This window comes from Nonomuraea sp. NPDC004354 (assembly GCF_053602555.1).
In genome coordinates this window covers 55,537-110,646 of sequence record NZ_JBSGDV010000003.1, presented here as the reverse complement: position 1 = coordinate 110,646, position 55,110 = coordinate 55,537, and the positions used below count along the sequence as shown (strand labels likewise).

Here is a 55,110-nt window from a genome sequence, read left to right as displayed (position 1 = left end):
GGTGAGGGCCAGCAACGCCGTACCCGCGGTGTCGAACCGCCCGCGCGCGGCGCTCGTCGCAGGTGCGGACGGCAGTCGCAGCGTCAGCGCGAACGCGAGAAGGCCCAGCGGCACGCCGATGAGGAAGATCGCCCGCCAGCCGGACACCGCGATGAGGACGCCACCCAGGGAGGGCCCCAGCGCGGTGCCGACCGCCGACATCGTCCCCAGCAACCCCATGACGCTGCCGGTGCGCTCCTTGGGCACACTCTCGCCGACGAAGGCCATCGTCAGCGCCATCATGCACGCGGCGCCGGCTCCTTGGAGCGCCCGGGCGGCGACCAGGAGGGGAAGGTTCGGGGCCAGACCGCACAGCAGCGTCGCGAGCGTGAACGCGGCGATGCCGCCGAGCAGGAGACGGCGCCGGCCGGCGATGTCGCCGAGCCGGCCGGCGCCCACGATCAGGGTCGTGACGGCCAGCAGATAGGCGATCACGACCCACTGGACCTCGTTGAAGGCGGCCTCGAAAGCCGCGGCCATGGCCGGCAGGCCGACGTTGGCGATGCTGGTGCTCAGCGAGGGCAGGAGCATGGACAGCGACAGCGCGGCCAGCGTCCAGCCCAGTGCTGGCCGGCGCGCCGGCGATGTCCGCCGCGGTTCGGTGCCCGCGGGTGTCGATCGTCTCAAGACAAAGCCTCTTCCTGGGGTGGGAGGGGGTCGTCATGGACGGTAGGCCCCATATCGGGCCTGGCGGAAGGCGCACAGATGGAAAGTCATATGTGCATGCGACGCCATATATGGGGCGGCCTGTGAGATCGTGTGCGCATGGCACGGCCCGATCTGAACCTCCTGGTCACCCTCGACGTCCTGCTCGAGGAGGGGAGCGTGACGCGAGCGGGAGAACGGCTGGCGCTCAGTCCTTCCGCCATGAGCCGCGCGCTCGCGCGGTTGCGAAGAGCCACCGGTGACCCGCTGCTCGTGCGGGCCGGGCGCGGGCTGGTGCCCACGCCGCGCGCCCTGGAACTGCGTGACCGGGTGCGCGGCCTGGTCCAGGACGCCGAAGAGGTGCTACGGCCGGCCAGGACGCTCGAGCTGGCGACGCTGGAGCGGACCTTCGTGTTGCGCAGCAGCGACGGGTTCGTGGAGCGGTTCGGACCCGCGTTGGTGGCCAAGGTCGGCGCCGAGGCTCCTGGCGTGCGGCTGCGGTTCGTGCGGAAGACCGCCAAGGACACCGGTCCCTTGCGGGACGGCGGTGCCGACCTGGAGACGGGCGTCGTCGAACACGATCCGCCCCCGGACGTGCTGACCACGCCCCTGTTCACCGACCGGTTCATCGGGGTGGTGCGGAGCGAGCACCCGCTGCGCACCGGGAAGGTCACGACGGCCCGGTACGCCTCCGCGCGGCACGTGCACGTCTCGCGGCGTGGCCTGACCGAGGGGCTCGTGGACGAGGCGCTTCGCCCGACAGGCCGCCACCGGCAGGTCGTGACGGTCGTGGACGGCTTCAGCGCCGCCCTGGCACTGGCGAAGGCCTCGGACCTGGTCGCCACGGTCCCGGCGCGTCACACCGCGAACATGCGGCGCGGGATGTACTCCTTCGAGCTGCCCTTCCAGGCTCCCGAGGTGACGGTGTCGCTGCTGTGGCACGTCCGGCTCGACGCGGACCCGGCGCACCGGTGGCTGCGCGCCTGCGTGCTCGAGGTGTGCCGGCACGAGAGCGGACCGGAAGGGCCGGACGAGGAGCCCGGCCACCCGGGTCCCTCCCGACGGGCCCGCATCGGCGCGGTGGACTGACCGCGATCAAACGGAGGCGAGGCGGCGGAGCTCCCGGGGGGACACGCAGAACTCGGCCTTGAACAGCTTGGTGAAGTGGCTGCCGTCGGGCATTCCCCACCGCGCGGCGATCGCGTAGGCGGGCAGATGCGCGAGCGCCGGGTCGGTGAGGTCGCGCCGGATGCGATCGAGCCGGACCCGCCGGACGTGCTCGCCCACGGTCATGCCATGCCCGCGGAACAGGGCGTGCAGGGAGCGCACCGACAGATGGTGAGCCGACGCGATCCGCCCCGGAGTCAGCGCCTCGGCCAGGTGCTGATCGATGTGGGCGAGGACGCGCTCGAGCAGACCGGCATCCCCGGCCTGGCGGTCCGAAGCGCGCATCAGCGTGTGCAGCAACCCGCCGAGATGCTCGCCCATCTCCGCGCGGGAGACCGGTCCCAGCCCGCCGGCGTGTCCCGCCACCTCGATGAGCATCGCGCTCAGGATCCGGCCGAGCGGGGAGCGGGGCAGGAGCGGGTTGGCGGTCAGCTCGCGCCTGCGGCAGACATGGCCGGCCGTACCGGGGTCGAGGGACAGCACGAACCAGCGGTGCCGGCCGTTCAGCTCCAGCCGGAACGGGCGGTCGCCCGCGTACAGCACGAACTCGCCGGGTGCGATCGGGCAGCGGCGCCCGTCCTGCTCCAGCACCGCCTCCCCGGACAGCAGCAGCCCCAGGCTGCCCACGTTGGGCGCGAAGGTGGGGGCATGCGGGTGGACCCGCGCGCCGTGTTCCCCGCTGATCTCGCAGGCGCGCAAGCGGCCGAACCGCTCCGGCCGCAGTTCGAGGGAGTGCGGGTCGGCCACCTTGACCACGACGGTGTCCGAAGCCTGCCGGCGGTCGGCCGAGCGGGTGTCGAGGTACCCGAACACGAAGGCGCCGTCGCACCGGGATTCCACAGGCATCGCCACTCCTTAGCGCTGGCGGACCAGAAAGGTGCGCTCACACACCAGTACTGATCGCGGAATGGGCAGATGCTCGCATCCACCTCTCCATACGCGGAAGTGAAAAGACGGTCACAGGTGGATGTACTTCTTGCGATCCTCAGCCTCTTCGGCCTGTACGGGCTGGTGACTCTCGGCATCGCCGTCATCTTCGCGGCCACGCGGGTGGTGAACCTGGCGCAGGGTGACCTGGTGATGGCCGGCGCCTACACCGTGTCGGTCGTCACCGGGGTGGCGTTCGGCTGGCGGGCGCTGCTCGCGCTGGCGCTGAGCGCTCCGGTTCTGCTCGGCGTCGAGCGCGTGTTGCTGCGCAGGCCGCTGGCGGACGGCCTGGCGACGATGCTCGTCACCTGGGGCGTGGGCATGGCGTTACGGCAGGTGGCAGAACTGTGTTTCACCTCCACCTCCCGCTCGGTCGCCGTGCCGATCACCGGCACGGTCACGCTCCTCGGCGCCACCTACCCCGCCTACCGGCTGGTCAGCGCGGTGATCGCCGTCGCGGTCATCGCGGTGGTGCTGCTCGCCGCCTACCGGACGAGCTGGGGCCTGAGGTTGCGCGCGGTGGCCGACAACGCCCCGATGGCGGCGCTCCTCGGCACCGATCCGCGCCGGGTCAGGTCAGGGGCGTTCGTGCTGGGCGGGCTGCTGGCCGTCCTCGCGGGTGCGCTCTACGGCCCGATCCTCGCCGTCAATCCGAGCATGGGGTTCGGCCTGCTGGTGCCGGTCTTCTTCGGCCTGCTCTTCAGCCGCCCGGGTGCGCTCGGCACGGCGGCGGCCGCCGCCCTCGTCATCGCCGCCCTCCAGGCCCTGCTGCGGACCTGGTTCACCGACGTGCTGGCCGAGGCCCTCTTCTACCTGACTGTGGTCGCGATCGCCGCGCTGCGCTCGCGCTCGTGGATTCGGAGGTTCATCTCATGGCTCATGCGCACCCTCGTCCCCTCGCGGCCGTAGCGGCCGCCGCCCTACTCGCCACCAGCGCCTGCGCCGGCGCGGCGCTGTCGGGCGGCGAGGCCACGGCAGGCGGCCCGTTGAAGATCGGCGTCATCGTCCCCCTCACCGGGCCGGTCGCTTCCACCGGCAAGGCCCTGCAGAACGGATTCGAGCTGGGGGTCAAGAAGGTCAACGAGGCCGGCGGCGTCGGCGGGGGCAAGGTCGAGTTCGTCGTCGCCGACGACGCGAGCAACCCAGCCACCGCGACCCAGCTGGCCCGCAAGATGATCCAGCAGGACAAGGTCTCCATGATCTTCGGGACGATCACCGGTGACACCGCCGAGGCCGTCGCCCAGGTGGCCGACGCCGCGAAGGTCCCCTTCGGCACCGCCATCCTCGGCGACACCGAGAAATGTTTCCCCTACCAGTGGGGATTCGGCGAGTCCACCCGCCAGCTGCTCGTCCCGAGCATCCCCGACCTGGTCAAGAAGTACGGCCGGCGGGTGGCGATCGTCGGCTCCGACTACAACTACCCCCACTTCTACGCCGGTATCGCCAAGGAGCAGATCAAGGCGGCCGGCGCCGAGACCGTGGCGGAGGAGTACAGCCCGCTCGGCCAGGCCGACTGGCAGCCGGTGGTCGCCCGGCTCAAGGACGCCAAGCCGGACCTGCTGCTGTCCATGGTCGTCGGCGGCGACGCCGTCGCCTTCAGCAAGCAGGCCGAGCAGTTCGGGCTGCTCACCCCCGCCCTCGGGTACGAGGGCGCCCCGCTCGACACCGACTACTACCCGGCGCTCGGCCCGCTGGTGGACGGCCGCACCCATGCCGTGCGCTGGACCGACGCGCTCGACGACCCCGAGAGCGAGAAGTTCGTCGCCGACTACCGGGCCGCCTACTCCTTCCAGGGGCCGATCCCGGAGGTCGCGGGCAACGCCTACTTCGGCATCCAGTTCTTCCTGGCCGCCGCGGGCAAGGCCGGCAGCCTCGACGGCGAGAAGATCAACGCGGAGATCGGCAGGCTCTCCTTCGATTCGCCGCTCGGCCCCGGCACCTCCTTCGCCCCGGCCAACCACGTGCTCCAGGCCGACATGCTGGAGACGACGATCAAGCCAGGTGGCGTCTACGAGGTGTCCCGCTCCTACGGCCGGGTCCCCGACACGACCCCGAAGAAGGGCTGTGCATGAGGCCCTACCTGATCGGAGCGGCTGCCGTCCTGCTGCTGGCGGCCGCCCCCTTCGGCCTGCCCGCCTTCGCTCTGGCCACCCTGACGCTCGGCCTGTGCAACGGCCTGTTCGCCTACGGCCTCGACCTGTCGTGGGGCAGGGCGGGCCTGCTCAGCGTCGGCCACGCCGCCTTCTTCGGGCTCGGCGCCTACGCCGTCGCGCTCGACCTGCCGCTTACGCTGGTCCTGCCCGCCGCGATCGCCGCCTCGGTGGCGATCGCTGTCCCGATGGTCCGGATCGGGCTGGCCTCCGGCGTCCCGGACGCGCCGCTCATCCTCCTGACGATCGGTGTCAGCCTGCTGCTCCAGCGGGCCGCCACCAGCCTCACCGGCCTGACCGGCGGCACCAACGGCCTGGCGGTGGCCGGGCCGGGCATCGTCGCCGGCTTCTACCTGACACTCGGCGTCGTCACCGCCATCGTCCTGCTGACCAGCCTGACCGTGGTGCGCGGCGCGTTCGGCGCGCGGCTGACCGCCGCCCACCGCAATCCCGACCGGGCCGCGCAGAGCGGGATCGACGTGCTGCGCACCCGGACGATCGCCTTCGCCACCAGCGCGGCGATCTCGACCGTGGCCGGCGCCCTCTACGCCCCGGCCGCCGGGCTGGTCTCGCCGCAGGTCTTCGGGCTGGCCCTGTCGACCAGCGTGCTGATCTGGCTGGCTCTGGGCGGCCGGGAGTCGACCACCGGCCCGTTCCTCGGCGCCGTGCTCGTCACCGCCGGCGAGCAGCTGCTCGGCAGCGCCTGGCAGGGCTGGTACGTGCTGGGCCTGGCCGTGGTGTTCGTCCTCGTCGTCCAGCTGGCACCGGACGGGCTCGCCGGGCTGCCCGGCCTGCTGCGGCGGGGCCCGGCCCGCCGGCTGCCTCCGGCCGCAGGCCGCCACGCCCCCCGGCCCCGCCGTACGGCCGAGCCCGGACCCGCGGCCCTCGACCTGCGCGGTGTCCGCCACTCCTTCGGCCCGGTTGACGTGCTCACCGGCGTCGACCTGACGGTCGGCGACGGCCGATGCGTCTGCCTGATCGGACCCAACGGGGCCGGGAAGAGCACCCTGCTGGCGGTCATCGCGGGCCAGCTCGCCCCCGACGCCGGGCACGTCACCATCTTCGGGCTCGACGCCACCACCCGGCCGGTCCACGAGCGGGTACGGCTCGGCCTGGGGCGGATGTTCCAGATCCCCAGCGTCTTCACCGACCTGTCACCCGCCGACAACCTGCGGATCGCCCGCCTGGACACGCCCGGTCAGGTGGAACTGCCCGCCGAGTACGCCGACCTGGCCGCCGACGAGACCACCGAGGTCCGGGCGCTGCCGCTGGCCGACCGGCGGCGGCTGGAGCTGGCGATGGTGCTGGCCGGCGCGCCCCGGCTGATGCTGCTCGACGAGCCCGCCGCGGGGCTCGGTCCGGACGACGCGCGCACCCTCATCCATGAGCTCAAGCAGGTGGCCGAGCGGACCGGCTGCGCGATGGTCGTCGTCGAGCACGACATGGCGATCGTCAGGGAACTGGCCGACGACGTCGTGGTCCTGCACGCCGGACGCGTGATCGCGCACGGCCCGATGGACGAGATCACCACCGACCCCGCGGTCCGCGAGGCCTACCTGGGAGTGCGCTGATGCTCGAGCTCACGAGCGTGTGCGGCGGATACGGCCAGGCCGCCGTCGTCCGCGATGTCACCTTGACCGTCGCGCCGGGCGAGATGGTCGCCCTGCTCGGCCGCAACGGCACCGGCAAGACCACCCTCCTGCGCACCGTGTTTGGCCTGGCCGACCGGCAGGGCGGCGATGTCCGCCTCGACGGCCGCCCCGTCGTGCCCGGCCGCCCGGACCTGCTGGCCCGCCGTGGCGCGGCCCTGATGCCGGAGGACCGCGGCGTCTTCCCCACCCTGACCGTCGCCGAGAACCTGCGGCTCGCCGTACGAAGGGACTTCACCCCCGCCGTCGACCCGCGTGAGCTGTTCCCGCTGCTCACCGAGCGGCACGGCCAGGCGGCGGGCACCCTGTCCGGCGGCCAGAAACAGCAGCTCGGCATCGCCCGGGCGATCCTGTCGGGCCGCAGCCTGATCGCCGTCGACGAACTGACCCAGGGCCTGCAGCCCTCCCTCGTCCGCGACGTCCTGGAAGCGCTGGCCACGATCGCCGGAACCGGCGTGCCTGTCGTCGCGGTGGACCAGCACGCCGGGTTGCTGCTCGACCGCTGCGGCCGGGCGGTGGTGATGGAGGCGGGCCAGGTCGTCTTCGACGGCCCCAGCGACCCGCGGACCAGGCAGGACCTCGAACGGCTGCTCGCCGTCGGCTGACCCCCACCCTTGGAGCATTCCCTTGAACCCTTTTGACTCCGCCTTCTCCCTCGCCGAGGCGGTCCGCACGCGCGAGCTCAGCCCCGTCGAGATCGTCGAGACGTACCTGGACCGCATCGACCGGTACGACGCCGAGGTCGGGGCGTTCGTCTGGCGCGACGACACGCAGGTCCGAGCCGCCGCGCGCGAGGCCGAGCGCGCCCTCGACTCGGGAGCGGACCTGCCGCCCTTCCACGGGGTCCCCATCCCCATCAAGGACCTGACGCAGGTGGCCGGGCAGCCCGCCACCTACGGCACCTTCGGCGCGACCGACGCGCCCCGCAGCGTGACAGAACCGGTGGTCGAACGGCTCCTCGACGCCGGTTTCCTGCTCATGGGACGGACCAACAGCCCCGACATGGGTCTGCTGTCCACGACCGACAACTCGCGGCACGGCCACACGCGCAATCCGTGGAACCCTGCCTGCTCGCCGGGCGGCTCCAGCGGTGGCGCGGCGGCGGCGGTGGCCGCCGGGCTGGCCCCCGTCGCGCACGCCAACGACGGTGGCGGCTCGATCCGGATGCCCTCCTCCAGCTGCGGCCTGGTGGGGCTGAAACCGAGCCGCGGCCGGGTGCCCCAGTACGTGGCCTCCTGGGAGCACGCCACCGTCGAGGGAGCGATCACGCGGACCACGCGGGACGCCGCCGCGCTGCTCGACGTCATGAGCGTTCCCGACGACCTGGTGATGTACCGGGCGCCCGCGCCCCACCGCCCCTACGCCCACGAAGTCGGCGCGCCTGCCGGCCGGCTGCGCGTCGGCCTGCTCCTGGAGGCCCCGACCGGCCTGCCCGTCGACCCCGTCTGCGCCGCCGCCGCCGAACACACCGGACGGCTGCTGGCCTCGCTCGGCCACGACGTGTACCCCGCCGCTCCTCGCTTCTTCACCCCGGAGGCCGTGTTCGCCTACACCAACCTCGTCCTCGACGCCGCCCTCTGGGCTTCGCCGTACGACGAGCCCGAGCGGGCCGAACCCCACCTGCGGCACCGGATGAAGCGGGCCGCGGCCCGCCACTCCGGACAGTACGTGCGGGCGGCAGGCCTGCTCCAGCAGGAGTCGGTCGCGGTCCGCGCCCAGTGGGGCCGGGACTTCGACGTGCTGCTCACCCCGACCATGGCCTGCCCGCCACCCCCGGTCGGCGCGGTGCTCGCCGAGGCCAACGCCGATCCGGACGGGCCACGCGTCACCGAAACCCAGATGATCTCCTTCACCGCGGTCTGCAACATCACCGGGCTGCCCGCGATCAGCGTCCCGACCTTCACCGCCCCCGACGGCCTGCCGATCGGCAGCCAGCTCATCGCCGGGCCGTGGGACGAGGCGACGCTGATCCGGCTGGCGTCCGCGCTGGAGGAACTCGACGGCTGGCCGTACCGCCATCCCGCCCGCTTCCTGCCATGACCACCACTGTGAAAGGAGCCGCACATGGCACGCACCCCGTTAACCCGCTTCCTCAGGAACCTCTACCGTGATCACCAGGTAGCGGCGGCGCGCGGAGTCCCCGCCACCGAGCTGGGCCCGGTGGCTCAGCCGTCCCGGCGCGCGTTCCTCGGCGGCGCCGCCGCGGCCGGAGCGGCCGCGGTGCTGGCCGGGCCCACCTGGCCCGCCCGCGCCGCCACCGGCCCGCGGATCGCGGTCATCGGCGCGGGCATCGCGGGCCTCACCGCCGCGCTGCGCCTGGCCGACCACGGGATCGCCGCGACGGTCTACGAGGCCGACACCCGCGTCGGCGGGCGCATGTACTCCAACAGCACCTACTGGGCCGACGGCCAGGTCTCCGAGTGGGGCGGCGAGCTCATCGACACCCACCACCAGGTCATCCAGGCCCTCGCCACCCGGTTCGGCCTGCCGCTGGACGACATGCGCGCCGCCGAACCCGCCGGTTCGACGGAGACGTTCTGGATCGACGGCGCCTACTACCCCTACGCGACGGCCGGCGCCGACTTCGCGCCGGTCCACGACGCGATCCGCCGTGACCTCGTCGGATTCCGCTGGCCCAGCTGGGACACCCCAACTCCGCCGAAGGTCGCCGCACTGTCCAACATGACCACCTACGAGTGGATCGAGACCCGTGTCCCCGGCGGTCACCGGTCCCGCCTCGGCCGGCTCTTCGAGGTGGCCTTCACCACGCAGTTCGGCATGCCCACCGACGAGAGCTCCGCCCTCGGCATCCTCGTGACGCTCGCCGATCAGCCGTCCACCGGCCAGTTCTCGCTGTTCGGCGCGAGCGACGGCCGCTTCCACATCCGCGGCGGCAACCAGCGCCTCCCGCTGGCCGTGCAGGCGGCGCTGCCGTCCGGGACGGTCCGCACCGGATGGCGGCTGGAAGCGGTGGCCGTCGCCGCCTCCGGCGCCCAGACCCTGGTCTTCGACGTCGACGGCGTGACCATATCTGTCACCGCCGACCACACGATCCTCGCGGTCCCCCAGGGGGTTCTGCAGCGGCTGGACCTGTCGGCCGCCCGGTTCGACAGCCGCAAACGCGCCGCGATCGCCGCCCTGCCCATGGGCCGCTCCACCAAGATCTCGCTCCAGTTCGGCGGCAGGCTGTGGAACACCCCCGGGCCGTGGGGTCTGGCGACGGGCAACTCGATGTCGGAGAGCGGCTACCAGACCTCCTGGGAGTCCACCCGGGCCCAGCCGGGCGCCTGCGGCATCCTCACCGACTTCACCGGCGCCGACCACGCTGCGGGCTTCTGCCCGGCCGCGCCGTTCACCACCGCGGCCAGCCCCAGGACCGCCGCCTACGCGCGAAGCGTCCTCGATCAGTTCAACACCGTCTTCCCCGGCCTCGACCGGGAGTGGAACGGCCGGGCCACCCTGGCGGCCTGGCACCTCAACCCGTACTCCTACGGCGCCTACGCCGGCCTACCGACCGCCTACTACCAGTACTACGGCGGCTACGAAGGGGTGCGCCAGGGCAACGTCCACTTCGCCGGCGAGCACACCTCCGAGAACGCCGGCGGCTACATGGAGGGCGGCGCGGACTCCGGCCTGCGGGCGGCCGACGAGATCCTCGGCGACCTCGGCGTCACGACCTCCTGACCGCTGCTCGCTGACGCGGCTGTCCGCTGATCGACCGGCCGGCCTCCCGACCGGCGGGGCCGGGTCCCGGCCGGCCTCCCGACCGGCGGGGCCGGGTCGTCGGTGGACGGCCGCATCCGCTCGGATCACCGTCGATGCCGACGAGACAAGCGCCTCCCCGTCGCGGGGAGGCGCTTGGCGGACAGGTCAGTACTCGGTCGTGAGGCGTACGCCGCTGAAGTCGGACACGCCGTGCAGGCTGATGAAGTTGTCGGTGCCCGGCGCGAGGTCGGTCACCGTCAGGGTCTCGCTGTTGTCAGGGTTCGTGGACCGGCTCTGGTGGGCTTGCGTCGTGGCCCATGCGCTCTTGTTGAAATAGAGGTCGGCGTTTCCGCTGCCGCCACTCGCGGTGATCTTGAGCTGTGTCACCCCTTCGGGGATCCTGATGTAGAAGTAGGCGTAGTCGCCCTTGACCGCCGTGATGTCGGTGCGGGTGCAGTCACGGCCCATGGCTCTGGTGTCGGGGGCGCTACAGGGCGTGGACGGATCCTGCTCGCCGCCGCAGGCGCCCGCGGCGCACTCGGTGAGCCAGGCGTCGAAACCGGCGTCGTGGTCCAGGGACTTCAGGAACGTGCGGGCGGTGTCCCACTCGCCCTTGCGGTAGTGCCCCAGCAAGGTCGTCACCTCGGCCGGGTTCTTCTCGAACATGTAGCGCACCGCGAGGTAGCCCCACGGGTAGACGCGGGTCTGGCCGTCGCCGTACGCCGTGTCGAACAGCGTGCTCAGCCGGTAGGTGCGCTTGCCCGCCTCGGCGGCGGCGTTGGCGTTGTCGAGCTCGCGGTAGGAGTACGACACGTACTCCGCCACCCCCTCGACCCACCAGACCGTCGGCGTCTTCATGCCTTCGCCGAAGTCGCCGAACATGTCGAACCGGCCGTCGAGGTAGTGGGTGTACTCGTGGTTGAGGTTCCAGATCTCGAAGTCGGGACGCGCCCACTCGGCCTCGTAGGCGATGAACCTGGGCTGGTTGCCTGCCGCGGCCGGGTCGCCCTCGAGGTACATGCCGCCGTTGTTGGTGTCGATGCCGTAGATCACCCCGGCGTAGGTCTGGTAGTCGGTGGAGGAGTTGAAGACGACCACCTCGAGGCTGGTGTTGTTGTCGTCCGCGACCGGCCCGGAGTCCTTGACGAGGTTGTGGAAGAAGGCGTCCTGGCTCTGGAGGCTGGTGCAGGCTCCGGCGAGCTGTTCGGGGGTGATCTCCTGACCCAGGATGCGCAACGACGAGCCGCAGGTGTGGGCGACCGGCAGCACTGCTTCCTTCACCCGCTTCTGCAGGTCACAGACTCCGTAGTCGCCGCAGTGGGCCTTGTCGTAGGCGTCGGCCATCTCGGCCAGGCCCACCCACAGCCGCGCGGTCGGCCCCGAGATCGAGGTCTGCCCGAGCAGCGAGATCACCTTCGGCTTGGCCGTGTCCAGCAGCGTGGCGTGCTGGAGGAAGCGGCCGAGTTCCCGGCCCGCGTTCGCGGTGAGGAACGCGGACTCCGTGCCGAGCAGATCCAGGTGCTCGGCGGCGAAGTCGTGCAGGGCGTCCAGCACGCTGGTGTCGGCCTGCACGGCCGTGACGAACTCCGGCACCTGGTGGCCGCGGAACAGCACGGTGAAGACCGAGTTGACCGCGTTGCGCATCCACCACAGCTCGTTGTAGGAGCTGTCGTAGGCCTTGAGGAAGCGCTTCACGACCGGCAGGAAGGCGGCGTTCTGCTGGGCGCTGTCGATCAGGACGATCGACTCGCTGAGCGTCTCACCGTTGGCTTCGGTGACGTCGCCCGAGTGGCTGTTGGCGAAGAACGCCTCGAGCGCGGGTCTGATCGCGTTCTTGAGCGCGTCGCCGTAGGGGCCGACGTCGTCGGGGTGGTACCACTGCACGAAGTAGCCCGCACGGAGGTAGAGCACGAGCTGCGCGGTCGACGTGCTGTTGTCACCGGGGTAGCCGGTGGCGTTGGCGCGGTAGGCGTTGGCGACCGTGACCATCTGGGACTCGGCGAAGGCGCCGCGCGCGTCGCCGCCGGTCAGGGTGAACAGGGTGTTGACGCACCTGGTGTCGGCCGCTTTGATCGCCGCCACCAGCGCATCGCCGGTCTTGCCGGTGAACTCCGAGATCACGCACTCGCCGGCGGCTTTCCTGCGCAGCGACGGCCGTTTGTCGGTCTTCAGCGTGTGGGGGGCGTCGTAGTCGCGGCGGGCCTCGTCGCCGGACGCGGGCAGCGGGGGCCGCTCGTCGACCGGCAGCGGCTTGGCCTGCCGATGGTCAGGTTCGCCGCCGAAGTCACGTACGGGCGGGGGGTCCGTTCGGCCCGCCGTCGCGACGGCGCGGGCCGGGGTGGGGGTGTGAGTCGCCGCGATCGCGGTGGCCGGCATGCTCTGCGCCGTCAACGTGATCAAGGCAGCGAGGACTAATGGGGTGGCGATCCGCATCACCGCTCCTGGGGGGATTGGGGGTTGGTCCGTAGGGGTGCTGTTCGGGCCAACTTCACGGTGTGATATGTAAAATGTCACATTGGGTATGTCATGGCAAGAGTCAATTTATGAACGTTCATACCACCACGTCACAGCGGCCGACCGGCGTCGGGGACCCCGTCCCCGCCGCTCCGCCGCCACCGGAGCGGTGGTCAGCTGAGACCGCTCCGGTAGGCGAAGACGACGGCCTGCACTCTGTCGCGCAGTTCGAGCTTCTGCAGGATCCGGCCCAGATGGGTCTTCACGGTCGCCTCGGCGACGTGGAGCTCCCTGGCGATCTCGGTGTTGGACAGGCCGCGGGCCACTTCGGCGAGCACCTCGCGTTCGCGCCTGGTCAGCAGCCGCAGCCGTTCCTGCCGGGTCGCTTCGGCACCGGTGGGCAGCCGGTGGGCGAACGTCTCCAGCAGGCGGCGGGTCACGCGCGGCGACACCACGGCCTCACCGGCGGCGACCTCGCGGATGGCAGCGAGCAGCTGTTCCGGCCTGGCGTTCTTGAGCAGGAATCCGGACGCCCCGGCCCGCAGCCCGGCGAAGGCGTACTCGTCGAGGTCGAAGGTGGTCAGGATGAGGACGCGGGCGGGCAGGCGGTCGGCGGCGATCCGGCGGGTGGCCTCGACGCCGTCGCAGCCCGGCATGCGCACGTCCATCAGCACGACGTCGGGCCGCAGCCGCCGCGCCAGCCGTACGGCCTCGGCGCCGTCGGCGGCCTCGCCGATCACCTCCATGTCGTCCTGCGTGCCCAGGACCATGGTGAAGGCCATGCGCAGCAGCGGCTCGTCGTCGGCGAGCAGGAGGCGGATCGTCACGGCGCCGCCGTGCCGAGGTCGAGGGTGGCGCGGACCTGCCAGCCACGGCCGGGCAGCGGCCCTGCCGCCACCGTCCCGCCGTAGGCGCAGGCCCGCTCGCGCATGCCGATGATCCCGTGGCCGGCCGCCCGTACGGGAGCACGGCCGGAAGCAGTGCCCGAAGCAGTGCCGGAAGCAGGGCTGGAAGTACGGCCGGAAGCAGGGCTGGAAGCACGGCTGGGGACACGGCTGGGGGCACGGCCATGAGCGGGGCCGCCGGTGTGGCCGTCGTCGGTGACCTCCACCGTGACGGAGGTGGGCGAGCAGTCCACCACCACCTCGGCGCGCGTGCCCGGCGGCGCGTGTTTGAGCGTGTTGGTCAGCGCCTCCTGGACCAGCCGGAAAACGGTCAGCTGGGCCCCAGGGGAGACGAGAGCCGGGTCGCCGCGCAGGTCGAGCCGGGTGGGCAGCCCGGCGGCGCGCATCTGCCCGGCCAGGTGGTCGAGCTGGGCGATGCCGGGCATCGGGTCAGCGGGCGGCGCCTCCTCGCCTCCGCGGCCGGCCTCGCCTCCGTCGCCGGTCCCGCCTCTGCGGCCGGCCTCCCCTCCGTAGCCCGCCTCGCCTGCGTACCCCGCCTCGCCTCCGTGGCCCGTCGCGCCTCCGTGGCCGGCCTCGGCGGCGCGCAGGATGCCGAGCGTGCGCCGCATGTCGGTCAGCGCCTGCCGTCCGGTCTCCGCGATCTGGCGTACGGCGGCCGCTGCCGTGGCGGGCGCGCCTTCCTGCGCGTACGCGGCGGCGTCGGCCAGCGCGACCATGACCGACAGGTTGTGGGTGACGACGTCGTGGATCTCACGCGCGATGCGGGCGCGCTCGTCGGCCACGCGCTCGCGGGCCAGCCGCGCCGCGCGCTCTGCCCGGATCCGCGCGTTCACGCCGGCGATGGTGACGGCGGCGGCGACGGCCGTCAGGAAGACCGCCGAGGGCAGGAAGCTGCCGTACGGCGCGGCCCACCGTACCGAGGCCAGCACGACGCCGGCCTCCAGCACCAGCCATGCGGCCAGGGTGTGCCGCCAGGCGGAGCGCGCGGCCACGGTGTACACGGCGACCAGCAGCGCCACGTCCGTCACCAGCTGGACACCGGCCAGCCACTGGGCGAAGGCCGCCGCGCAGACGGCGCAGAACACGCTCACCGGTGCCCGCCTCCGCCATACGAGCGGCAGCGCCAGCGCCACGTGCAGGAGCAGCGGCCCGGCCGGGTCCCGGTAGACCGCGGCGTTGAAACCCGCTCCGGCGAGGAAGACGGCGCCCGCCACCGCCACGTCGAACAGCAGTGGCCGATTCATGGTCGCACCCTAGCGGCCGCGGGGAGCGGCCCGCGTCATACCGCAGTCGTACTTTCCCAGGTCAGCGCCGGTGCTCGGGAGCCGGGACGACCCCACCGCGGGCTGATGTGCGGTGATCGCCGCCGCATCTAGCGTCGTGGCATGCGCACAAGACACATGGGCCTGGCGATCCTGCTGGCCGGGATGACGCTGACGGCGGCGCCGCCCGCCCACGCGGACGTCCGGCAGATCACCTGGCACCGCTGCCAGAACGGCCAGGACGACGAGGCCGGCAAGCAGCTCGACGAGGCGGGCGCCCAGTGCGGTGAGCTCGCTGTCCCGCTCGACCACCGCCGTCCCGGCGGCCGGACCATCACGATCGCCATGTCCCGCTTCAAGGCCACCGATCCCGCGCGCAGGCGCGGCACGCTGCTGTACAACCCCGGCGGGCCGGGCGTGCCCGCGCTCTCCCTGGTGCTGCGGGTCAGGCAGGTGGCGCCCGCTGTCGCGGCGCGCTACGACCTGATCGGGATGGATCCGCGCTTCGTCGGCCGTAGCAGCCCGCTGAACTGCGGCTGGAGCACCGTGGCCGTCGGCTCGGCCGGTCCTGACCGGCGTGGCTTCGAGCACGGAGCGGCACTGGCCAGGCAGATGGCGGGGCGCTGTGCCGTCCACGCGGACCTGCTGCCGTACGCCTCCACCCGCAACACGGCCAGGGACATGGACGCGATCAGGGCCGCGCTGGGCGAGGAGCGCATCTCCTACCTCGGCTCCTCGTACGGCACCTACCTCGGCGCGGTGTACCTGCAACTGTTCCCCAGGCGCGCGGACCGCTTCGTGCTCGACAGCGCCGTGGACACCGACCTGTTCGGGCCCGACCTGAGCCGGACGCAGGGGCCCGCCGTCAACGCGGCCCTGCGCGCCTGGGCGGCGTGGGCGGCCCGCCACGACCGGCGCTATCACCTGGGCGCCACCACGGCCGCCGTCCTGGCCACGGTGGACGAGATCGTCACGGCCGCCGACCGCGCCCCACTGCGGATCGGCCGGCACCAGGCCGACGCCCGGGTGCTGCCGCTGATCCTGTTCGCCGTCACCGCGGGGGACGACGACGCCTCCTACGGCGCCTTCGCCGCCGACGTCCGCGTGCTGAGCCAGGCCGCGCGCGGTCGCCAGGTCACTGCGACACCCGTGCTGGAGCAGGTGCTGGCCGGCCTGGCGGCGCCGGACGCCGACGGTTCGGCGAGCGCGCAGACCGCGATCATGTGCGCCGACCGGGCGGCCTCGCGTGATCCTGAGACGTACTACCGCGACATCCAGGCCCATCGCCGTGACGAGCCGGTCTTCGGGGCGCTCACCCGCAACCTGACGCCGTGCTCGTTCTGGCCTGCCGCGCCCGCCGAACCGCCGGTCAGGGTCGCCAATGACGTGCCCGTTCTGATGGTCGGCGCCACCGGCGATCCCGGTGCCCCGTACACGGGACAGCTTGTCACCCATCGGGCGCTGAGCGGCTCCCGGCTGGTCACGGTGCGCGGCGCCTTCCGCCACACGGTGTACGGCGGGCTCTTCGCGCCCAGGAACGCGTGCGTGGACGAGACGGTCAACCGCTATCTGGCCGACGGGGTGTTCCCGGCCAAGGACATGACCTGCCCCGAGCCGCATTCCGCCAGGTAGGCGGTGGTGAGGAGGTGCGGCCGGGCGGACAGCGGCCGTGCGTGACCGGCATGAACCGCGGCGAGGCAGCAGAGGAAACCCCGTTTACAAGTTGTAGTCATCTCGTTACGGTGTGTAAGTCAATGATCCTCTGGCGGAAGGCAGGACATGGCGTTCAGGACGCTCATCACCCTCGCGGCCGCGGCGGCGTTCGCCGTCACCCCCCTCACCCCCGTCTGGGCGGGTACGGTGACCGCCGCCCAGTGCGGCTACATACCGAGGACGCTCACCGACGACCCGGCCTACGAGCACTGCGCGACCGACACCAACGTGTGGATCCGCGTCGACCGGCTCTTCCGCGGCGACTACGAGCGCTGCGTGGGTCCCGGCCGGACCAAGCTCGACAAGGACGCGGTCGGCGCGTGGTACATCGGCCAGCTGTGCTCCCACCCCGGCGACACGCGCGGGGTGAGCTGACCGGCGTTCGCCGGTGGCCGAGGGCGGGCGGATCGAGGCGCCGTCCGCCCGAGGGTCAGGCGGGAAGGGCGGCCAGCAGGTAGGCCAGGCGGGCCGCGGCGCTGTCGACGTCGTCGACGGTGCCGAGCCGGTAGCCCCAGGAGGTGACGAAGGCGCCCTCGGGCGAGCAGGTGACGGTCTCGGCCAGGGTGAGCGAGAAGCGGTTGACCACGGAGACGAATGCCGGGTCGCTGGCCAGTGCGAGGCTCTGCACGCGCAGGTCGGCGTGGGTGCCGGCCGCCCTGGCGAATACCTCGAGGCACAGCATGGTGTCCAGCATCGTGCATCACCTCCGCATCAACTGGCGCTAGAGTTGCACGATCTTGGTCCGAAATGCAAGCAATTGTCGCGACAAATGTGCGGATTGTTTGACTTATCCGTTAAGGATGCGCATGATCAGCGCGCGGCCCGCCTCGTCGAACTCCGCCACCTTGCAGTAGTCCTCGAACAGGCGGCCGTAGAAGCCGATCTCATGGAGCTCGGTGAGCCGCACCTCCTTGGTGCGCGTCGGCACCAGCACGATCTCGTCGTCGAACATCCAGAAGCCGGTGATCGGCGCCGACGGCATCTCGTGCTCGAAGGGGATGATGCCGAGCCGCACGTTGGGCAGCGTGCTGACCGCGAGCAGCCGGTCGTACTGGCCGCGCATCACGTGGTCGGGGGCCATCCTGGTGCGCAGCGCCCCCTCCGTCATGACGAAGCGGAACGTGCGCGAGGGATCGTAGAGGATCTCCTGCCGCTGCATGCGCACGCGGACGGAGACGTCGACCGCCTCGCTGGTCTGGAAGGCGTGCTTGAGGCGGAGCAGCACGTTGCGGGCGTACTCGGCGGTCTGCAGCAGGCCCAGGACGATGCCGCCCTCGAAGACCCGCATCGCCGTGGCCTTCGACTCCATCTCGCGGATGTCCTCCTGGATGGAGGCCATGCCGCCGCGGTCCTGCTGGCCCCAGTCGGCCTGGCGCACGCCGAGGGAGACGGCCAGCGCGAGCAGTTCGTCGATGCCGTCGGCCGGCGCGCCGACGGCCTCCGCCCAGGCCAGGACGTCCTCCTCGGTGGCCGTCTGGCGGGCGTTCTCCAGTCGCGAGACCTTGGAGGCCTGCCACTGCAGCCGGGCTGCCAGGTCCTTGCCGGACAGCTTGGCCGTCTCGCGTAATTGCCGCAATCGCAGCCCGAGGTCGATGCGCGCCTGCTGGAACGTCGTCACGCCGACAGAGAGTAGCCCCGGGCTCGGCTGTCGAACCAGGGGCAGTTTCGCAATCGTGATCAAGCGGTCAGAGCACGCGGCGGGCGATGTCGACCAGCAGCTCGCGTGGCACTTCCACCGCCCCTTCGCCGTCGAGGACGTCCCTGAGGTCGGCCAACGCCTCCGGATCGGTGACCTGCAGGCCCTGGACGACGATGGTGCCGCGGTCGGTCTCGTAGAGGGTGGGGCAGGCGCCGCCCTCCGACGTGGATCCGAGGAACCGCATGCGCATGATGATCCTTCCCCGAACTGCTCGACAATTGCGCGCAATTGTAGGGGGTGGACGTCTGTTTAGACCGAAAAATCGCCGTATTTGGTCTTAAGTGGTGGTCAGTGGGTCTCCTATCCGCGGGCCGGCCGGGACGCCTACCGCGACATCCAGCTCTGCGCGCCGGCGAACAGGTCGAGCGCCGTCTGATGCAGGAGGTCGCCGATGTCCTTGGGTGTCCTGCCCGCGCAGGCGCGCGCGTGCGTGCCCTCCAGGACGATGCCGAGCTTGAAGCAGGCCATGACCACGTACCAGTCGACCGCCGACAGATCCCGCTCGGACAACTCGGCGTAGCAGGCGATCAGCTCCTCGGGCGCGGGCAGTCCGGGCACCTGCTCGCGCGCCGACGGCAGGGTGGCCACCAGCCAGCCGAGGTCGAGCAGGGGGTCGCCGATCGTGCACATCTCCCAGTCGACGATCGCGGCCACCCACGGCCCCTCGCGGGAGTACATCAGGTTGGCCAGGTGGTAGTCGCCGTGCATGATCCCCGGGGTGAACGTCGCGGGTCTGTTGCGCTCCAGCCACTCGGCCGTCTCGCGCAGCCGGGGGATCCGCGGGCCGGGGTAGCCGTCCAGCCTGCCGTACGAGTCGAGCTCGCCCATCCAGCGCGGCACCTGCCGTTCGAGGAACCCCTCGGGTCGGCCGAAGCCGGGCAGCACGTCGGGGGAGACCCTGCCGAGCGAGGCGAGCGCGACCGCCGCCTCCAGCCCCATCCGCTGCCTGATCACCGGATCGGAGGCGTGGGGCTCGGGCAGGCCGAGTGTCGGGTTGACGCCGTCGACCGGCTCCATCAGGTAGAAGACCGGCTCGCGGGCCGTCTGCGCGGCGACCAGTCGCGGCGCGGGCACGTCCGTGCCGCGCAGCGCCGCCAGCACCCGCGCCTCACGGCGCAGCGCCTCGTTGCTCTTCGCCCGCGCGTGCTGCGGCGGCCTGCGCAGCACGTACGGCACGCCGCCGCGCTCGAAGCGCACCATGACGTTCTGGGTGCCGCCCTGGACCGGCCGGACGTTCTCCAGGCGCCCGCCCGGCAGCCCCTCGGCGTCCATCCACGTGCCGAGCGCGTCGAAGTCGATCAGGCTGACGTCGATGTGCGAAGAGCTCGATGCCATCCCAGAACCGAACCATGTTCTGGTTTTCGGGTCAACCCAGCGCCTGCATCGTCGGCGTGAACAGGCGCGTGAAGTCGCCCGGCAGATCGCCCCCGTGGACCATCGCGGTGGTGGTGAAGAAGTGGCCCACGCCGTTGGCCTCCGCCCACGCCACCAGCTCCGGGTGGCGCACGTCGAGATCGAGACGCACCGGCAGCTCGGCGCCCGCCACCAGGTCGGCGATGAGCTCGCGTGCGGTGGCGGGGTCGTCGGCCACGACCGGACCGACCGCGAGCGTGTCGTCGTTGCGCCACACGCCGCCGAACCCGGTCAGCTCGCCGTCGCGCTCGGCCACCCTGACCCGTTCGTGGAAGACCGGCATCGCGCGCAGTACCGCCGAGCGGTCGGCGCCGAAGCGCCCGGCGTCGAAGGCGACGACAGCCTCCAGGTCGGCGGGGTCCTTCACCTCGCGGGTGGTACCAGACGCCTGGCCGGTGAAGCGGCCCCGGTGGGTGACGACGGGGGTGACCGTGCGGAAACCGGCCTGCTCGTAGAGGAGGCGGCCGTTCTCGGTCGCGTGCAGCGAGACCGTCCTGCCGCTCGCCCGCCGCATCACGTGGTCCATGAGCCCGCGGGCCAGACCCTGCCTGGCGTACCTGGTGGCGGTGAGGACCATGCTGATCACGGCGTGGTCGTCGCCGTACAGGGTGACGATGTTGGTGGCGGCCAGGCCGTCGCCGTCGGGGGCGTCGATGCCGTAGGCCTCGCCGACCTCCAGCAGGAAGCGCCACTTGTGCCGCTCGGGGCCCCAGTCGCGGCTCACGGCGAGGGCGGCGCAGGCGTCGAGGTCGGAGTCGTCGAGGCGGCGGATCTGCATGCGGTTCACCTTGGCGGACGCGGCGATCGGTGACAAATCGACGGTGCGCCCTTCATCGACCGGACGAACGCCGCCGGCCGTCGTGGTTGTTCCGCTCGTGTCGCCAGACGACGCGCCTCGCCCTGACCCATGCGGGCAGCCATGAGGGGCGCGCCGTCGGCCTGGCCGCCCCACCGGTCCCCGCGCCGACGGCCGCGCTACCCGCGGCGATGGCGGCGGCGTGGAAGGCGGGAAACCAGCCGACCGCCTGCAACAGCGCGAACGGCACGGCGGCCAGCAGCACGGCGATCGGGTACAGCGCCGCGGGACTGTCGTCCCCCCACTGTTTGACCACCAGCGAGGCCAGCACCAGCAGGGCGGCGGCCGGGGTCAGGAACAGCGCGCCGAACGACGCCGCGGCGTCCACCGCGGGCGGAAGCGAGACCGGATTGCCGCCCTGCCCCCCATCGCCCCGCGGCCAGTCGTAGGTGGCGAGGAAGGCCGACGCGCACCCGATGACCAGCACCGAGAGCCAGGTCAGCCACGGCCAGACCGGTCGACCGTCCGGGAAGAGGGCGGTGACCAGCAGCAGCGGCGCCATCACCTGGGGCAGCCAGATCCAGAAGTGCAGCCAGGTCTCCAGGCCGACGTCCTGGCCGGAGTCGAGGCGCACCCCCGGCAGGTCGCTCACCAGCCCGACCAGCCCCAGCAGGCCGCCGAACATGAAGATCATGCCGATGGTCCTGGTCTCCCGCCGCGCTCCGGTCCACGCCCCGGCCAGGAGCATGACCGCCGCGCGTGCGGCCTCCGTCCACCGCTCCTCGGTGAGGAGGCCGTGTCCGGCCTGGATGGCGCAGCACGCCACCACCGTCGCGATGCCGAACGCCGTCACGATCCAGAACCGCATATCGTTTTTATAGCAAATGAGTAACGATATGCGAATGAAGTGTGTTGTAGCAGTTGATGTCGGTGGGACGACGATGAAGGGCGGGCTCGTCCGCGACGGCACCGTCCTCCATGCCGAGAGCCGCCCGACACCGCGGGCCGACGGGCCCGAAGCGGTGATCGCCGCGATCTCCGCCTTCGTCTCCGACCTGGCCGCGCCGCGCGGCGGGCTGCGGCCCACCGCCGTGGGCCTGGCCGTCCCGGGCCTGGTCACGTCCACGCACGCGGTCTTCTCGGCCGCCTTCGGCTGGCGCGACGTGCCCGCCGCCGCCTTCACGGACGTGCCGCTGCCCGTCACGCTCGGCCATGACGTGCGCGCGGCCGGCGCGGCCGAGCTGGCCTACGGCGCCGCCCGCGACGAGCCGAACGTGCTGTTCCTGCCCATCGGAACCGGCATCGCGGGCGCGATGGCGCTCGACGGAGCCCTGTACGGCGGAGCGAGCGGATGGGCGGGGCAGATCGGTCACATCCCGGTCCATCCGGACGGGCTGCCGTGCGGCTGCGGGCAGCGTGGCTGCCTGGCCGCCTACGCTTCGGCAGCGGCGATCGCCGCCCGCTGCGGGGAGACCTCGGCCGCGGCGGTGCTCGCCCGCACCGACGCGGTGGCGCGCCAGGTGTGGCAGGAGGCCGTGGCGGCCCTCGCCCTGGCCCTGGCCACCTACACGCTGCTGCTGGACCCGGCGATCATCGTCATCGGGGGAGGGCTCGCGCAGGCGGGGGAGGCGCTGGTCGCCCCGCTGCGGGCGGGCCTCGCCGGCCGCCTGGCCTTCCGGCACCCGCCTCGCGTGGAGGTGTCGGCGCTCGGCCCGCGTGCCGGACTGCTCGGCGCCGCCCTCCTCGCCGCCCGGGCCACCACCTGACGCCACCGTCCAACGGGCCAGACGGCTCTCGCCGCGCCGGCCGGCACGCCCTGCGGACCGATGGGTCTGGGCTTGTCGGCTGGCGCGTCCTGCGGATCGATGGGTCTGGGCTTGTCGGCCGGCGCGTCCTGCGGATCGATGGGTCCGGCCCCGTCGGCCGGCGCGTCCGGTGGAGCCTCGCCGGCCGTTCAGCCGGGCGCTGGAGAACCAGGCGGTCAGGGGCCGCTAGCGGTGGGCGCGCAGGAAGCTGTCCGGGATCTCCACCACCTGGGCGCGCAGTTCCTCACCGAGCGCCTTGGCCTGCGGGTCGAGCCGGGTGCTCGCCGCGACACCCCGGCCCAGCAGCCCGTGGACGACGAAGTTCAGCGCGTTGAGGTTGGGCAGCTCGTACCGCTCGATCGGATGGTCCCGCAGCGCGGGCAGCAGGGCCCCGAGCCGCTCGACGGTCAGCGTCTCGGCCAGCCACCGGTACTCCTCGGGGGTGCGCACCCACACGCCGAGGTTCGCGTTGCCGCCCTTGTCTCCCGACCTGGCCCCGGCCACCCGCCCCAGCGGCGCGGCGACCGTCGGCCTCCCGTCCCCGTCCCACCACGACGGCCCCGCCTCGGCGCGGGCCCCGACGGCGGTTGGCTGGCCGGCCGGGGTGTCCCCGGTGAGCGGCCTGTCGGCCGGACTGCCCCCGGTGAGCGGCCTGTCGACCGGGGTGTGCGCGGTGAGTGGCGTGTCGGCCAGGGTGTGCGCGGTGAGCGGTCTGCCGGCCGGGGCGTCGACCGCGGGCGGCGGGCCGTCCCCCGGTGGGAGCTCGACCTCCTCACCGCCGACGAAGATCCTGGGACGCACCTCGGCCGCGGGGACGAGCGTCGGCCAGTACACGCCGTACGGCGTGGCGTCCCCCGGCGGCGCCAGGCCGTAGAAGCCCGGATAGCTGGCCAGGCCCGTCTCCACCACGGCTGAGGAAAAGGCCCGCCCCACCCGGCGGGGGTCACGGTCCATGACGGTGATCCGCAGCAGCGGCGGGTCGAAGGAGACGTCCACCGACTCGAACGACTCGCGCGGCACCCTGGCCCAGATCGCCTCCTGCGCCACCCGGACCTTGTCCTCCAGGTCGAGCCCCGTCAGCACGAGCGTCATCGTGTTGCGGTACCCGGCCAGATAGTTCACCGCCACCTTCAGCGTGCCGGGCGGCGGCTCGCCCTTCACCCCGGACACGCGCACCCGGTCGGGCCCCTCCTGCGCCAGCTGGACGGTGTCGAAGCGGGCCACCACGTCGGGCCCGAGGTAGCGCGGCGCGCCGATCTCGTACAGCAGTTGCGCGGTGACCGTGCCCACCGAGACCGTGCCGCCGGTGCCGGGATGCTTGGTGATCACCGACGAGCCGTCCTCGTGCAGCTCGACGAGGGGGAAGCCGCAGTGGGCCAGGTCGGGCACCTCGTGCAGGAAGGCGTAGTTGCCGCCCGTCGCCTGGCAGCCGCACTCGATGACGTGCCCGGCCACGACCGAACCGGCCAGGGCGTCGAGGTCGCCGGGCCGCCAGCCGTAGTGCCAGATGCCGGGACCGGTGACCAGCGCGGCGTCGGTGACCCTGCCGGTGACCACGACGTCGGCGCCGGCGGAAAGGGCGGCGGCGATGGGCCGGGCGCCGAGGTAGGCGTTGGCGGTCAGCACGGGCTCGGCGAGCTTCTCACCGGTGTCGAGGTTGACCAGGTCGAGGTCGTGCCCCGTGACGTCGTCGCCGGTGACGTAGGCGACCTTGGCGCCCAGCCCCAGGTTCTCGACCGCCGCGGCGCACCCCTCGGGATCGAGCCCTCCGGCGTTGGAGACGACCTTGATGCCGCGTTCGAGGCAGGTGCCGAGGACCTGCTCCATCTGTTTGACGAAGGTCGGCGCGTAGCCGGGGCGGCCCTTCGACCGGTTGCCCGCCAGGATCAGCATGGTCAGCTCCGCCAGCCAGTCGCCGGTGAGCACGTCGATCGGCCCGCCCTCGACCATCTCGCGGGCCGCCGACAGCCGGTCGCCGTAGAAGCCGCTGCAGTTGGCGATCCTCAGCACCACCTCGGCGGCCTCTTCTCCATGAAGGCGGCGATGCCCTCCTGGCCCTCCTCGGAGGTGAAGCGCTGGGCCGACAGCGCCGTCATCTGCCTGAGGCCCTCCTCGAAGGAGACCTGGGGCAGGTCGCGGACCAGGCGCTTGGTGATCGCCAGCGCCTCGGGGCCGCCCTTGACCAGCATCTCGGCGTAGTGGGCGACGGTGGCGTCGAGCTCCTCCATCGGCACCGCCCGGTTGATGAGGCCGATCTCCCTGGCCCGCGCCGCGTCGAACACCTCGCCCGTCATGAGGTACTCGGCCGCGGCCCTGGCCTCCAGGCGCCGCAGGACCGGCACCGAGATCATCGCGGGCACCACGCCGAGCCGTACCTCGGAGAAGGCGAACGACGCGGTCAGCGGGGCGACCGCGAAGTCGCAGGAGGCCACCAGGCCCAGGCCACCGGCGCGGGCGGTGCCGTTCATGCGGCAGATGACCGGCTTGGGGCTCTCCCAGATCAGCGTCATGATCTCCGGGAACGACGCGGTCACGGGCGCGTCGCTCACGCCGCGCGCGGGCTCGATGCGCTGCTCCTTCAGATCGGCGCCCGAGCAGAACACCGTGCCGGTGCCGGTCAGCACGATCACCCGCACCTCGGGCTCGGCCAGCGCCCAGTTCAGCCGGTCCTCGAGATCGCCCAGCAGCCGCACCGACAGCGCGTTGCGGTTGGGCGGAGAGTCGAGGGTGATGGTGGCGATGCCATCCTTCAGCTCCTTGTGGACCAGGCGCGTCATGCTTCCCCTTCCTCGATGACCGCCAGCACGGCGTCCGCCTCGACCTGCGAGCCCTTCTCCACCATGACGGCGGCGACGACCCCATCGGCGGGTGCGGCGATCTGATGCTCCATCTTCATCGCTTCGAGCGCCAGGACCACCTGCCCCTTGACGACGGCGTCGCCCTGCTCGACCTCGACGCGCAGCACGCTACCCGGCATGGGGGCCAGCAGGGAGCCGGGGACGTGGTGCTCGGCGGGTTCGGGCAGGCGGGGGAGCGGCGTGAGCCTGGTGTCGCCGACGTGGACGCGGCCGCCGTGGTGGGCGACGGCGAACGCGCGGCGCACGCCGTCCACCTCGACGACCACCTGGTGCGGCGTCACGCTGACGACGGTCACCTCCTCCGGCACCGGGTCGTAGCAGACCTCGATCTCCTCGAACCTGGCCACCTGCGGCTGCGACCTGACGTTGCGCCATCCGGACGGCAGGCCGCGCTGCACGGTGGCCGCGCTCCTGTTGCGGGCCGCCATGGCCAGCGCCGCCGCCAGCGCCTCAAGGGCGGTGGGCGCGGCGGGACCCGGGAAGTCGTGCTGGTCGAGGAAACCCGTGTGCGTCTCTCCCGCCACGAACGCCGGGTGCCGCACGATGTCCAGCAGCAGCGACCGGTTCGTGGCCAGGCCGTGGACGCGGGCCTTGCCCAGCGCGGCGGCCAGCTTCCTGATCGCCTCGGTACGGCTCCCGCCGTACCCGATGATCTTCGCCAGCATCGGGTCGTAGTGCGTGGAGACGACCGTGCCGGACTCGACGCCGGAGTCGACCCGGACCGGCCCCGGGATGTCGAACAGCTCGACCACCCCCGACTGGGGCAGGTGGGCGGCGTCCTCCGCGTACAGCCTGACCTCGACCGCGTGCCCGCGCGGCGCCGGCCTGGCGTCCGGCAGCCGCTCGCCCTCGGCGACGCGCAGTTGCAGCTCCACCAGGTCGACGCCGTAGACCAGCTCGGTCACCGGGTGTTCCACCTGCAGGCGGGTGTTCATCTCCAGGAAGGCGATCGTGTCGTCCTTGACGAGGAACTCCACCGTGCCCGCGCCGACGTAGCCGATCGTCGTGGCGGCCGCGACCGCCGCCGCCTCCAGCCGCTCGCGCAGCGCGGGGGTGACGGCGGGGGAGGGGCACTCCTCCACCACCTTCTGGTGGCGGCGCTGGATCGAGCACTCCCGCTCGCCCAGTGCCCACACCGTGCCGTGGACGTCGGCGAGCACCTGCACCTCGATGTGGCGGGCGCGCTCGAGCAGCGGCTCGACGAACACGGTGCCGTCGCCGAAGGCGGACTCCGCCTCCCGTTCCGCGGCCGCCAGGGCCGCCTCCAGCTCGCCGGGCACCCTGACGACGCGCATGCCGCGCCCGCCACCCCCGGCCGACGCCTTGACCAGCAGCGGGTAGCGCCAGCCCGCGCCCTCCTGCGCCCGGGCCGCGTCCTCCTGCGTCCCGGCTTCGCCCTCCTGTGCCCCGGCCGCGTCCTCCTGTGCCCCGGCTTCGCCCTCCTGCGCCCGGGCCGCGTCCTCCTGTGCCCCGGCTTCGTCCTCCTGTGCCCGGGCCGCGTCCTTCCGTGCCTGGGCCGTGCCGGGTGTCAGCGACGGCAGGACGGGCACGCCCGCCCCGGCCATCAGCCGCTTGGCCTCGATCTTGGAGCCCATCGCGGCGATCGCCTCCGGCGGCGGGCCCACCCAGGTCAGGCCCGCCGCGATCACGGCGCGGGCGAAGCCGGCGTTCTCCGACAGGAACCCGTAGCCGGGGTGCACCGCGTCGGCGCCCGCCCGCCGCGCCGCCGCGACGAGCGCGTCGGCGTCGAGGTAGGCCGACGGCCTGCCGAGCCGTACGGCCAGGTCGGCCTCCGCCACGTGCGGAGCGCCCTCGTCGGCGTCGGAGAAGACCGCGACCGTCTCGATGCCGAGCTCGCGGCAGGTGCGGAAGATCCTGCGGGCGATCTCGCTCCTGTTGGCCACCAGCAGCTTGGTGATGGCGGGCCGCCCGTTCGCGGGATGGGTCATGGCCGGAACACCCCGAATCCAGCCGCCTCGGGGACGGCCGCGCTGTTGATCGCCGACAGGCACAGCCCGAGGACCGTGCGGGTGTCGCGCGGGTCGATGACCCCGTCGTCGTAGAGCCGGCCGGACAGGAAGAACGGCAGCGACTCCTGCTCGATCTGCGCCTCCACCATGGCCCGCATCGCCGCGTCGGCCTCCTCGTCGTAGATCTGCCCGCGGGCCTGCGCCGCCTGCCTGCCGACGATCGACAGCACGCCGGCCAGCTGCGCGGGACCCATCACGGCCGACTTCGCGCTCGGCCAGGAGAACAGGAAGCGCGGCTCGTAGGCGCGCCCGCACATGCCGTAGTTGCCCGCCCCGTAGGAGGCGCCCATGACGACCGTCAGGTGCGGGACCGTCGAGTTCGACACCGCGTTGATCATCATCGCGCCGTGCTTGATGATGCCGCCCTGCTCGTAGTCCTTGCCGACCATGTAGCCGGTCGTGTTCTGCAGGAACAGCAGCGGCGTGCGCGTCTGGTTGGCCAGCTGGATGAACTGCGCGGCCTTCTGCGCCTCCTCGCTGAACAGCACGCCGCGCGCGTTGGCGAGGATGCCCACCGGGTAGCCGTGCAGCATCGCCCACCCGGTGACCAGGCTGGGCCCGTAGAGCGGCTTGAACTCCTCGAACTCGCTGCCGTCGACCACCCGCGCGATCACCTCGCGCGGGTCGAAGGGCACCTTGAGGTCCTCGGGGACGATCCCCCTCAGCTCCTCCTCCGGGTACGCCGGCTCCCGTACGGCCCGCGGACCGACGCCGAGCTTGCGCCACCGCAGCGACCTGACGATGCCCCTGCCGATGCGCAGCGCGTCGTGCTCGTCGGCGGCCAGGTGGTCGGCCAGGCCGCTGACGCGCGCGTGCATCTCGGCCCCGCCGAGCGACTCGTCGTCGGACTCCTCGCCGGTGGCCATCTTGACCAGCGGCGGGCCGCCCAGGAACACCTTCGCGCGCCCCTTGACCATCACCACGTAGTCGCTCATGCCGGGCACGTAGGCGCCGCCCGCCGTGGAGTTGCCGAAGACCAGCGCGATCGTCGGGACGCCCGCGGCCGACAGCCGCGTCAGGTCCCTGAAGATCTGCCCGCCGGGGATGAAGATCTCCTTCTGCGTCGGCAGGTCGGCGCCGCCCGACTCCACCAGGTTCACGTACGGCAGGCGGTTGCGCAGCGCGATGTCGGCCGCCCGCAGGGTCTTCCTGAGCGTCCACGGGTTGGACGCGCCGCCCCTGACGGTCGGGTCGTTGGCCGTGATCACGCATTCGACGCCCTCGATGACGCCGATGCCGGTCACCACGCTCGCGCCCACGGGGAAGTCGCTTCCCCAGGCGGCCAGCGGGGACAGTTCGAGGAAGGCGGAGTCGGGGTCGATGAGCAGCTCGACGCGTTCCCTCGCCAGGAGCTTGCCCCGTCCGCGGTGGCGCTCCACGTACTTCTCGCCGCCGCCCGCGACGGCCTTGGCGTGCTCGGCGTCCAGGTCGGCGAGCTTGGCGAGCATGGCGCGCCTGCGGGCCTGGTAGTCCGGATCGGTGGGATCCAGCCTGCTGATGATCACCTGTCCTCCTTTCCGCCGCTGCCGGACATGCATCCTCCGCCGCCGTCCGCCCGCCGGACGAACGGCGGCTCGGGCTCGGAAGCCGACGTCCCCTTCGATGGGGGGCCGGGCTCGTTCGATCGGGGGTCGGGCTCGGAAGCCGACGTCCGTGTCAGCGGCGGGTCGGGCTCGGAAGTCGATGTGCGTGTCAGCGGCGGGTCGGGCTCGGAAGTTGACGGCCGCGTCAGCCCGATCGCCCGGGCCCAGAGCCTGGTCAGGTGGTCGACGGCGGTGCGCTCGTCGGCGCGCTCGCCGAGGTCCAGCCACACGTGGGCGAAGTGCTCCACCATGCCGCCCAGCATGATGGCCGTCAGCCTGGGGTCGAGGTCGGGATCGGCCAGCCCCTGCTCCTGCAGGCGGCGCAGGCCCTCGGCGCCGCGCCGGACGAACACCTCCCGCAGCTCCAGCAGCAGCCCGCGGAAGCGGTCGTCGCCGGTCGCGATGTGCTCCAGCATCCTGAGCAGGCGCGAGTTGGCCGCCCATGCCCGCAGGTAGAGCTGGTTGGCGGCCTCGACGCGGGCGTAGGGGTCGTCGGGGGCGGCGGGCCCGACGACGCTGGCGGCGAACATCTCGCCGACCGCCGCGCCCGCGACCTCGCCGAACAGCGTCTCCTTCGAGTCGAAGTAGGTGTAGAAGGTGCCGTGGGAGACCCCGGCCCTGGCGCAGACGTCGTCGATGCGCACGGCGTCGTAGCCGTGCTGCTCGAACGCCTCGCGCCCCGCCTGCAGGAGCGCGGCCCTGGTCCGCCGCCCGCGCGCGGTCAGCGTCTCAGACTTGACGATCACGTCAACAATGTAGCAACGGGGTGATGCCCGTGGAAGCCCCCGGCAACGCCGAGGGCCCGGCGGACGCGGGTAGGCGTCCGCCGGGCCCTTCAGCGGGTCAGCGGGGGTGGCTCAGCCGCAGTGGCTCCAGCCGCTCTTCCACGACAGCGTGCCCCAGGAGCCTCCCCAGATCACGCACTTCTTGACCGCCGCCAGCCGCAGCGGCCCGGCGTAGGCGGTGTACGAACCGGGGTTGGCGCCGCTGGCGCCGCCCTGCACCTGGAGGACGGCGTTCATCGACACCTTGGCGGGCACCACGTACTTGGACATGGTGATCACGCAGTTCTTGCCCGCGCTGGTGTTGTACAGCAGGTAGACCGTGGCCTTCGTGCCCAGCGCGTGCGAGTTGATCACCTTGTAGCCCGCGCCGCAGACGCCGGTCGCCGTGTAGGGGTTCGGCTTCGGCGACGGGCTCGGCTTCGCCGTGGTCGTCGGCTTCACCGTGGGCTTCACGGTGGGCTTCACCGTGGGCCTGGCGGTCGGCTTGGTGCTGGGCTGGCCGTAGGCGACGCCGGTCGTCGGCTCCGTCAACCCCGTCGGGTCGGGGTCGGGGTCGACCAGCCCGGTGCTCTTGGTCGGCTTGGCCGTCGGCCTCTTCCTGGTCGGCTCCGCCGTCGGCCGCGGCTGCTGGCGCTGGGTGGGAGGCGCCGTGGCGTGCGGCACCGTGGTGTGCGGCACCGACACCGACGGCACGTCCCGCTCCTTCGGCCCGGACGCGGTCGCCTCGGGCCCGGGCGTGGCCTCCACCAGCTCGGGGATGACGTCGGTTTCGGTCGGCTGCGCGTCGGGCGGCAGCACGTCGGTGGGTGCCACGGTGGTGTCCTGCCCCGGCTGGTTCTGCGCCGGCTGGTTCGGGCCCGCCTGGTTTTTGGCCGCCGGGTCCTGGTCGGTCCCGCTGGCGGGGGAGTCCACCGCGACAAGCTCCGCCGGGACCGCCTTGCCGGCGTTCGCCCACACGACGGTGCCGCCCAGCAGGAGCGCGCCGGCGGCGGCGGCCGACAGCGCCACGGTCACGGTGCGGCGGCGGGCGCTCGGGCCGCCGGAGGGCGCCGTGTCGCCGGACGGCGGGCGCTGGCCGGGGACGGCGGTGCCGGGCGGGGGAGCGCCGGGCGCGAAGGGCTGCGGCGGCACGGCGGGGCCGCCAGGCGGCACCGGCGGGCCCCCGGGCGCGCCGGGCGGCGGCACGGGCTGGCCGCCGACAGGGGCGGGCCGGCCGTTGGCCGGGGCGGGCTGGCCGCCGACAGGGGCGGGCTGGCCACCGACGGGGGCGGCCTGGCCGCCGGCCGGTGCCGGGGGGTGCGCGGCGGGCTGTCCAGGTTGTCCGGATTGTCCGGGCTGGGGGAACGGCGGCGGCAGCGTGCTGCCGGTCTGGTGGACCCCGAGCGCCGTCTCGCCGGTCGTCTGGCCGGTGAGACGCGCGACCAGCTGCTCGGCCGTGGGCCGCAGCGAGGGGTCCTTGGACAGGCAGGCCGCCACGAGCCCGCCGAGCACCCCGTCCAGCCCGCTGATCTCCGGTTCCTCGTTCAGGATCCGGTTCATGACCACGGGGATGGAGTCGGAGCCGAAGGCGGGCTTGCCCGTCGCCGCGAACACCATCGTGACGCCCCAGGCGAACACGTCGGCCGCCTCCGAGACCGGCGCGCCGCTCAGCTGCTCGGGGGCGAGGTAGGCCGGCGTGCCCATGGCCATGCCCGTGGCCGTCGCGCCCGGGGAGTCCAGGGCGCGGGCGATGCCGAAGTCGATCACCACGGGGCCCTCCGGCCCCATGAGCACGTTCGCGGGCTTGAAGTCGCGGTGCAGGATGCCCGCGCGGTGGATGGCCGCCAGGGCGGTGGCCGTGCTGATGCCCAGCCGCTCCAGGGCCGCGCCCCTGCGCGGTCCCTCCTGGTCGACCAGCTGCCGCAGGGACGGCCCCGGCACGTAGTCCGTCACGATGTACGGCCGGCTGCCCTCCAGATCGGCGTGCAGCACGGGCGCGGTGCAGAACCGGGCCACCCGCTGCGCCACCGCAACCTCGCGCAGGAACCTCGTGCGCGCGTCGGCGTCGGCCACCAGCGCGTTGTGCAGGAGCTTGACCGCCACCTGCTCGCCTGCCGGGCCCTTGCCCAGGTAGACCACGCCTTGCCCGCCCTCGCCGAGCCGCGCGGTGATCTCGAACACACCCAGCCGACGCGGGTCGTCAGCCGCCAACGGCTGGAACTGAGTCACGTCGAACCCCCGTATTCCGTCATAGGTGGGGCAAAACGTTATCAGTGTGGTTCGTGGGTCGTCCCCCGGGTTTGACGATGTGTCCGGATTGCGATCGACTGGGTGCAGTCAGAGGCCGGCACGAACTCCGTACCGGCCTCCACCTCGCAGGTCACGCCCGCCCGGCGTCCGGCGCGACGACGCTCAGATCGCCTTGCCCGGGTTGAGGATGCCGAGCGGGTCGAAGACCTGCTTGATGCCCTTCTGCACCTCGGTCACGACCGGGCCGGCCTCCAGCCCGAGCCAGCGCCGCTTCAGCAGCCCGACGCCGTGCTCGCCGGTCAGCGTGCCGCCGAGCTCCAGCGCCGCCTTGAACACCTCGTCGGCCGCCGCCCACACGTTGGCGGGCGGCTCCAGCGTGCCGTGCTCGAAGATGAAGACGGGGTGCAGGTTGCCGTCGCCCGCGTGGGCCACCGTGCAGATCATCACGTCGTGGCGCGCGGCCGCCGCCTCCACCGCCGTGATCATGTCGGGCAGCTTCGACCGCGGCACGCACACGTCCTCCACCAGGCAGGCGCCGAGGCGCTCCTTGGCCTCGTAGGCCATGCGCCTGATCCCGATGAGGTCCTCGGTTTCCTCGGGCGAGGACGACACCGCCACGAACGAGGCGCCGTTCGCCTCGCACAGCTCCTGCATCACCGCCGCCATCGCCTGGCCGTCGGAGGCGTCCGACTGGCCGATCAGCATGGCCTGGGTGGCGTCCTCGAGGCCGATGTTGCGCCAGTCGTCGATCGCCTTCAGCGTGGCCCGGTCCAGCAGCTCCATCAGGGACGGCTGGCAGCCGGCCGCGATGATCGCCGAGACCGCCGCGGCGGCGTCGCGCAGCGAGCCGAACTCCGCGGCGATCGTCGCCGGCGGGGCGATCGGGGCACGGCGCAGCCGTACCGTCGCCGAGGTGATGACGCCGAGGGTGCCCTCCGAGCCGACGAACAGGCCGGTCAGGTCGTAGCCCGTGACGCCTTTGACGGTGCGGCGGCCGGTGTTGAGTATCCGGCCGTCGGCCAGCACCACCTCGAGCCCGAGCGCGGAGTCGCGGGTCACGCCGTACTTCACGCAGCGCAGCCCGCCCGCGTTGGTGGCCAGGTTGCCGCCGATGGTCGAGATCTCGTAGGAGGAGGGGTCGGGCGCGTACATCAGCCCGTGCTGCCTGGCCGCCCTGTCGAGGTCCGCGGTGATCACGCCGGGCTCGACGACGGCGATCTCGTCGGCGGGGTTCAGCTCGCGGATCGCGGTCATCCGGGCCAGCGACAGCACGATCGAGCCCTCGCTGGCGGTGGCCGCGCCCGCCAGGCCGGTGCCGGCGCCGCGCGGCACGACGGGCACCCGGTGCTCGGTGGCCCACCGCATGGTGGTCACGACGTCGTCGCGGCAGGTGGCCAGAACCACCCCGAGAGCCTTGCCAGGCTCGAGGAACGTGCGGTCGCGTGCATAGGAGTCGACCACGTCGGGGTCGGTCAGCACCCTTCCCTCGGGAAGGCTCTTCACAAGTGCCTCAATCACGTTGAGGACTTTACGGCCCGATTTGCGCCAGCCGTACGTCAGGGCCAGACTGCCCGGATGGATCTGTCCTGTCCGGAGTGCGGCTCTGCCGACAGGGTGACGTCGGTGCCGGGGGCCGTGGCCGAGGGCACGAGCTTCCACCTCGGGCGCGCCAGCATGCCCAAGGAACGCGCCGTCGTCGACCTTCCCGCCGCCTCGCTCATCGGCACCAGGAAGCACCCCATGACCAGGACACAGCTGGCGGTGTGGCTGTCCTTCCCTGCCAGGCACGAGGTGCCCCGCGCCCGCCACCAGGGTTACGTCATGCTCGGCTTCGCCGCGCTGGCGCACGTGGTGCTCGCGCTGACCCTGGCCATGACCGAGAAGACGAACCTGCTGGTGGACCTGCTGGGGCCGTTCTGCGTGACGGGCGTCTTCTGGTGGTTCGGGCTGATGTTCGTCCTCGGCGCGCACGGCGCGCGCAAACGCGACCAGGCCGAGGCGCCAGCCCGCGAGCAGGCGCTCCTGGTGTGGCAGGAGCTCTACTACTGCTCGCGGGACAACGTCGCCTTCGAGCCGGGGGTCGGCGTCGCCTTCCACCCGAGCGAGACCCGTGAGTACATCTTCGGCTTCAGGTACGGCAAGCGTCCCCGCACCTGAAGCCGAAGCGGCCGTCAGCCGCGCGCCAGCAGCTTCTCGGTCGCGACCAGCCGGACGCACACGGTCAGGCCGGTGATCGCCTCCTCCAGCTCCGCCAGGTCGGGGTAGGTGGGGGCGATGCGGATCGTGCGATCGGCCGGGTCGTCGCCGTAGGGATGCGTCGCCCCGGCAGGGGTGAGCGCGATGCCCGCCGCCTTCGCCTTGGCGACGACCTCGCGGGCGCAGCCCTCGGGCACGTCCAGGCTGATGAAGTAGCCGCCCGTGGGCGCCGACCAGGTGGCCAGGTCCGTGCCGCCCAGCTCCTTGGTGAGGATCCTGTCGACGGTCTCGAACTTCGGCCAGACCAGCTCGGCGTGCCTGCGCATGTGCGCGGCCAGGCCCTCGGCGTCGCGCAGGAACTCCACGTGGCGCAGCTGGTTCATCTTGTCCGGGCCGATGCTCTGCTTCGACAGGTTGCCGAGGTACCAGGCGACGTTGGCCGGCGAGGAGCCGAAGAAGGCCACGCCGCTGCCGGCCAGGCTCACCTTGGAGGTCGAGCCGTAGACGAAGGCGCGGTCGGGGTTGCCGTGCTCCTCGCACAGGGCCAGCAGGTCGGCCAGCTCGGCGGGCGTGTCGGTGAGGTGGTGCACCGCGTAGGCGTTGTCCCAGAAGATGCGGAAGTCGGGCGCGGCGGCCGGCATCGCGGCCAGGCGGCGCACGGTCTCGTCGCTGTAGGTGATGCCCGAGGGGTTGCTGTACTTGGGCACGCACCAGATGCCCTTGACCCGCCGGTCGTCGGCGACCAGCCGCTCGACGGCGTCCATGTCGGGGCCCTCGCCGGTCAGCGGCACCTGGACCATCCTGATGCCAAAGCGCTCGCACAGCGCGAAGTGCCGGTCGTAGCCCGGCACCGGGCACAGGAAGACGATCTCCTCCTCGTCCGCCCACCGGCGCGTCGCCCCCGGCAGCACGCTGAGCATCGAGAAGACGATCGTGTCGTGCATCATCGCCAGGCTGGAGTTGCCGCCCGCGAGCAGCTGCGCGGCGGGCACCTGCAGCGCAGCGGCGAACAGCTCGCGCACCTCGGCCAGGCCCTGCAGGTTGCCGTAGTTGCGGCAGTCGCTGCCGTCGGCCGCCAGGTGCGTCGAGGGCAGACCGGTCATCCCGTCGGCCAGGTCGAGCTGGCGCGGTGAGGGCTTGCCCCTGGTCAGGTCGAGCTTCAGGCCCCGCCGCACGAGGGCGTCGTAGTCGCTGGCGGCCTGCTCGCGCTGCGCGGTCAGCTCGTCGAGGGTCACGGGATGTTCCTTCCTAGGCTGGGACAACGAACAATAGTGGGTGTCGAAACGATAACGACGCACCAGCCCGGTCACCGGGTCAGCCGCCACAGCGAGGTCACCTCGGCGGCGCGCGCCGCGTGCAGCGGGTCGGCGGCGTCGGCGGCGCGCCGGTGGCGCGGCCGGGCCTCCAGTCGTCCCGCCACCCGCAGGCCCGCGCCGTCGAACGCGGCCAGCAACTCCCGCCTGGTGCGCAGGCCCAGGTGCTCGGCCAGGTCGGACAGGATCAGCCAGCCCTCCCCGCCCGGCGACAGGTGCCCGGCCAGGCCGCTGAGGAAGCCGTCGAGCATCCGCCCGTCCCCGTCGTAGACGGCGTGGTCGAGCGCGGTGCGCGGCGTGGCGGGCAGCCACGGCGGGTTGCAGACCACCAGCGGGACCCTGCCCTCGGGGAACAGCGAGCGCCTGCCGACCTCGACCCTGTCACCGAGGCCGAGGCGGTCCAGGTTGTCGCGGGCGCAGGCCACCGCCCGCTCGTCGACGTCGGTGGCCACCACCCGCCGGACGCCGCGCACGGCCAGCACGGCGGCCAGCACGCCGGTGCCGGTGCCGACGTCGAACGCGGCCGTCCGCGAGGGCAGCGGCGCGCGGGCCACCAGGTCCACGTACTCGCCGCGGACAGGGGAGAAGACGCCGTAGTGCGGGTGGATCCGGGCGCCGAGCGCGGGCACCGGCACGCCCTTCACGCGCCACTCGTGCGCGCCGATCACGCCGAGCAGCTCGGTGAGGGGCACCAGCACGGGGCCCGCGGGGCTGCCGTAGGCCTCCGCGCACGCCTGCCGTACGTCGGGGGCCCGGCGCAGGGGGACCGACAGGTCGGCGGCCAGCGGCACCAGCAGCCTGGCCAGCACGCGGGCCCTGGCGGCGCGCGCCCGCCGGTACTCGTGGAAACCGGCGGGCGCCGTGCGGCCCGTGTCGGCGCGGCGGGCCAGGGCCCGCAGCAACTGCCTGGCGTTGTGGTAGTCGCCCCGCCACACCAGCCCGGTGCCCTCACGGGCCAGGCGGTAGGCGGTGCGGGCGTTCATCGTGTCGTCGGCGGGCACCAGGACGGCGGGCGGCGGCTCGGGCGAGCGCCATCCCGCCGCCTGGAGGCGGCCGTCCTCGGTCCAGTGGACGTCGAGCATCGCGTGCTCCTCTTGATCGATGGGAGATGTCGATGAAGAGCACTTCGACGCGGAGGGGACGGGTCAGCGGGTCACGGACCTCCGCGAGGAAGCGCGAGCCGCGGCGTCACCGAGAACACTGCCCAGCACGGCGAACGACATGATCAACCTCCTTGGGGTCCGTCTCATGCTAGCCGTGCCCGTGCCCGTGACCGTGCCCGTGGTTCGGTCCGGCGGCCACGTCGTGTCGCACATGCCCGTGCCCGTGGCCGACGAGCGCGGCGGGCCGGCCCGCGGGCACCAGGGCGATCGCCGCGGCGGCCGCGACGGCCGCCGCGCCCGCGCACCAGGCCAGCGCCGAGGGGAAGCCGCCCACCGCGAGGCTGGAGACCAGGGCGACCCCGATCGAGCCGCCCAGCTCGTGGAAGGTGTTGATCACCCCCGAGGCCACGCCCGCCTCGCCGGGCGGGACGTTGGCCATGGTCGTCGCCGTCGCGGTGACGAAGGCGGGGCCGATTCCGAAGGCGGCGATCACGAATCCCGGCAGCAGCGTGGTGAGGACGCCCGCCTCGGGCGAGACGCGGGTCATGAGGGCCGCGCCCGCCGCGGTGAGCACGAAGGCGCCCACCGCGACCGGACGGCCGCCCACCCTGCCGACCAGCCGTCCGCCCAGGTGCGCGCCGAGCGTGATCGCGATCGCCACCGGCAGGAACAGCAGGCCCGTCTCCAGCGCGCCGTACCCCAGCTCCCGCTGCAGGTAGAGCGAGCTGAGGAAGAACAGCCCGAGCATCAGGCCCGTCGCCGTCAGCATGACGAACGTGCCCGACAGCACCGGGCGCCTGGCCAGCGTCGCCGCGCGCATGAGCGGCGCCGCGGACACCCGCTCCACCCACACGAACGCCGCGTAGAGGGCGGCGGAGGCGGCCAGCCACAGCCCCGCCGTCCCCCATCCGGCCTCGCCCGCGGCGACCAGCCCGTAGATGAGCAGCGCCGTCGCGGCGGTGACCAGCAGCGCGCCGGGCACGTCCAGCCGTCGCCCGGCCGGGCGGGCGGGCGCGGACGCCGGCAGCACGGCGGGCAGGGCGGCCAGGACGGCCAAACCGACGGGCACGTTCACGAAGAACGCCCAGGCCCACCCGGGACCGGCGGTCAGCAGGCCGCCGAGCAGCACGCCTACGGCGGCGCCCGTGCCGCCGATGGCGGCCCACACCGCCAGCGCCCTGGTACGGCGCTCGCCGTGGAAGGCGGTGGTGATGACGGCCAGCGCGGCGGGCGACAGCAGCGCCGCGCCGACCCCCTGCAGCGCGCGCCCGGCGATCAGCGGGCCGCCGCCGGGCGCCAAACCGCACAGCAGCGAGGCCAGCGTGAAGACGGCGAGCCCGGTCATGAGCGTCCGCCGGGCGCCGAAGGTGTCGGCGAGCCGGCCGCCGAGGACCATCAGCCCGCCGAAGCACAGGGTGTACGTCGTGACGACCCAGGTCAGCGCCTCGCGGCCGAGCTCCAGGTCGGCCCCGATGGACGGCAGCGCCACCTGCACGACGGTGATGTCGATGATCAGCATGAACTGGGCCAGGCAGAGCAGGACCAGCAGCATGGGGGAACCCCTCTTCGCTAACTCGTACAGTAGTGTTCGAGTTATGAGGCAAGCATACAGAGGGCGGGTATGTCCAGCGGGATGTCAGGCGGCTAGCACCGAGCGGAGCGTCCTGGTCAGCACATCCGCCGCGACCTCACGCGGCAGGCGGCCCGCCTCGATCTCGCCCGCCGCGTTGTGCAGCAGCCCGAAGAACGTCGTGACCAGCCATGACAGTGGCAGGTCGGTGCGGAAGGCGCCCTCGTCCATGCCGCGCTCGATCAGCCGCTCCACCCGGGCGAGCGGCCTGCCGTGGCGCTCGCGGATGCGCTCGGCCGGCAGCGCCCTGTCGGCGGCCACGAACAGGCGGCGGTGCCGGTCGAGGATCTCCCACGAGGAGCCGATCAGCCTGTCCATCGCCTGAGCGGCGGGCAGGGCGTCGAGTTCGAGGCCGGACAGCGCCGCCTCGGCGTTGTCGACGGCCTCCTGCAGGACGGCGTCGACCAGCGACTCCCTGGAGGGGAAATGACCGTAGAGCGTGACCCTGCCGACGCCCGCCTCCTTGGCGATCTCCGCCACGCTGACGTTCGGGTCGGCGCTCAGCAGCCGCGCGGCCGTGGCCAGGATCGCCGCGATGTTGCGCTCGGCGTCGGCCCTGCGCGGCGAGCCCGCCTTTCCCGGTGTCTTCCCCGTCGTCGTCCCCATGGTCAAACTGTAGGACCCGGCGTACGCCGCGCCCCACGGTCGTCGCGTTCGCGACCGTGATGGAAATGACCGCCATGGAGACGACCGCCATGGAGACGACCGCTGGGGCGGGGCAACCTCGGGGCGGGGCGCCGCCGATCGCTGTTCGGCTGATGCCCTGGCCGGCGGCATGAGCGCCGGCGAGGCCGTCAGGTGATGTCCCCGGGCGCCCGCCACGAGGCTTGACGAGACCGGCGCGGACGGGGCGCCGGCCGAGGTCGCCGCGTTCATGGCCAGGCGCCGGAAGGAGGCGCGGTCAGTGGAGGGGCGCAGGGAACAGACGCGTTCGTCGACCAGGCGCCCGGAAGGAGGCGCGTTCATCGACGAGGCGCCCGGGAGGCGGCGCGGTCGGTGGCCGGGCGCCCGGGAGGAGGCGCGGTCAGTGGGTGGCGAAGTCCGTCCGGCCCCGCCAGGGGGTGGTGGGCAGGCCGGTGATGCCGGCGTCGGCCGCGAACAGTCCCCCGCCCGCGGTCGTGACGACCAGGGTGGTGCCGACGAAGGCCGCGCTGGAGGTCTTCGGCGCGCCGACCTTCACCGCGCCGAGCAGCCGCCCGCCGGGTGAGTACCGGCGGACCTCGCCGACGCCCCAGACCGCGATCCACAGGTTGCCCTCGACGTCGACCGCCATGCCGTCGGGCAGCCCGTCGTTCACCTCGAAGGCCACCGCGCGCGGGCCGACGCGGCCCGACTCCACGTCGTACGGCTGCGCCCACACCACGCCCGGGATGCTGTCCACGTGGTACATCGTCCGCCCGTCGGGCGACCAGCCCAGGCCGTTGGAGATGGTCAGGCCGTCGGCCGGCACGCTCACCGTGCCGTCGAGCTCCAGCCGGTAGAGCCGTTCCTGGCCCTGCCGGTCGTCCTTGGCGAGGCTGCCGGCGAGGAAGCGTCCCGCCGGATCGCACCGGCCGTCGTTGAGCCGGCTGGCCACCCCTTCCGGCAGCACCCTCGGCCCCATCGTGATCCGCTCGCCGATCGTGGCGAAGCCGTCCCGGGCCGCGACCAGCAGGGAGCCGTCGGCGGCCGGCGTGACCGCGCCCACGGTGCCCGGCAGGGTGTGCGTCCTGGCCACCCGCAGGTCGCCGGCCGTGAAAGCGCCCTCCAGGACCCTGCCGGTCGGGATGTCGACCCAGAGCAGCCGCTCGGCCACGGGGTCCCACAGCGGCCCCTCGGCCAGCTCGTAGGTCTCGGTGGACAGCCGGTCGGCGATCATCGCAGCTCCTTCACGATGGCGTGGATGTCGGGCAGCGCCTCCACCAGGGAGGTCAGCGGGGTGCGGTAGGCCAGCGCGCTGACGCTGACCGCTCCGCTCGGCGTGGTCGCGGAGGTCAGGAAGGCGGGGACGGCCACGCAGGTGACGCCCTCCTCGTTCTCCTGGTCGTCGAGCGCGTGGCCGCGCTCGCGCACCGCCGCCAGCTCCGCGCACAGTTCGGCGAGGCCGGTCCTGGTGCGTGTGGTGCGGCGCTCCAGCGGGGCCGCGCGCGCCCAGGCCGCCACCGCGGCGTCGTCGGGCAGCGCCCAGGCCAGCAGCAGCTTGCCGACGCCGGTGCTGTGGGCCGGGTTGCGGCCGCCGACGGTGGAGGTGAGCCGCACCGGGCCGGACGGCGGATCCACCTTGGCCCGGTAGACGACCTCGCGTCCGTCGAGCACCGCGTAGTGCGCGGTCTCGCCGAAGCGGGCCGCCAGCCGCTCCAGCGCCGGCCTGATCCTGACGTGGTCGGGCCGCGCCTCGTGGTGGGTGAAGGCGAGCCTCAGGAACTCGTCGCCCAGCAGGTAGCGGCCCCGGCCGTCCTGGACGGCGAGCCCCGCGCGGCGCAGCGCGGCCAGCGCCCGGTGCGCGGTGGACTTGGGGCTGCCGACCGCCCTGGCCATCTCCTCCAGCCCGACACCCTCGGGCCGCTCGGCCAGCAGCCGGAGCACCGCCAGCACCCGGTCGGCGCCGACGAGGCGGTCTTCACCTGGCGGCGTTCCAGGGTCGATCATGTTCCGAAGATTAGACCAGTGTTCCGATTGGTGGAAGACGGCCGCCGAGACGGTCATCAGGCCCAGGTCCGCCGCCGGAGTCGCACAGAGGGAGTCGCACAGAGAGTGTGTCGTCACGCATCCCCCGTGACCGCCGGGGTAGTGAGGAAGCCCAGGTCAGCACGACCACGAGAAAAACGAGCAGATGGCTTCCGGTACGGCGGGCATTGGCGTCAAATGGAGTGATCGGGGCAACACTCCGCGTGGAGGGGGAGCAACCGTGACGACAGTTCGCGAGACCTCGATGCAGCAGGTCAGACGACGCCACACGGGCACCGTCATCGCCGCGTGGCTCTCGACGACCGACCACAAGGTCATCGGGTACCTCTACCTGATCACCTCGTTCGTCTTCTTCCTCGTCGCCGGCGTCATGGCCATGATCATCCGGGCCGAGCTGGCCCAGCCGGGCCTGGAGTTCGTCACCCAGCAGGTGTACAACCAGCTGTTCACCATGCACGGCACGATCATGCTGCTGCTGTTCGCCACGCCGCTGTTCGCCGGGTTCGCCAACGTCATCATGCCGCTGCAGATCGGCGCGCCCGACGTGGCCTTCCCGCGGCTGAACGCCGTGGCGTACTGGCTGTTCCTGTTCGGCGGCATCATCGTGCTGGCCGGCTTCGCCACTCCCGGCGGCGCGGCCGACTTCGGCTGGTTCGCCTACGCCCCGCTGTCCACCGCGACGTTCTCGCCGAGCCCCGGCGGCGACCTGTGGATCATGGGCCTGGCGATGTCCGGGCTCGGCACGATCCTCGGCTCGGTCAACTTCATCACCACCATCATCGGCATGCGAGCGCCCGGCATGACGATGTTCAGGATGCCGCTGTTCACCTGGAACACGCTGCTGACCAGCATGCTCGTGCTGATGGCCTTCCCGGTGCTGGCCGCCGCGCTGCTCGTGCTGGAGTCCGACCGCAAGCTCGGCACCCACGTCTTCGCCCCCGAGAGCGGTGGCGCGATGCTGTGGCAGCACCTGTTCTGGTTCTTCGGCCACCCGGAGGTCTACATCATCGCGCTGCCGTTCTTCGGCATCGTCACCGAGGTCATCCCGGTCTTCAGCCGCAAGCCCATCTTCGGCTACATCGGCCTGGTGGGGGCCACCATCGCCATCGCGGGCCTGTCGATGACCGTGTGGGCGCACCACATGTTCGCGACGGGCCAGGTCCTGCTGCCGTTCTTCTCGTTCATGACGTTCCTCATCGCCGTGCCCACGGGGGTGAAGTTCTTCAACTGGGTCGGCACGATGTGGCGCGGCCATCTGAGCTTCGAGACCCCCATGCTGTTCGCGATCGGCTTCCTCGTCACCTTCCTGCTCGGCGGGCTGACCGGCGTCATCCTCGCCTCCCCGCCGCTGGACTTCCAGATCAGCGACAGCTACTTCGTCGTCGCCCACTTCCACTACGTGGTCTTCGGCACCGTGGTGTTCGCCATGTTCTCCGGCTTCTACTTCTGGTGGCCGAAGATGACCGGGCGGATGCTCGACGACCGGCTCGGCAAGGTGCACTTCTGGTCGCTGTTCATCGGCTTCCACACCACCTTCCTCGTCCAGCACTGGCTGGGCATGGTCGGCTTCCCCCGCCGCTACGCCGACTACAGCCCCACCGACGGCTTCACCACCCTGAACCTCATCTCGTCGGTGGGCGCCTTCCTGCTCGGGGCCTCCACGTTGCCGTTCCTCTACAACGTCTGGAAGACCTGGCGCACCGCGCCCAAGATCACCATCGACGACCCGTGGGGCTACGGCGGCTCACTGGAATGGGCCACCTCCTGCCCGCCGCCCCGGCACAACTTCGTGAGCATCCCGCAGATCCGCTCCGAACGGCCCGCCTTCGACCTGCACTACCCGCGCGTGGCCGCGCAGTCTCGCCAGGTCGACGAGGTCCGGGCGGCCGAGCTGGGCGCCGAGGAACGCGGGCCCGGCGGCCCACCATGACGTGGCGGGCCGTACCAGATCGGGGCTGGCCCGATCCCCGGCCCGGTGCTTACGTGGAAAAGGACGTTTCGCCAATCTAGGGAGATCGGCGATGACAGGTACACGCACTCCCTTCAGTCCGGAGACCGCGCCCTGCGGTCGCCAATCCGGCGGTGAACGGCTGGTCGACGACGACGGCTACGGCCTGGTGATCAAGGACCAGTACTTCGACTGCGGATGCCGCAGGATCCGGCACGAGTATCACGACGGCAGCATCCACCTCAGCGTCATCCGCCACGACGGCAGGCGCATCCGGGATCAGGACCAGCCCGACCACGGGAGCTGACACATGATCGACGTGCTCATTGTCGGGGGAGGCGGGGCCGGTCTGCGGGCGGCGATCGCGGTCGCCGAGACCGACCCCTCGTTGACGGTGGCGGTCGTGTCGAAGGTCTACCCCATGCGCAGCCACACGGTCTCGGCCGAGGGCGGCGCGGCCGGGGTGATCGGCATCGGAGACACCCTCGACGAGCACGCCTACGACACCATCTCGGGTGGCGACTGGCTGTGCGACCAGGACGCGGTGGAGGCGTTCGTCGCCGAGGCGCCGCGCGAGCTCATCCGGCTCGAGCACTGGGGCTGCCCGTGGAGCAGGGAGCCCGACGGGCGCGTGGCGGTCCGGCCGTTCGGCGGCATGAAGCGCCTGCGCACCTGGTACGCCGCCGACAAGACCGGCTTCCACCTGCTCCACACCCTCTTCCAGACCACGCTGAAGTACCAGGAGATCGTCAGGTACGACGAGTGGTACGTCACCCGGCTCATCGTCGACGACGGCCGCGTCCACGGCGTGGTCGCCATCGAGATCAGGACGGGCCGGGTCGAGGCGATCGCGGCCAGGACCGTCATCCTGGCCACCGGCGGCTGCGGGCGGGTCTTCCCGTTCACCACCAACGCGGCGATCAAGACGGGCGACGGCATGTCGCTGGCCTACCGGGCGGGCGCGCCGCTGAAGGACATGGAGTTCGTCCAGTACCACCCGACCGGCCTGCCGTTCACCGGGATCCTCATCACCGAGGCGGCCCGCGCCGAGGGCGGCTGGCTGGTCAACAAGGACGGCTACCGCTACCTGCAGGACTACGACCTCGGGCAGCCCACCGACACGCCCCGGCTGCGCAGCATGGAGCTCGGCCCCCGCGACCGCCTCTCGCAGGCCTTCGTCGGCGAGCAGGAAAGGGGCCGCACCGCCGAGACGCCCTACGGCCCCGTCGTCTACCTGGACCTGCGCCACCTCGGCGAGGCGAAGATCGAGGCGCGGATCCCGTTCGTCAGGGAGCTGTGCAGGTGCTACCAGAACCTCGACCCCGCCACCGACCTGATCCCGGTCCGGCCCGTCGTGCACTACATGATGGGCGGCGTCCACACCGACCTCGACGGCGCCACCCCGATCGCGGGCCTGTTCGCGGCGGGGGAGACGGCGTGCGTGAGCATCAACGGGGCCAACCGGCTCGGCTCCAACTCGCTGCCCGAGATCCTCGTCTTCGGCGCGCGGGCGGGCGCGGCGGCGGCCAGGTTCGCCGCCGCCCACCGCGGCGGCGAGGCCGCGGCCGTCCGCGGCCAGGGGGAGGACGAGCGGCGGCGGCTGCGGCGCGCGTTGGACGGCGGCGGCACCGGGCCGAGGATCGCCGACCTGCGCGAGGAGATGCAGCAGACGCTGGAGGGCGCGGCGGGCATCTACCGGACGGGCGAGACGCTCGCCAAGGCGGCGCAGACGCTGGCGTCGCTGCGGGAACGCGCGGTGGACGCCCGGGTGGACGACGACAGCACCACGTTCAACACCGAGCTGCTCTCGCTGCTCGAGCTGCACGCGATGCTCGACGTCGCCGAGACGATCGTGGCGTGCGCGCTCGGCAGGACCGAGTCCAGAGGCGCGCACCAGCGGCTCGACTTCCCGGCCCGCGACGACGCGCAGTTCCTGGCCCACTCCCTGGTCCAGCGCGCGCCGTCCGGCCTGCCGTCGGTCGGCCTGCTGCCCGTCACGCTCACCCGCTGGCCGCCCGGCCGGCGGGTGTACGGCCGTGACTGAGCCACCGGTGGCGGAAAGACGGGGGCGATTGAAGACGGCGCGATTGAAGACGGGGCGACGAAGAAGGGGCGATGGGGAAGGGAGGCCGATGAGCACCAGGTCGAGCCAGGAGCCGGCGCCGGCCGGCGGCGACGGCACGCAGGACACCGCGCGGGACACCGGGCCGGACACCGGGTCGGACACCGTGCGGGACGCCCCGGCCACGATCAGGCTGGAGATCAGCCGGTACCGCCCCGAACGGGACGAGAAACCGGTGTTCGAGTCCTTCGACGTGCCGATGCGCGACGACTGGGCCGTCCTCGACGGCCTCAACCACGTCAAGGACCGGCTGGACGGCACGCTGACGTTCCGGTGGTCGTGCCGGATGGGCGTGTGCGGGTCGTGCGGCATGAACGTCAACGGCAAGCCCAGGCTCACCTGCGGCACCTTCCTCACCGAGTTCGGCGGCGGACCGGTCAGGATCGAGCCGCTCAAGGGCTTCCCCGTCATCCGCGACCTGGTCGTGGAGATCGACGACTTCCTCGCCAAGCTCTCCCACGTGCGGCCCTGGCTGATCAGGGAGGGCGAGGAACTGCCGCTGACCGCCGAGTACGCCCAGACGCCCGAGCAGCTCGAGGCATACAAGCAGTACTCGATGTGCATCAACTGCATGCTGTGCTACTCGGCCTGCCCGGTCTACGTGCTCAACCCCGACTTCCTCGGCCCGGCGGCCATCGCGCTCGCCCAGCGCTACAACCTCGACTCGCGCGACCAGGGCGACCGGCTCGACCTGCTCGGCGGCGACGAGGGGGTGTGGGGCTGCACGTTCGTGGGCGAGTGCACCAGGGTCTGCCCCAAGCACGTCGACCCCGCCGAGGCGATCCAGCGCTACAAGGTCACCGCCGCCATGCGGTCGGTCCTGCCGTGGAGCAGGCGATGACGGCCGCCGGCGCCTACCGGCCGCCCCGCGACCGGCTGTGGTTCCTGCGCTCGCGCTCCTACGCGCTCTTCGTCGCCAGGGAACTGACCAGCCTCTTCGTCGCCTGGACGGTCGCCTACCTGCTGCTGCTGGTCGCCGCCGTCACCGGCGGCACGCTGCAGGAGTTCGCCGCCCTGGCCGCGCGGCCGTGGATGATCGCGCTCAACGTGCTCGCCCTGGCCGCCACCGCCTTCCACGCGGTCACCTTCCTCAACCTGGCGCCCAAGGCCACCGTCGTCAGGCTGGACGGCTGGCGGGTGCCCGCCTTCATGATCCAGGGCGGCAACCACACCGCGTGGCTGCTGGTCTCGGCCGTCCTGGCGTGGGCGGTGCTGCGATGAGACGCACGCCGGAGCCGTACCTGTGGCTGCTGTTCAGCGCCGGCGGCGTGGTCGCCGCGCTGCTGCTGCCGGTGCTGGTCCTGCTGTTCGGGGTGCTCATGCCCCTGGGCGTGCTCGACTGGCCGGCGCAGGCGCGGCTCGCCGCCCTGCTCGACCCCGTCCCGGTACGGCTGGCGCTGGTCGTCGTCGTGGCGCTCTGCCTGTCCCACGCCGCCCACCGCATCAGGTTCACCAGTGAGGAGATCCTCGGCATCGCCAGGTTCGACCGCGCCCTCGCGCTCGCCTGCTACGGCGCCGCGATCGCCGGCACGGTCGTCGCCGCCGTGCTGCTGTTCTGACGGGGCTGTGCTGACCGGGCTGTTGTGACAGGGCTGTTCTGACGTTGCTGTTCTGGCGTTGCTTCTCCGGCGGGGGCTGCTCTGAGAGGGTGCCGGCGGCGGCCACGCCGGGATCCCCACGCGCACGCGGCGATCACCGGCCGCCGGGCCAGGCGCCCGGCGGCCCTACCATGTCAACCATGACCGAGCTCCGCAGCAAGGCTGAGCACACCGAGGCCATCCGCAGGGACCGCAGGATCGCCGTGGTGATCAACACGCGCTCCCGCCGTGGCCGCCGCCATTACTTCGAGGTGCTGGACCAGATCCACGCGCTCGGCTTCGAGCCGCTGGCGGAGTACTCCGTCGTCAACCCCAAGCGGCTGCGCGCGCACCTGGACAGGGCGCTGGAGACCAAGCCCGACCTGCTGGTCGTCGGCGGCGGCGACGGCACGCTGTCGTCGGCGGTCCGCCACGTCGCCCACCGCGACGTGGCCCTCGGCGTGCTGCCGCTCGGCACCACCAACAACTTCGCCCGCAGCCTCGGCCTGCCGCTCGACCTGGCGGGCGCCATCCGGGTCTTCGACACCGGCAAGGTCGCCGACATCGACCTCGGCATGGCCGAGGACCGGCCGTTCGCCAACCTGGCCAGCTTCGGCGTCTCGGTCGAGGTCGCCGGCACGGTCAAGCCGTGGCTCAAGCGCATCCTCGGCCGCCCCGCCTACCCGCTGACCGCCCTGACGATCATCCCGGGCCACAAGCCGTTCCGCGCCGTCCTGACCGTCGACGGCAAGCGGCACGAGCTGCTCACCGACCAGCTCAACATCGCCAACGGCCGCTTCCACGGCGGCTGGCAGGTGGCCCGCGACATCAGCATCGACAACGGCATGCTGGTGGCCTACCAGCTCGGTTCCGGCAAGAAGCTGCGCCTGCTCGGCGAGACGCTGGTGCGCGCCACCACCGGCAGGTGGCGCAGCCTGGCCGGCGGGCCGTTCGTGATGGGGCGCGAGATGCTGCTGGAGACCGAGCCGCCGATGGCCGCCGACGTCGACGGCGAGGTACGGCTGCGCACCCCGATCAGGCTGCGCGTGGTGCCCAACGGGGTGCGCGTGATGGTGCCACCGGACTTCCAGGACAGCTGAGCGCCGCCCGCCGCCCGGCCGGACCCGCGGCCTGCCGGGACGGGATCGCGGTCCCGGCAGGCGCGGCCACGAGGGTCAGGCGCCGGGCGAGATGCGCCGGTACCAGTCGAACGTCCGCCTGACCCCCTCCTCCAGGGGCACCCGCGGCTCGAAGCCCGTCAGCTCCCGCAGCAGGGAGATGTCGGGACAGCGGCGGGCCACCGAGCCGGCCGGCGCGGGCACCGGGTCGATGACCGGGTCTCCGCCCGCCAGCCGCAGCACCAGCTTGGCCAGGTCGGAGATGGTCGTCTCGTCGGTGTCGTCGCCGATGTGCACGATCCGCCCGAAGGCCGCGGGTGTCGCCATCAGCCGCACCATCGCCTCCACCGCGTCCTCGACGTGGCAGAACGCCCGCGTCTGCTCGCCGCCGTACAGCCGGAACGGGTTCTCGCCGCGCAGGGCGCGCAGCGCGAGCTCGGGGATCACATGGTCGGCGCCCATCCGCGGCCCGTACACGTTGTGGAAGCGGCCCACGACGGCGTGCGCGCCGTGCAGGACCGCCGCCTCGCCGTGCAGCTTGCTGATGGCGTAGGAGAAGCGCGGCGCCGCCACGTCCTCGATGACCAGCGGGACGCTCTCGGGCGTCGGCACCGGCACCAGCCCGGCGGTGACGCCGCCCGCGTACGCCTCGCTGGTGGAGGCGTAGAACAGCGGCTCGCCGGGCCTGATCCAGTCCAGCAGGTGCATCAGCGCCAGGGTGTTGACGCGCAGCACCCGGGCGGGGTCCCGCTCGACGTTGCGGACGCCGACGACGGCGGCCAGCAGGTAGATCTGGTCCCAGCCGTGCTCCAGCGCCCGGTAGGAGGCGGGATCGGTGAGGTCGGCGTCGCGCACGTCCAGCGGCATGCCCTCCAGGTCGCGGTCGCGCCTTCCCCTGGAGAAGTCGTCGACGACGGTGACGGCGTGGCCGTCGGCCAGCAGGCGCCTGGCGAGGTGGAGCCCGATGAAGCCGGCGCCGCCCAGCAGAAGGACTCTCATCGCGTGTATCCGATCCCCGCGTAGCGGATGCCCCGTCCGGTGAGCCCGTCGGCGTCGAGTATGCGCCAGGAGTCGAACAGCACCCTGATCGGGGTGTCGCCGACCGTCATCCCGCGGTAGTCGGGGTGGTCGTTGACGATCAGCATCGCGTCGGACTCGGCGAAAACCTTGTCGAGGCTGACGGGTCGCCCGCCGTACCGGGCGATGACCTCGTCGGCTACCAGCGGATCGTGGCCGAGGACGGTCAGCCCCGCCCTGGTGAAGACCGGCATCATGTGCTCGACGGGGGTGCCGCGCATGTCGTCCGTGGCCGGCCAGCCCTTGTAGGCCCAGCCGAGCACCGACAGGATGACGCCGTCCGTCTCGCCGAACGTCTCACGGATCAGGGCGACCAGCCGTTCGGCGACATGGGACGGCAGGCGCTCGTTGAGCGCGCGGGCGTGGCCCACCAGCGAGGTGGTGGCGCTCGCCCGCATGAGGTACGGGTCCTTGGTGAGGCAGCCCCCGCCCACGTAGCCGGGCTTGGCCAGGTCGGGGCGCGGATAGCCGAGGTTGGCCGCGCCGATGACCTCCAGCGGGTCCAGCCGGTGCTGCTCGGCGATCAGCGCCAGCTCGTTGCCGTAGGCGTAGATCAGGTCGGTGTGGCAGTTGTTGGCCAGCTTGACCATCTCGGCCGCCTCGAGGCTCGAGACGGGGACGATCCGGTCGGCCAGCCCCTCGAACAGCTCGACCCCCGCCTCGAGGCTGTCCTGGTCGAGCCCGCCGATCACCTGGGGCAGCTCGACCAGCTCCCGCAGCGCCTGCCCCTGGATGGTGCGTTCGGGCGCCATCACCAGGCGGGTGCCGGGCTCGAGGCGGGGCAGCACGACCGAGCGGCTGGTGCCGATCGGCACCGTCGAGCGCACCACCACCAGGCGCTGCCGTCCGCACGCCTCGGCGGCGGCGGCCAGGCCGTCCAGGCGCGGTGTCCCGGTGGCGAGGTCGACGGGCGTGGACACGCACAGGATCACCGCGTCCAGCGGCTCGCCGGGCAGCGCCGCGCCGATGCGGACGCGGCCGCCGAGGTGCTCGTCGAACACCTCCTGCACGCCCGGCTCGAACACGTGGATCCGCCCGCGCGACAGCGCCTCCACGACGGCAGGATCGACGTCCACGCCGTGGACCGTGAAACCCTTGCGGACCAGTGCCGCGGTGAGCGTCAGGCCCACGTATCCCATGCCGACAACGCCGACGGTCTTCGGCATCGTCACTCCTTTCCTTCCCGAGGGAAAACCCCGCAGGGGGGACTCACCAGGTCCAGGTCGACCGTGGTGACGTTGCCCGCGAACCCGTGCCGGCGGTAGGCCGCGCAGGCGGCGCGGCGGTTGCCGGGGGCGGCGGCGTAGTCGGTGGCCAGGACGGCCTTGCCCGCGGCGCGCAGGGCGGCGGCCTCGGCGAGGTTGCCGGCGCACCACTCCTTCGCGCAGGCCCGGTCGGTGGCCCTGAAGAACAGCTCCTCCATGCCGATGCCGTCGATGGCGGCGGTGTAGCCGCCGTGGTGCCGCAGCTCGGGCGAGTTCTGCGGGACGACGAGGAAGCCGGGGCGGACGGCCTTGGCGTAGGCACTGATCCGGACGATCAGATCGGCCATCTTCCTGCCGAGGCTGTGACGGGTCTCGCCGGGCACGCGCGCCAGGTCGATCTCCTCGTACGCCAGGGGCGTGTCGAGGTAGACGCCGTCGAAGCCGGCCCGCAGGGCCTGGTCGACCCGGGGCCTGATCACCCGGTCCCACCACCACGGGTCCCAGTACTTGACGAAGTGCTCGTCGGGCCAGTCCGGCCAGACGTTCAGCCGCAGCCCGGCGGGCAGGCTCGCGAACTCCGTCCTGAACTCCTCCAGCGAGCCGATCTCGAAGTAGCCCAGCACCGTCTTGCCGCTCTCGCGCACCGCGGCGATCTCGGCGGCGGTGAAGTAGCCGGCGGCGGTGCCGTCGCGCGACAGGTCCACGACGGCCAGCCGGTGCGGCGCGGCGGCCACCGTGTCCAGCCGGCCGCCGGGATAGCCGGTCAGCACGTAGGTGAAGGAGGTGACGCCGAGCAGTCCCCCGGCGCCAGGGGCGGAGGCGCAGGCGCTCACCGTGAGCAGCAGGGCGAGGGCGAGCCGCCTCATCGCTCCTCCGCCATGGCCGCGACCGACGCGGCCAGGCCGTGGACGGGACGCCAGCCGAGGACCTTGATCGACCGGGTGATGTCGGCCTGGCTCCACGGCGCCGCCCCCGACCGGTCGGATCCCCCCGCCATCTCGTGGATCCCGCCGTCGAAGCCCAGCGCACGGGCCAGCAGCGCCACGGCGTCGCGGACCGGCACCGCCCGCCCCGACCCCACGTTGAGGACCCGCTCGCCGCCCAGGTCCGCGAAGGTCGCGGCCACCACGGCGGCGGCGACGTCGCGCACGTCCACGAAGTCGCGCATCGCGCCGAGCGGGCCGAGCGTGATGTCGTCCTTGCCCTCGCGCAGCAGCCGGGCCGCCCGGCCCAGCACGTTCACCGGTGTGAGGCCGGGCCCCACCGGGTTGAAGACGCGCAGCGACACGCCGTCCACCGGTCCCGAGGCGACCAGCCCGGTTCCGGCCAGGTGGCTCACCCCGTAGGCGGTGACCGGCCTGGCCGGGTCGTCCTCGCGGACCGAGCTGCCGTACGGCGTGGGCCCGTACTCGGCGGCCGAGCCGAGCCGTACCAGCCTGGCGGCGGGCGCGACCGCGGCCATGGCCTCCACGAGCAGGGCGACCACGCCCGCGTTGCCGCGCAGCAGCTCTTCGGGGCCGCCCGCCATCCGCCCCACGCAGCTGAGCACCGCGTCGGGCCGGACGCGGCCCAGCAGGCCGGTCACGGCGGCGACGTCGGCGGCCAGCAGGTCGAGCCGCTCCCGCCCCGCGCAGACGACCTCCCCGACCCGGGGGTCGTTGTCCAGCAGCAGCCTGACCTGGCGGCCGAGGAACCCCGAGGCGCCGAGCAGCAGCACCCTCACAGCGCTCGCTCCGGCTCAGGCAGCAGCAGCGGCCTGAGCTCCTCGAAGCGGGCGTTCGCCTCGTCGTAGTCGTCGGGGCGGCCGATGTCGAGCCAGTAGCCGTCGAACTCGAAGACCGCCGGCGGCCGCTCGCGCGCCAGCAGGTCGAGCACCAGGTCGTCGAAGCCGAAGGCCATCCCCTCGGGATAGCCCTCGATGCAGCCGCGCGACAGGGCGTAGACGCCCATGCTGACCAGGTAGCTGAGCAGAGGCTTCTCCCTGAAGCCCGTGATGTGCCCGCCGGCGGCCTCCAGCACCCCAAAGTCGATCTTGACGACCCGCGGGGCCGTGGCCACCGTCAGCGGCGCCGTCGAGGCGGCGTGGCCGCGCAGCAGGTCGGCGTAGTTCAGCGTGGTCAGGACGTCGCCGTTCATGACCAGGAAGTGCTCGGGCAGCCGGTCCCTGATCGAGAACAGCGGCCCGATCGTCGACAGCGGCGCGACCTCCTCGGTGTAGTCGACGGCCAGCTCCCACCGGGCGCCGTCCCCGACGAACGCCCTGATCAGCGGGGACAGATGGCCGACGGCCAGGGTGACGCTGGTGAAGCCCTGCGCCGCGAGCTGGCGCAGGATGATGTCGAGGATCGCGTACTCCTCGCCGATCGGCACCAGCGGCTTGGGCAGCGCCGAGGTGTACGGCCGCAGCCGCACTCCCTTGCCGCCCGCCAATATGACGACATGCATGAACATCCCTTTCAGGGGTGGGACAGGCGTGCGATGCAGCGAGTGTCGTCGCGCCGGGTTTCACTTCGGTTCCTCTGCGGTTTCTCCCGCAGGGGCTAGGGTCGGTAGGCGTGGGGTTCGAGAACGCCGAGGACCGCTGGCGGCACCGTCTCGGCGAACTGCGCAACGTCGTCCGCCAGGAGCTGGTCACCCGGCAGCTCGACAGCCACCTGCCCGCCGCGCCCGCCCGCGTGCTCGACGCCGGATGCGGCCAGGGCACCCAGGCGCTGCGCATGGCCGAGCGCGGCCACGACGTCACCGGCGTCGACACCTCCGCGGACCTGCTCGGCCTGCTGCCCCCCGGCAGGGTCACGACCGTGCGCGCCGACCTGTCCGAGCTGCCGGCGCTGTTTCCGCCCGCCTCGTTCGACGTGGTGCTGTGCCACGGCGTGCTGATGTACTTCGCCGACCCCGGTCCGCTGCTCACCGACCTGGCACGGCTGGTCCGGCCGGGCGGGTTCCTGTCGCTGCTGGTGCGCAACGGCGACGCGCTGGCCATGCGGCCCGGCCTGGCGGGCGACTGGCCGGCCACCCGGGCCGCCTTCACCGCCGACGCCTACACCAACAGGCTGGGCGTGCGCGCGCGGGCCGACCGCCGCGCCGACCTCACCGCGGCGCTGGCGGCGCGCGGCCTGGAGGTGACGCACTGGTACGGCGTACGCGTCTTCACCGACCCGGCCCCCGACGCGACGCCCACGCCGGACGACCTGGACGCGCTGATCGACTGCGAGGAGATCGCCGGCCGTACCGACCCCTACAGAGCAGTGGCCGCGCTGACACACCTCATCGGTGGTAGACAGGAAGCATGAAACGTCCCGGCAACTGGTGCGAGCGGCCGCGACCACCCCAGCCGTGGTGCGAGCGACCGGCTCCTCCCGCCCCGTGGTGCGAGGTGCCGGGCTCCTCGGTGCTCGGCGTGCTCGACGCGCTGCTGAAGGCCGCCAAGCGCTGAGGTTTCCCCGCCGCGGGGCGGGTAGTCGCTCCCTCCATGAACACCGAGCGGCACCGTTGCACGGCTGAGCCGGCCGGCGACCCGTCCGTGTCGCCGGCGTCGTCGTCGCGCTGCCGCCGCCACGGGCCACGGCCGCAATCGTGGCCGGAGTTTTGCTCATCCTTGCCGCCGTACTTGGTCTTATCGGTAGGAAGCAGGGCGAACAGGCGGCATCGCCGGCGCCCGTGGCGGCGAACGAGAGCGTCAGGACCGACATCGACGTGGATCGACGTGGTGAGAGAGAGGGGACGACGATGACCGAGACCGATCCGGGCTTCAGCGACGCGCACGCCGGCGACGTGGGCGCGCGCAGGGCCACGGTGGGCACCCCGACCGACCACGAGTCCGTCAACGTCCCGCCCACCAGGGCAGGGGCGGCGGAGAACGCCGAGGCCGCGGCCGAGGCGCGCAGGCCGCACGAGGAGTTCGTGCCCGAGGGCCCGATCCCCGATGACAGGGCCGGCGAGGCGGACAAGTGGGACGACGAGCCCGCCGAGGTCTCCGGTAGCCAGGCCCCCGGCGAGCAGGTTCCCGGTGGCCAGGCTTCCGGCGGCCAGGACTCCGGTGGTGACCAGGTCTCCGGCGGGCCGGGCCCGGGCGGCCGGAGCGGCGCGAGCGCCGCGGCCACGCCGCGGCCGAGCACCGACCGGCTGGTGGCGGGCGGGCCCGGGCAGGGCGGTGGGCGCGACGAGATCGCCGGGACCCGCGGGGAACTGGGCGGCACCGTCGAGGCCATGGTGAACAAGGCCGACCTCAAGGGCAGGGCGAGCGGGGTGGCCGGCGCGGCCAGGGACCGGGTCGTCGCCGTCACCGACCGGATGCCGGACCCCGTCAGGGACGCCGCCGACAAGGTGGGCGCGCAGGCGCGGCGCCGGCCGGGCCTGGCGGCCGTGGCCGCCGGCGTCGTGGCCCTGCTCGTGGCCCGGAGGCTGATGCGGCGAGGCAAGAAGTAAGCGTATGTGGTGGAGCGCGCTCAGGCGGGCGTTCGCCGAGTTCCGGCGCGACGGCGTGCAGGACTGGGCGGCGGCGCTCACCTACTACGGTGTCCTGTCGATCTTCCCCGCCCTCATCGTGCTGGTGTCGCTGCTCGGCATGGTTGGAAGGGACGACGCGGCCACGGTGCTCGGCGGCATCGCCGTCCTGGCCCCGGCCGAGGTGCGTGACCTGCTGCTCCAGGGGCTTGCGGGGGTGCGCAGCACCGGCGCGGGAGCGCTGGCGATCGTCGGCCTGCTCGTGGCGCTCTGGTCGGCCTCGGGGTACATCGCGGCCTTCATCCGCGCGGCCAACGCGATCTACGACATCCGGGAGGGCCGTCCGTTCTGGAAGCTGACGCCGCTGCGCCTCGGGCTGACACTGCTGGTCATGGTGCTGCTGGCGGCCGGGGCGGTCGCCGTCACCCTGACCGGCCGGGTGGCCGAGGTGGCAGGCGACCGGCTCCGCGTCGACGACACGCTGGTCACGATCTGGGACATCGCCAAGTGGCCGGTGCTCGCCCTCATCGCCGCGGGGCTCATCATGGTGCTGTACTGGGCGGCGCCGAACGTGCGCCAGCCGGGGCTGCGCTGGATCACCCCTGGCGGGCTGGTCGCGGTCGTGCTGTGGGTGATCGTCTCCGGCGGTTTCGCCCTGTACGTGGCCAACTTCGGCTCCTACAACAAGACCTACGGCACGCTCGCCGCGGTCGTGGTGTTCCTGATCTGGCTGTGGCTGTCCAACATGGCGGTGTTGTTCGGCGCGGAGTTCGACGCCGAGCTGATCAGGGGCAAGCGCATGGCGGAGGGGCACCCTGCGGACGCCGAGCCCTATGCGGTTCCGCGGGACCCGCCCGCGCCCGATACGCTGCCGACATGATTCGTCGTGCGGTG

At 72.6% G+C, this 55,110-nt stretch carries 52 protein-coding genes and 1 pseudogene (2 of these 53 cut by a window edge); 24 read left to right on the top strand and 29 right to left on the bottom strand.

Annotation, left to right across the window (positions count from 1 at the left end; all coding sequences use genetic code 11):
- On the bottom strand, positions 1-666 hold the 5' end (the start) of the coding sequence (locus ACWENQ_RS11250) for an MFS transporter (RefSeq protein ID WP_452413934.1). It extends 858 nt beyond the left edge of the window; only the first 666 of its 1,524 coding nucleotides appear in the window; the start codon lies at positions 664-666; its stop codon lies beyond the left edge, outside the window.
- 138 nt (positions 667-804) lie between these two features.
- Here ACWENQ_RS11250 and ACWENQ_RS11245 point away from each other — a divergent pair, with 138 nt between their 5' ends.
- Positions 805-1,773, top strand: coding sequence for a LysR family transcriptional regulator (locus ACWENQ_RS11245; RefSeq protein WP_452413933.1), 969 nt, complete (start codon positions 805-807; stop codon positions 1,771-1,773).
- A gap of 6 nt (positions 1,774-1,779) precedes the next feature.
- On the opposite strand, the gene ACWENQ_RS11240 is transcribed toward ACWENQ_RS11245, so the two are convergent.
- Positions 1,780-2,697 carry a helix-turn-helix domain-containing protein gene (locus ACWENQ_RS11240; protein ID WP_452413931.1) on the bottom strand — a complete coding sequence of 306 codons (918 nt, stop codon included), beginning with the start codon at positions 2,695-2,697 and terminating at the stop codon, positions 1,780-1,782.
- A 117-nt stretch (positions 2,698-2,814) separates the two neighbouring features.
- Between ACWENQ_RS11240 and ACWENQ_RS11235 the strand changes: the two genes are divergently transcribed.
- From ACWENQ_RS11235 to ACWENQ_RS11210, 6 genes are read left to right on the top strand one after another with little or no spacing between them, the layout of a single operon-like run.
- Positions 2,815-3,687 carry a branched-chain amino acid ABC transporter permease gene (locus ACWENQ_RS11235; protein WP_452413930.1) on the top strand — a complete coding sequence of 291 codons (873 nt, stop codon included), beginning with the start codon at positions 2,815-2,817 and terminating at the stop codon, positions 3,685-3,687.
- Positions 3,651-4,850 carry an ABC transporter substrate-binding protein gene (locus ACWENQ_RS11230; protein WP_452413928.1) on the top strand — a complete coding sequence of 400 codons (1,200 nt, stop codon included), beginning with the start codon at positions 3,651-3,653 and terminating at the stop codon, positions 4,848-4,850. The genes ACWENQ_RS11235 and ACWENQ_RS11230 overlap by 37 nt, the downstream gene beginning before the upstream one ends.
- On the top strand, positions 4,847-6,499 hold the full coding sequence (locus ACWENQ_RS11225) for a branched-chain amino acid ABC transporter ATP-binding protein/permease (RefSeq protein WP_452413926.1): 1,653 nt from the start codon (positions 4,847-4,849) through the stop codon (positions 6,497-6,499). The genes ACWENQ_RS11230 and ACWENQ_RS11225 overlap by 4 nt, the downstream gene beginning before the upstream one ends.
- Positions 6,499-7,182 carry an ABC transporter ATP-binding protein gene (locus tag ACWENQ_RS11220; protein WP_452413924.1) on the top strand — a complete coding sequence of 228 codons (684 nt, stop codon included), beginning with the start codon at positions 6,499-6,501 and terminating at the stop codon, positions 7,180-7,182. Before ACWENQ_RS11225 ends, ACWENQ_RS11220 begins: the two co-directional genes overlap by 1 nt.
- Before the next feature lie 22 nt (positions 7,183-7,204).
- Positions 7,205-8,617, top strand: a complete 1,413-nt coding sequence (locus ACWENQ_RS11215; protein WP_452413922.1) for an amidase — start codon at positions 7,205-7,207, stop codon at positions 8,615-8,617.
- Positions 8,618-8,641: 24 nt separating this feature from the next.
- Positions 8,642-10,261 (top strand): flavin monoamine oxidase family protein, encoded by a 1,620-nt coding sequence (locus tag ACWENQ_RS11210; RefSeq protein WP_452413921.1) that lies wholly within the window; start codon positions 8,642-8,644, stop codon positions 10,259-10,261.
- Positions 10,262-10,447: 186 nt separating this feature from the next.
- On the opposite strand, the gene ACWENQ_RS11205 is transcribed toward ACWENQ_RS11210, so the two are convergent.
- From ACWENQ_RS11205 to ACWENQ_RS11195, 3 genes are all read right to left on the bottom strand, one after another.
- On the bottom strand, positions 10,448-12,682 hold the full coding sequence (locus ACWENQ_RS11205) for a M9 family metallopeptidase (protein ID WP_452413920.1): 2,235 nt from the start codon (positions 12,680-12,682) through the stop codon (positions 10,448-10,450).
- Between the two features lie 227 nt (positions 12,683-12,909).
- On the bottom strand, positions 12,910-13,563 hold the full coding sequence (locus ACWENQ_RS11200; RefSeq protein WP_452413918.1) for a response regulator: 654 nt from the start codon (positions 13,561-13,563) through the stop codon (positions 12,910-12,912).
- Positions 13,560-14,885 carry a sensor histidine kinase gene (locus ACWENQ_RS11195; protein ID WP_452413916.1) on the bottom strand — a complete coding sequence of 442 codons (1,326 nt, stop codon included), beginning with the start codon at positions 14,883-14,885 and terminating at the stop codon, positions 13,560-13,562. The genes ACWENQ_RS11200 and ACWENQ_RS11195 overlap by 4 nt, the downstream gene beginning before the upstream one ends.
- 141 nt (positions 14,886-15,026) lie before the next feature.
- On the opposite strand from ACWENQ_RS11195, the gene ACWENQ_RS11190 reads away from it, so the two are divergent.
- Both ACWENQ_RS11190 and ACWENQ_RS11185 read left to right on the top strand, forming a co-directional pair.
- On the top strand, positions 15,027-16,535 hold the full coding sequence (locus ACWENQ_RS11190; RefSeq protein WP_452413914.1) for an alpha/beta hydrolase: 1,509 nt from the start codon (positions 15,027-15,029) through the stop codon (positions 16,533-16,535).
- 147 nt (positions 16,536-16,682) lie between these two features.
- Positions 16,683-16,991: a DUF6355 family natural product biosynthesis protein gene (locus ACWENQ_RS11185; protein ID WP_449927408.1), complete on the top strand. Its 309-nt coding sequence runs from the start codon at positions 16,683-16,685 to the stop codon at positions 16,989-16,991.
- 55 nt (positions 16,992-17,046) lie between these two features.
- Here ACWENQ_RS11185 and ACWENQ_RS11180 read toward each other — a convergent pair whose 3' ends face one another.
- The 6 genes from ACWENQ_RS11180 to ACWENQ_RS11155 all read right to left on the bottom strand — a co-directional run bounded on the left by ACWENQ_RS11180 (position 17,047) and on the right by ACWENQ_RS11155 (position 21,392).
- The gene (locus ACWENQ_RS11180) at positions 17,047-17,310 is read right to left on the bottom strand and encodes a hypothetical protein (RefSeq protein WP_354907301.1); all 264 of its coding nucleotides are present in this window, start codon (positions 17,308-17,310) and stop codon (positions 17,047-17,049) included.
- 93 nt (positions 17,311-17,403) lie between these two features.
- Positions 17,404-18,234: a helix-turn-helix domain-containing protein gene (locus ACWENQ_RS11175; RefSeq protein ID WP_354907300.1), complete on the bottom strand. Its 831-nt coding sequence runs from the start codon at positions 18,232-18,234 to the stop codon at positions 17,404-17,406.
- A gap of 67 nt (positions 18,235-18,301) precedes the next feature.
- Positions 18,302-18,505 carry a hypothetical protein gene (locus ACWENQ_RS11170; RefSeq protein ID WP_354907299.1) on the bottom strand — a complete coding sequence of 68 codons (204 nt, stop codon included), beginning with the start codon at positions 18,503-18,505 and terminating at the stop codon, positions 18,302-18,304.
- A 134-nt stretch (positions 18,506-18,639) separates the two neighbouring features.
- On the bottom strand, positions 18,640-19,650 hold the full coding sequence (locus ACWENQ_RS11165) for a phosphotransferase family protein (protein WP_452413913.1): 1,011 nt from the start codon (positions 19,648-19,650) through the stop codon (positions 18,640-18,642).
- A 31-nt stretch (positions 19,651-19,681) separates the two neighbouring features.
- The gene (locus ACWENQ_RS11160; RefSeq protein WP_452413911.1) at positions 19,682-20,506 is read right to left on the bottom strand and encodes a GNAT family N-acetyltransferase; all 825 of its coding nucleotides are present in this window, start codon (positions 20,504-20,506) and stop codon (positions 19,682-19,684) included.
- Between the two features lie 52 nt (positions 20,507-20,558).
- Positions 20,559-21,392 carry a hypothetical protein gene (locus ACWENQ_RS11155; RefSeq protein ID WP_452413909.1) on the bottom strand — a complete coding sequence of 278 codons (834 nt, stop codon included), beginning with the start codon at positions 21,390-21,392 and terminating at the stop codon, positions 20,559-20,561.
- Positions 21,393-21,426: 34 nt separating this feature from the next.
- Here ACWENQ_RS11155 and ACWENQ_RS11150 point away from each other — a divergent pair, with 34 nt between their 5' ends.
- Positions 21,427-22,290: an ROK family protein gene (locus ACWENQ_RS11150; RefSeq protein ID WP_452413907.1), complete on the top strand. Its 864-nt coding sequence runs from the start codon at positions 21,427-21,429 to the stop codon at positions 22,288-22,290.
- Positions 22,291-22,515: 225 nt separating this feature from the next.
- Here ACWENQ_RS11150 and ACWENQ_RS11145 read toward each other — a convergent pair whose 3' ends face one another.
- The 7 genes from ACWENQ_RS11145 to ACWENQ_RS11115 all read right to left on the bottom strand — a co-directional run bounded on the left by ACWENQ_RS11145 (position 22,516) and on the right by ACWENQ_RS11115 (position 33,332).
- Positions 22,516-24,342 carry an acyclic terpene utilization AtuA family protein gene (locus ACWENQ_RS11145; RefSeq protein ID WP_452413905.1) on the bottom strand — a complete coding sequence of 609 codons (1,827 nt, stop codon included), beginning with the start codon at positions 24,340-24,342 and terminating at the stop codon, positions 22,516-22,518.
- Positions 24,333-25,106 (bottom strand): enoyl-CoA hydratase-related protein, encoded by a 774-nt coding sequence (locus ACWENQ_RS11140; protein WP_452413903.1) that lies wholly within the window; start codon positions 25,104-25,106, stop codon positions 24,333-24,335. The genes ACWENQ_RS11145 and ACWENQ_RS11140 overlap by 10 nt, the downstream gene beginning before the upstream one ends.
- Entirely contained in the window at positions 25,103-27,136 is a 2,034-nt protein-coding gene (locus ACWENQ_RS11135) for an ATP-binding protein (protein WP_452413902.1), read from the bottom strand. Before ACWENQ_RS11135 ends, ACWENQ_RS11140 begins: the two co-directional genes overlap by 4 nt.
- Positions 27,133-28,755 carry an acyl-CoA carboxylase subunit beta gene (locus tag ACWENQ_RS11130; RefSeq protein WP_452413900.1) on the bottom strand — a complete coding sequence of 541 codons (1,623 nt, stop codon included), beginning with the start codon at positions 28,753-28,755 and terminating at the stop codon, positions 27,133-27,135. The genes ACWENQ_RS11135 and ACWENQ_RS11130 overlap by 4 nt, the downstream gene beginning before the upstream one ends.
- The gene (locus tag ACWENQ_RS11125; RefSeq protein WP_452413898.1) at positions 28,719-29,546 is read right to left on the bottom strand and encodes a TetR family transcriptional regulator; all 828 of its coding nucleotides are present in this window, start codon (positions 29,544-29,546) and stop codon (positions 28,719-28,721) included. Before ACWENQ_RS11125 ends, ACWENQ_RS11130 begins: the two co-directional genes overlap by 37 nt.
- Before the next feature lie 111 nt (positions 29,547-29,657).
- Positions 29,658-31,793 carry a protein kinase domain-containing protein gene (locus tag ACWENQ_RS11120; protein WP_452413896.1) on the bottom strand — a complete coding sequence of 712 codons (2,136 nt, stop codon included), beginning with the start codon at positions 31,791-31,793 and terminating at the stop codon, positions 29,658-29,660.
- 183 nt (positions 31,794-31,976) lie between these two features.
- Positions 31,977-33,332: an FAD-binding oxidoreductase gene (locus ACWENQ_RS11115; protein ID WP_354907289.1), complete on the bottom strand. Its 1,356-nt coding sequence runs from the start codon at positions 33,330-33,332 to the stop codon at positions 31,977-31,979.
- A 57-nt stretch (positions 33,333-33,389) separates the two neighbouring features.
- Here ACWENQ_RS11115 and ACWENQ_RS11110 point away from each other — a divergent pair, with 57 nt between their 5' ends.
- Complete coding sequence (locus ACWENQ_RS11110; RefSeq protein ID WP_452413895.1) at positions 33,390-33,971, top strand: hypothetical protein; 582 nt, start codon at positions 33,390-33,392, stop codon at positions 33,969-33,971.
- Between the two features lie 14 nt (positions 33,972-33,985).
- On the opposite strand, the gene ACWENQ_RS11105 is transcribed toward ACWENQ_RS11110, so the two are convergent.
- The 6 genes from ACWENQ_RS11105 to ACWENQ_RS11080 all read right to left on the bottom strand — a co-directional run bounded on the left by ACWENQ_RS11105 (position 33,986) and on the right by ACWENQ_RS11080 (position 40,684).
- A complete protein-coding gene (locus ACWENQ_RS11105; RefSeq protein ID WP_452413893.1) occupies positions 33,986-35,245 on the bottom strand; it encodes an aminotransferase class I/II-fold pyridoxal phosphate-dependent enzyme in 1,260 nt (419 codons plus the stop codon).
- 71 nt (positions 35,246-35,316) lie between these two features.
- Positions 35,317-36,405 carry a methyltransferase gene (locus ACWENQ_RS11100; RefSeq protein WP_452413891.1) on the bottom strand — a complete coding sequence of 363 codons (1,089 nt, stop codon included), beginning with the start codon at positions 36,403-36,405 and terminating at the stop codon, positions 35,317-35,319.
- 169 nt (positions 36,406-36,574) lie between these two features.
- Complete coding sequence (locus ACWENQ_RS11095; RefSeq protein WP_452413890.1) at positions 36,575-37,978, bottom strand: MFS transporter; 1,404 nt, start codon at positions 37,976-37,978, stop codon at positions 36,575-36,577.
- An 84-nt stretch (positions 37,979-38,062) separates the two neighbouring features.
- Positions 38,063-38,662 carry a TetR/AcrR family transcriptional regulator gene (locus ACWENQ_RS11090; protein ID WP_452413889.1) on the bottom strand — a complete coding sequence of 200 codons (600 nt, stop codon included), beginning with the start codon at positions 38,660-38,662 and terminating at the stop codon, positions 38,063-38,065.
- A 418-nt stretch (positions 38,663-39,080) separates the two neighbouring features.
- Positions 39,081-39,914 (bottom strand): SMP-30/gluconolactonase/LRE family protein, encoded by an 834-nt coding sequence (locus ACWENQ_RS11085; protein ID WP_452413887.1) that lies wholly within the window; start codon positions 39,912-39,914, stop codon positions 39,081-39,083.
- A complete protein-coding gene (locus ACWENQ_RS11080) occupies positions 39,911-40,684 on the bottom strand; it encodes an IclR family transcriptional regulator (protein ID WP_452413885.1) in 774 nt (257 codons plus the stop codon). Before ACWENQ_RS11080 ends, ACWENQ_RS11085 begins: the two co-directional genes overlap by 4 nt.
- Before the next feature lie 283 nt (positions 40,685-40,967).
- Between ACWENQ_RS11080 and ctaD the strand changes: the two genes are divergently transcribed.
- The 7 genes from ctaD to ACWENQ_RS11045 all read left to right on the top strand — a co-directional run bounded on the left by ctaD (position 40,968) and on the right by ACWENQ_RS11045 (position 47,470).
- Positions 40,968-42,653, top strand: a complete 1,686-nt coding sequence (gene ctaD / locus ACWENQ_RS11075) for an aa3-type cytochrome oxidase subunit I (protein WP_449927741.1) — start codon at positions 40,968-40,970, stop codon at positions 42,651-42,653.
- 91 nt (positions 42,654-42,744) lie between these two features.
- Positions 42,745-42,978: a hypothetical protein gene (locus ACWENQ_RS11070; protein WP_449927470.1), complete on the top strand. Its 234-nt coding sequence runs from the start codon at positions 42,745-42,747 to the stop codon at positions 42,976-42,978.
- Positions 42,979-42,981: 3 nt separating this feature from the next.
- Positions 42,982-44,715: a fumarate reductase (quinol) flavoprotein subunit gene (gene frdA, locus ACWENQ_RS11065; protein ID WP_452413884.1), complete on the top strand. Its 1,734-nt coding sequence runs from the start codon at positions 42,982-42,984 to the stop codon at positions 44,713-44,715.
- A gap of 88 nt (positions 44,716-44,803) precedes the next feature.
- A complete protein-coding gene (gene sdhB / locus ACWENQ_RS11060; protein WP_452413882.1) occupies positions 44,804-45,634 on the top strand; it encodes a succinate dehydrogenase iron-sulfur subunit in 831 nt (276 codons plus the stop codon).
- The gene (locus ACWENQ_RS11055; RefSeq protein ID WP_354907276.1) at positions 45,631-46,014 is read left to right on the top strand and encodes a hypothetical protein; all 384 of its coding nucleotides are present in this window, start codon (positions 45,631-45,633) and stop codon (positions 46,012-46,014) included. Before sdhB ends, ACWENQ_RS11055 begins: the two co-directional genes overlap by 4 nt.
- Positions 46,011-46,352 (top strand): fumarate reductase subunit FrdD, encoded by a 342-nt coding sequence (gene frdD / locus ACWENQ_RS11050; RefSeq protein ID WP_452413880.1) that lies wholly within the window; start codon positions 46,011-46,013, stop codon positions 46,350-46,352. The genes ACWENQ_RS11055 and frdD overlap by 4 nt, the downstream gene beginning before the upstream one ends.
- Positions 46,353-46,531: 179 nt before the next feature.
- Positions 46,532-47,470, top strand: a complete 939-nt coding sequence (locus ACWENQ_RS11045; RefSeq protein ID WP_354907274.1) for a diacylglycerol/lipid kinase family protein — start codon at positions 46,532-46,534, stop codon at positions 47,468-47,470.
- 75 nt (positions 47,471-47,545) lie between these two features.
- Here the strand turns inward: ACWENQ_RS11045 and ACWENQ_RS11040 are convergent, their stop codons facing one another.
- The 5 genes from ACWENQ_RS11040 to ACWENQ_RS11020 are packed head-to-tail and all read right to left on the bottom strand — an operon-like array spanning position 47,546 to position 52,215.
- On the bottom strand, positions 47,546-48,487 hold the full coding sequence (locus ACWENQ_RS11040) for an NAD-dependent epimerase/dehydratase family protein (RefSeq protein WP_449927485.1): 942 nt from the start codon (positions 48,485-48,487) through the stop codon (positions 47,546-47,548).
- A complete protein-coding gene (locus tag ACWENQ_RS11035) occupies positions 48,484-49,731 on the bottom strand; it encodes a nucleotide sugar dehydrogenase (RefSeq protein ID WP_452413878.1) in 1,248 nt (415 codons plus the stop codon). The genes ACWENQ_RS11040 and ACWENQ_RS11035 overlap by 4 nt, the downstream gene beginning before the upstream one ends.
- A gap of 2 nt (positions 49,732-49,733) precedes the next feature.
- Complete coding sequence (locus tag ACWENQ_RS11030) at positions 49,734-50,636, bottom strand: endo alpha-1,4 polygalactosaminidase (RefSeq protein ID WP_452413876.1); 903 nt, start codon at positions 50,634-50,636, stop codon at positions 49,734-49,736.
- A complete protein-coding gene (locus ACWENQ_RS11025) occupies positions 50,633-51,493 on the bottom strand; it encodes an NAD-dependent epimerase/dehydratase family protein (protein ID WP_452413874.1) in 861 nt (286 codons plus the stop codon). Before ACWENQ_RS11025 ends, ACWENQ_RS11030 begins: the two co-directional genes overlap by 4 nt.
- Positions 51,490-52,215 carry a sugar phosphate nucleotidyltransferase gene (locus ACWENQ_RS11020; protein ID WP_452413872.1) on the bottom strand — a complete coding sequence of 242 codons (726 nt, stop codon included), beginning with the start codon at positions 52,213-52,215 and terminating at the stop codon, positions 51,490-51,492. The genes ACWENQ_RS11025 and ACWENQ_RS11020 overlap by 4 nt, the downstream gene beginning before the upstream one ends.
- Positions 52,216-52,325: 110 nt before the next feature.
- Here ACWENQ_RS11020 and ACWENQ_RS11015 point away from each other — a divergent pair, with 110 nt between their 5' ends.
- The 6 genes and pseudogenes from ACWENQ_RS11015 to ACWENQ_RS10990 all read left to right on the top strand — a co-directional run.
- Positions 52,326-53,063 carry a class I SAM-dependent methyltransferase gene (locus ACWENQ_RS11015; protein ID WP_452413870.1) on the top strand — a complete coding sequence of 246 codons (738 nt, stop codon included), beginning with the start codon at positions 52,326-52,328 and terminating at the stop codon, positions 53,061-53,063.
- On the top strand, positions 53,060-53,206 hold the full coding sequence (locus ACWENQ_RS11010; protein WP_354907265.1) for a hypothetical protein: 147 nt from the start codon (positions 53,060-53,062) through the stop codon (positions 53,204-53,206). The genes ACWENQ_RS11015 and ACWENQ_RS11010 overlap by 4 nt, the downstream gene beginning before the upstream one ends.
- A 107-nt stretch (positions 53,207-53,313) precedes the next feature.
- Positions 53,314-53,454 (top strand): annotated as a pseudogene (locus ACWENQ_RS11005) (phage holin family protein); the annotation flags it as partial.
- A gap of 45 nt (positions 53,455-53,499) precedes the next feature.
- A complete protein-coding gene (locus ACWENQ_RS11000) occupies positions 53,500-54,198 on the top strand; it encodes a hypothetical protein (RefSeq protein WP_452413868.1) in 699 nt (232 codons plus the stop codon).
- Between the two features lie 4 nt (positions 54,199-54,202).
- On the top strand, positions 54,203-55,096 hold the full coding sequence (locus ACWENQ_RS10995) for a YihY/virulence factor BrkB family protein (protein ID WP_449927506.1): 894 nt from the start codon (positions 54,203-54,205) through the stop codon (positions 55,094-55,096).
- Positions 55,093-55,110, top strand: the 5' portion of a protein-coding gene (locus ACWENQ_RS10990; protein ID WP_449927509.1) for a hypothetical protein. Its footprint extends 315 nt past the window's final position; only the first 18 of its 333 coding nucleotides appear in the window; the start codon lies at positions 55,093-55,095; its stop codon lies beyond the right edge, outside the window. The genes ACWENQ_RS10995 and ACWENQ_RS10990 overlap by 4 nt, the downstream gene beginning before the upstream one ends.

What these genes read in the sequence shown, in the direction of transcription:
- ACWENQ_RS11195 (WP_452413916.1), bottom strand. Translation starts at nt 14,885, where the DNA reads ATGAATCGGCCACTGCTGTTCGACGTGGCGGTGGCGGGCGCCGTCTTC.
- ACWENQ_RS11160 (WP_452413911.1), bottom strand. Translation starts at nt 20,506, where the DNA reads ATGCAGATCCGCCGCCTCGACGACTCCGACCTCGACGCCTGCGCCGCC.
- ACWENQ_RS11080 (WP_452413885.1), bottom strand. Translation starts at nt 40,684, where the DNA reads ATGATCGACCCTGGAACGCCGCCAGGTGAAGACCGCCTCGTCGGCGCC.
- ACWENQ_RS11110 (WP_452413895.1), top strand. Translation starts at nt 33,390, where the DNA reads ATGGATCTGTCCTGTCCGGAGTGCGGCTCTGCCGACAGGGTGACGTCG.
- ACWENQ_RS11095 (WP_452413890.1), bottom strand. Translation starts at nt 37,978, where the DNA reads ATGCTGCTGGTCCTGCTCTGCCTGGCCCAGTTCATGCTGATCATCGAC.
- ACWENQ_RS11245 (WP_452413933.1), top strand. Translation starts at nt 805, where the DNA reads ATGGCACGGCCCGATCTGAACCTCCTGGTCACCCTCGACGTCCTGCTC.
- frdD (WP_452413880.1), top strand. Translation starts at nt 46,011, where the DNA reads ATGAGACGCACGCCGGAGCCGTACCTGTGGCTGCTGTTCAGCGCCGGC.
- ACWENQ_RS11035 (WP_452413878.1), bottom strand. Translation starts at nt 49,731, where the DNA reads ATGCCGAAGACCGTCGGCGTTGTCGGCATGGGATACGTGGGCCTGACG.
- ACWENQ_RS11000 (WP_452413868.1), top strand. Translation starts at nt 53,500, where the DNA reads ATGACCGAGACCGATCCGGGCTTCAGCGACGCGCACGCCGGCGACGTG.
- ctaD (WP_449927741.1), top strand. Translation starts at nt 40,968, where the DNA reads ATGCAGCAGGTCAGACGACGCCACACGGGCACCGTCATCGCCGCGTGG.
- ACWENQ_RS11225 (WP_452413926.1), top strand. Translation starts at nt 4,847, where the DNA reads ATGAGGCCCTACCTGATCGGAGCGGCTGCCGTCCTGCTGCTGGCGGCC.
- sdhB (WP_452413882.1), top strand. Translation starts at nt 44,804, where the DNA reads ATGAGCACCAGGTCGAGCCAGGAGCCGGCGCCGGCCGGCGGCGACGGC.
- ACWENQ_RS11130 (WP_452413900.1), bottom strand. Translation starts at nt 28,755, where the DNA reads ATGCATGTCCGGCAGCGGCGGAAAGGAGGACAGGTGATCATCAGCAGG.
- ACWENQ_RS11085 (WP_452413887.1), bottom strand. Translation starts at nt 39,914, where the DNA reads ATGATCGCCGACCGGCTGTCCACCGAGACCTACGAGCTGGCCGAGGGG.
- frdA (WP_452413884.1), top strand. Translation starts at nt 42,982, where the DNA reads ATGATCGACGTGCTCATTGTCGGGGGAGGCGGGGCCGGTCTGCGGGCG.
- ACWENQ_RS11230 (WP_452413928.1), top strand. Translation starts at nt 3,651, where the DNA reads ATGGCTCATGCGCACCCTCGTCCCCTCGCGGCCGTAGCGGCCGCCGCC.
- ACWENQ_RS11165 (WP_452413913.1), bottom strand. Translation starts at nt 19,650, where the DNA reads ATGGCATCGAGCTCTTCGCACATCGACGTCAGCCTGATCGACTTCGAC.
- ACWENQ_RS11185 (WP_449927408.1), top strand. Translation starts at nt 16,683, where the DNA reads ATGGCGTTCAGGACGCTCATCACCCTCGCGGCCGCGGCGGCGTTCGCC.
- ACWENQ_RS11155 (WP_452413909.1), bottom strand. Translation starts at nt 21,392, where the DNA reads ATGCGGTTCTGGATCGTGACGGCGTTCGGCATCGCGACGGTGGTGGCG.
- ACWENQ_RS11140 (WP_452413903.1), bottom strand. Translation starts at nt 25,106, where the DNA reads ATGACGCGCCTGGTCCACAAGGAGCTGAAGGATGGCATCGCCACCATC.
- ACWENQ_RS11040 (WP_449927485.1), bottom strand. Translation starts at nt 48,487, where the DNA reads ATGAGAGTCCTTCTGCTGGGCGGCGCCGGCTTCATCGGGCTCCACCTC.
- ACWENQ_RS11020 (WP_452413872.1), bottom strand. Translation starts at nt 52,215, where the DNA reads ATGCATGTCGTCATATTGGCGGGCGGCAAGGGAGTGCGGCTGCGGCCG.
- ACWENQ_RS11070 (WP_449927470.1), top strand. Translation starts at nt 42,745, where the DNA reads ATGACAGGTACACGCACTCCCTTCAGTCCGGAGACCGCGCCCTGCGGT.
- ACWENQ_RS11220 (WP_452413924.1), top strand. Translation starts at nt 6,499, where the DNA reads ATGCTCGAGCTCACGAGCGTGTGCGGCGGATACGGCCAGGCCGCCGTC.
- ACWENQ_RS11190 (WP_452413914.1), top strand. Translation starts at nt 15,027, where the DNA reads ATGCGCACAAGACACATGGGCCTGGCGATCCTGCTGGCCGGGATGACG.
- ACWENQ_RS11150 (WP_452413907.1), top strand. Translation starts at nt 21,427, where the DNA reads ATGAAGTGTGTTGTAGCAGTTGATGTCGGTGGGACGACGATGAAGGGC.
- ACWENQ_RS11030 (WP_452413876.1), bottom strand. Translation starts at nt 50,636, where the DNA reads ATGAGGCGGCTCGCCCTCGCCCTGCTGCTCACGGTGAGCGCCTGCGCC.
- ACWENQ_RS11180 (WP_354907301.1), bottom strand. Translation starts at nt 17,310, where the DNA reads ATGCTGGACACCATGCTGTGCCTCGAGGTATTCGCCAGGGCGGCCGGC.
- ACWENQ_RS11090 (WP_452413889.1), bottom strand. Translation starts at nt 38,662, where the DNA reads ATGGGGACGACGACGGGGAAGACACCGGGAAAGGCGGGCTCGCCGCGC.
- ACWENQ_RS11100 (WP_452413891.1), bottom strand. Translation starts at nt 36,405, where the DNA reads ATGCTCGACGTCCACTGGACCGAGGACGGCCGCCTCCAGGCGGCGGGA.
- ACWENQ_RS11045 (WP_354907274.1), top strand. Translation starts at nt 46,532, where the DNA reads ATGACCGAGCTCCGCAGCAAGGCTGAGCACACCGAGGCCATCCGCAGG.
- ACWENQ_RS11055 (WP_354907276.1), top strand. Translation starts at nt 45,631, where the DNA reads ATGACGGCCGCCGGCGCCTACCGGCCGCCCCGCGACCGGCTGTGGTTC.
- ACWENQ_RS11210 (WP_452413921.1), top strand. Translation starts at nt 8,642, where the DNA reads ATGGCACGCACCCCGTTAACCCGCTTCCTCAGGAACCTCTACCGTGAT.
- ACWENQ_RS11240 (WP_452413931.1), bottom strand. Translation starts at nt 2,697, where the DNA reads ATGCCTGTGGAATCCCGGTGCGACGGCGCCTTCGTGTTCGGGTACCTC.
- ACWENQ_RS10995 (WP_449927506.1), top strand. Translation starts at nt 54,203, where the DNA reads ATGTGGTGGAGCGCGCTCAGGCGGGCGTTCGCCGAGTTCCGGCGCGAC.
- ACWENQ_RS11010 (WP_354907265.1), top strand. Translation starts at nt 53,060, where the DNA reads ATGAAACGTCCCGGCAACTGGTGCGAGCGGCCGCGACCACCCCAGCCG.
- ACWENQ_RS11170 (WP_354907299.1), bottom strand. Translation starts at nt 18,505, where the DNA reads ATGCGCATGCGGTTCCTCGGATCCACGTCGGAGGGCGGCGCCTGCCCC.
- ACWENQ_RS11135 (WP_452413902.1), bottom strand. Translation starts at nt 27,136, where the DNA reads ATGACCCATCCCGCGAACGGGCGGCCCGCCATCACCAAGCTGCTGGTG.